Genomic DNA, 57,671 nt, shown 5'->3' on the forward strand with positions numbered 1-57,671 from the left:
TTGTCTAACTTTTTTGTTGCACTTCAGAAATCATTTCTAAGTATGCTTTTTTAGTAATTTGAGAAATTATGATATATTAATTGTAATGTTATGATTTTTATTTTATAGAGAATAAGGGATTAATATGTACGGAAGAAGAAAAATGCGAACGAGGCAGGGCTTGTCTCGAATTCAAATTATTACTTTGAGTTTTCTACTAGCAATAATGATTGGTAGCTTGATTTTAATGTTACCTATTATGAGTGCGAATGGAGAAAGTACAGCTTTTGTTGATGCATTATTTACTGCAACAACAAGTGTCTGTATTACTGGATTAGTAACAGTTACGACAGCAACTCATTGGTCGAGTCTTGGGCATATCGTAATTTTATTGCTAATTCAACTTGGAGGTTTAGGAACAATAACGCTGATGTCGTTAGCTTTTTTTGCGACTGGCAAGCGAATATCACTACAAAATAGATTATTAATGGCTGATGCTTTTAATCTAGATAATAATAAAGGAATTGTAAACTTTGTAATTCGAGTCATTAAAGAATCGTTGATGATAGAAGGGTTAGGAGCAATAGCTTATTCTATATATTTCATACCACACTTTGGTTTTCTCACAGGAAGTTGGTATTCAATTTTTCATTCAGTGTCTGCTTTTTGTAATGCCGGAATTGACTTATTGGCAGATAATAGTTTAATTGCTTATGCAGGTAATTGGTGGCTGAATATCGTAACAATGCTACTTATTGTTTGTGGGGGTCTAGGTTTTACAGTATGGAATGAATTAATAAAAGGTTTTGTTAATCAGTACCGTTACTACAAAAATGGTAGGGGAAAAAGATTAAAAAATACACTGTCACAACATACTAAGATGGTTTTGACAACAACATTTGCCTTGATATTTGGTGGAGCAATTCTATATTATCTTTTTGAAAGAAGTAATCCTAACACATTAGGTAGTGTTAAAAGTAGTCAGGCAATGTTAGAGGCACTATTCCAATCTGTAACTACTAGAACAGCTGGTTTTATAACTATTCCTCAAGCAAACTTAACCATTCCATCAGTAATGTTGACAGTATTCTTAATGTTTATTGGTGGGTCTCCAACTGGTACAGCTGGTGGGATTAAGACAACTACATTAGCAGTAATATTAGCTGAAGTTAGAGCAACAATAAAGGGTGAGCCAGAAGCAATTTGTTTCAAACGCCAAGTGCCACGTCAAACAACTAGAAAGGCAATTGCAATTACACTGATTAGTGTTGCAGCAAGTGTTTTAGCGGTGTTACTAATGTATTTTATCCAACCTGGAGATATGACAGATAATGTCTTTGAAGTTTATAGTGCTTTAGGAACGGTGGGTATAAGTCGTGATTTAACCCCACATTTAACAACAGCTGCGAAATATTTAATCATAGTTTGCATGTACTTAGGTAGAGTAGGACCAATCTCTATTTTATTAGCATTAATGAGAAGAAAACATCATGCAAATCTTAAGTATGCCCCGGGAAATATTCGAGTAGGTTAAAAAGAAGGTAGGTAAAAGAATGGACAGATCATATGCAGTTTTCGGTTTAGGAGAATTTGGCCGAAGCGTTTCTTATGAATTAATGGAAATAGGAGCCGATGTGTTAGCAGTAGACAAGAATGAAAATAAGATCACAGCAATTGCTGATGATGTGACGATGGCTATTTCAATCGATGCATTAAATGAAATGGCATATGAGAAACTGGGATTGAATAACATGGATGGTGTAGTTGTTTCAATGTCAGGTAATCTCAGTGCTTCAATCATGGCGATTATAGCGGCTAAAGATGCAGGAGTACCTTTAGTAATAGCTAAAGCATCAGATGATACTCAGAGGACGATTTTTAAAAAAGTTGGAGCTGATCGAGTAGTAATTCCTGAACGCGATGGTGCGGTGCGAACAGCTCATAATTTAGTTGCGAAAAATTTCCTAGATTACATAGAGCTTTCAGATAAAATTTCAATAATAGAAATAAATGTTAAAGATGAATGGTTACATAAACCATTGGCAGAATTAGATTTACGTTCAAAATATGGGCTCAATGTAATTGCGATTAGACGAAATAATGATTTGCAGACAGATATTGGCCCTAATTTGACTTTTGATAAGGGAGATACAATTCTGGTTGTAACAGATAAACACGATTTAGGATTATAAGAAAGTCTTAAGATGCACAATTTATAACTAAGTGTATGTTAAAATAGCAGGTAAATTGAGCTAAGGATGGGATAGTGTGAAGACCATTTTTCGACTAATAGTAAGGCTAGGAATTATAGCGGTAATTCTAGTAGGAATACAAAAAGTCTTAACAACACCACGATATTTACAGGCGATAATGCCATATGTAAATCAAGTAGAAGAATTATTAGGAAAAAAGACCAATTATACACTTGAAAGTGGAGAACAGAAGAATAAAGTACAAACAGATAATGTTAAATATGACAATAACCGTTGGCCTAACAATACAGCCACAGTCTATATAGACATTGATGATGGTACTTTATACAATGCCTTTGTGTCGGCGATAAAGCAGTGGAATAATACTGGTGCGTTCACCTTTAAGATTGTGAATGATAAGAAAGATGCGGACATAGTAGGTAAGTTAATGGAAAATGATGATGGAACTGCAGGAACGACAGATACTACAACTGATGAACAAACTAAGCGAATTATTAAAGCTACAGTTTACTTAAATCGTTATTATCTAGAAAGTGCCACATATGGTTACAGTGAACAACGAATTGTTAATACTGCTGAACATGAATTGGGACATGCGATAGGACTAGATCATACAGATGAAGTATCAGTTATGCAGCCAGCAGGATCTTATTATACGATCCAGCCACGCGATGTAGATGTCGTTAAGAAACTATATCAGGAAAATTAGAATTAAATTCAGGGGAGAAGATTGGGGTGGAAGATTATCTAATTACGATTGTAATACCAATGTATAATGTCGAAAATAGTATTGAAAGACTTATTATTAGTATTTCGAAAGCATTCAAAGATCAAGAAAGTGTAGTAGAAGTGTTAGCCATAGATGATGGATCTACTGATAAAACTGTGAAAATTTTTGAAAACCTCCAAAAAAAGAATCAGGCATTAGCATTAAAATTAATAAGAAACTCACATGGTGGAGTAAGTAAAGCTAGAAATACAGGGATTAAATATAGTACAGGACAGTATGTAACCTTTGTTGATAGTGATGATGAGCTTGCCTTAGTAGATGTAGTTGATTTAAAAGAAAAGCTAGCCCAAAATGCTGAAATAATAATTTTTGATACGGATAGAAATGATGTTATAGATCTAAATAAGGATAATAACAGAGCTGAAGTTTTGGCAGAAATTGCGATGTTAGGTAAACATGCAATTAGTACAGGAATACAGGACAAAATATATTTACGCTCATTTTTAATTGAAAATAAGATAGCTTTTAATGATAAGCTACGAGTAGGAGAAGATACATTATTTGTTTTTGATGCAGTATCATTGGCAAATAAAGTAGTAGAAACAAATAGTAAATTTTATGTAGTCCATGATTCTAGCTCAGTACATTTATTCAATGAATATAATGTAACTAATGAATTGCTTTTCCGTAAGTATTTGTTAGAAATATTATCCAGACTTGAGTCTAATTCAATAATCGAGAAAATTAAAATACGTTTTGGTATAACTGGGATAATCTTCTTGATTGAATGCTATTTTGCACCTTTAGTGAGAACTGGACGTTTGACTTATACAGAAGCTAAAGTAAAATTAGAAGATATTGTACGTGAAGGACAGTATGAAGGTTTTGATAGTAATATTTTTGATAAAGCACTATCTAAGCGTGGGAAAATTTTCAGAAGATTAATTAATAAGGGAATGTTTAAAACGGTAATTTTCTTGTTAAATACTGAAGATAGGATAAAAGGAATTAATCGAATATAAAAGTAAAAATTGCTAGAGATCATTATTAAAACGATCTTTAGCAATCTTTTTATTATTGAGAAATTATTTAATTTTCTTTACAAAAATCGATATTCTTCTAGAGAATCAAACCAGTCATAACGTAGTAATTGTTTTAACTTCTTATTTACTGGAATCCAAATACCACTACGTAAAATATCAATCATAGTTTTTAAGAAGAGTTTATCTTTGATAGTACTTTTCGGCCTATCAACAGTGATAATCTCATTATCTTCGGTTTTTAAAGTAATTGTTTTATTATTAACTTTTATAACTTGTGCAGGGACTATATCATTTTCATTAATTTTAACTTCTACATTTTTTTCATTCATATTTTAATCAACTCATTTCTAAAAGAAACACTTATCTCTATCAACGATTCTTATATTAACAGAGTGTTATAAAGTAAATGTAAACGATAACTAAAGATTTGTTAAAATAATTGACGATATTTTGAAATTTTAGTAGATAAATCTTATTTGGTATAATTAAGGTGTGAAATAGAAAGAGGTGGGATGATGAAAAGGAACATAGTACTTATTCTTTGTTGCATATTCCTCTCGCTAATAGGAATAAAGAATATTCAAGCTGATGTAAATTATGATGTAAAGGACTATACAGTTAATGTTGATGTTCAAAAAAATGGATCGTTAATAATTAAAAGACATATTCGCTATGATTTTCCAGATGAAGCACACGGCGTATATTATCGCCAAAATTTGGAAAGTAATCAGCAAATAAGTCAAACCCAAGTATGGATTAATGGACAAGAAACTCAACAAAACGATAGCGCAAGAAATAATACATACAAATTAACACGCGATGATAAAGGGTATTTATTTAAGGTCTATCATAATGTAGATAATCAAGAAGTAAATTTCACGTATCAATATGTATTAAATAATGCTGTTATTAATTGGAAAGATACAGCTGAATTGAATTTTAAAGTAATTGGCGATGGCTGGGAAACAGAGTTAAATAATGTAAAAGTGACAATTAAATTGCCAGGACAAGATGTTTCTGATTTGCAAGCTTGGAGTCATGGACCGTTAACAGGAACGACAAAAGTAGATAAGAAATCAGGGCAGGTAACACTTAGTTTGGCAGAATTACCAGCTAAAAATTTTGTAGAAAGTCATATTTTATTTCCAGTAGCTCTTACTCCGGAGAATACTAACGTACGAAATGAAAAGCATAAGGCTGAGGTTCAGAAACAGGAAAAACAACTAGCCTTAGAAGCTAATCGAAAACGTAAAGCGCAGGAAAGAAAAGATAGACTTTGGGCTGGAGCGATGTTTGTGGTAATCTGTGTGGGATCTTTTGGAAGTATCTTGTATAATTTGATGCCACTAAAGGAGAAGACTTACCGTCCATTATCAGTTAAGAACGCCCCTCATGTGTTCGAGCTACCAAATTATGAAGCTGCAGTAGCGCAAAGTTTATTTAGAGATACAGATCCTGATAACAAGGCGTTAAGTGCTTATTTACTAGAATTATCAGTAAAAAGAGTAATAAAAATTGAACCAATTCCAAATAAAAAGAAAGACTATCTTTTAACCTTACTGGATGAAACAGCGTTATCCAATAATGAAATATTAGAATTATTGTTTAACAAAATAGGTGATACCAAGCAGGTAAGTATGAAACAAATAAAGAAATACGGTAAGAAAAAGCATGAACATATGAATGTTGTAAATGCGTATAAGGCTTGGCAGAAATCAGTTAGAGATGAAGCTAACAAACTAGGATGGGTTTCGAATAATGCAAAATCAGCTATGATTAGAAGAGCAATCATTTCTGGTATTTTGATGTTAATATTAATCGTGGGACTCATTATCACTGATAATTCAGCTGCTCTATGGGTTATGGGGGTAAGCTTAGTGCTACTAGTGGCCTCAATTCTATACTTTATAATGAAAGATTCAATTTATACCAAAACAGGTGCAGCTGGAATGACGGAGCTGCGAGGCTTTTATCGTATGATGAATGATATTGGTAGATTTAATCTTAAAGAAGTTGGTGACATTGTTTTATGGGAAGGATTGTTACCATATGCAGTTGCTTTAGGATTATCTAAAAAAGTATCTAAAGCCTTAATTGATAACTTTACAAGTGAAGAACTGCAAAATAGTAATTTCATTTACTACTATCCATTTATCTATCATAATGGAATTGCTAATTTTAGTAATGATTTTAATAGTAGCTTTACCAGAGGAATGGGAAATTATTCCTCATCATCAGGCGGATCCGGTGGTTTTTCTGGCGGTAGTTCTGGTGGATTTGGTGGCGGCTCTGGTGGTGGAGCATTTTAGAATGAATCTCAGTAGGAAACTACTGGGATTTTTATTTTTGTGTTTATTGTTAACTTAATTATAAAAATGGGTTAACAATTATTGGAGTATAGGGTATAATATCTATATGTTTTGAATTAGAAAGTGAGGAAGAGCATTGAAAACAAAAAATGTAGCATTAATTGCGATGATGACAGCAATTATTATTGTATTAGGATTTGTACCACCAATTCCTTTGGGCTTTATTCCTGTTCCATTAGTTTTACAAAACATGGGAATAATGTTAGCTGGGGCTATTTTAGGCTCTAAGCGTGGATTTTTATCAGTTATTATTTTCTTACTACTCGTAGCAGTTGGATTACCATTAATGACAGGTGGTAGAGGTGGAGTTGCAGTCTTTGTTGGAGCAACCGCTGGCTATATCTATGCTTATCCATTCGCAGCAGCATTAATAGGTTATGGATTAAAGAAATTTTCGCATTCAAATTTCTGGTTAGAACTTTTAATTGTTTGGGTAGTAGGTGTCATTTTTATAGATGTTTTAGGAACAATAGGGTTAACAGCTATAGCTCACATGCCATTTATGAAAGCATTGATATCTAACTTAGTATTTATTCCTGGTGATACAATTAAAGCTTTAGTTGTAGTACTAATTTATAGAAGATTGAAAAAGATGAATATTGTTGAAGCCTAGAAAAAAACCATCTGAATGATTTTCAGATGGCTTTTTCTTAATGTAATTCGATATCTTGACTCTTGTTTTTACCTTTAATTGTTAAAGCTAAGAGTAAACCAACAATTGTTAGAAAAGCAGTGAAGTAGAATCCAAAATGAACCCCAGAAGTAAAGGAAATAGCTTTATTAGAGCTATGTGAAACTGCTTCACCGATACCTAAAAGACTAGTAGCAATTGCAGTAGCGATCGCACCAACAATTTGTTGAAGTGTATTCATGATAGTTGAACCATCAGCTGATTCAGGACCTTGTAAAGCATTAAGTCCATGAGTTTGTGATGGTGACATAGCAAGTGGACAACCAATCATTAAGATAATGTGGGCTGTGATAACGTAAGCAACTGAAGATTTTTCAGATGCAAAAATGAACATGATTGATCCGAGTAATGCTATGAAAAATCCGATAGTAGCAGGAATTTTAGCACCAATACTATCATATAAACGACCAGAAATTGCGGAAACCAAAGCGTTAATAATACCACCTGGAAGCATGATGATACCTGTCATAGCAACTGGAAGTAACATCGCATTTTGGATGAACTGTGGTAATAAGTACATAGATGATAAGATAATTCCAAAGTCAATCATGACTAAGAACGCACCAGTTCTAAAGTTAACTTTACTGAAAACGCGTAGATTTAATACAGGATTTTCAAGTTTTAATTGACGACGAGCATATAAAACTAAAACGATGATCGCAACTAAAATAAGACCTAAAACTTTAAATGAAGCCCAACCAGATTCACTAGCAAAACTTACACCGGCAACAAGAGATGAAAATCCGATAATTGAACCTAAAACAGAAAGAACATCAACATGTGGTCGAGTAATCTTATTAACATTTTTAAGTGTGAAAATCGCAAATAATAGACCAATAACTAATAAAACTGTAAAGATAAAGAAGATATCTCTCCAAGATAAAGCTCCTAAAATGATACCAGTAATAGTAGGTCCAATTGCTGGAGCAAACATAATAACTAAGGCGTTAACCCCCATTACCGCACCTAGTTTTTGTGGTGGGAAGATTAACATAGCGACAGTAAACATTAAAGGTAGAATTAAACCAGTTCCGATACCTTGAATTAAACGTCCAATTAATAAAACAGTAAAACTATTTGCAAAACCTGAAATTAGGGCACCAATTGCGAAATCAGCTAAAGCAAAAATAACAATTTGACGAGTAGTAAACCACTTAGAAATAAGGCTTAAAAATGGTAAAACAATCCCAATAACTAACATATATCCTGTTACTAACCATTGTAGTGAACTAGGTTCAACATTAAAAACCTTACCTAAAGTTGGAAGGGCGATGTTTAATGATGTTTCACTTAACATACCAACAAAAGCCCCAATTAACATACTAGTCATCGCAAGCCAGGGATGTTTAACATCTACTTGCGCAGATAATTGTTGTGAAATTTTCTCTTTCTCCAAAAAATTTTCCTCCTTAATATTTTCTTAAACAGTAAGACTGTTGATTATATTAACAGAAAAAATTTTTCTTCGTAAGTTAGATTTTGATTAAAAATGAAAATATAAGTATATATTATGAAACAGTATGAAAATTCAATCTGAAATAGACTTATTGTATAATAGTACTATTATTTCAATGTAAATATGGAAAGGAAAAAATAGTGCTTAAGAAATTAAAAAAATTAGGAATAAGTTTCCTAACTTCTTTGATGGTAGTAACAGGGATAGGGCAAGGATTTATTAATGCTGATCAAACTTTACCACAGTTAGATTTAGAGGCTAAATCAGCAATTGCGGTAGATGCTAAAACAGGGCAAATCATTTACGCTAAAGATGATAAACAAACATATCCAGTTGCATCTATGTCTAAACTGCTGACAGCTTATATATTGTTACAAGCGATTCATAAGGGTGAAATTACCTGGGAAACCAGAGTAACCCCTACTGCAACTGAAGTAGATATTAGTAATAATACTGAATTGACAAACGTGCCTCTACAAGAGGGGCATAGTTATACTATAAGGCAGTTGTATCAAGCAATGTTGGTAGGTTCAGCGAATGCAGCAACAATGTTGATTGGTAATGCCATTTCAGGAACACAGACAAAATTTATAGATAAAATGAGAGAAACTGCCAAAAGTTTGGGAATTACAGATGCTAAGATCTACAGTGCGAATGGACTAACAGCTAAGTATTTGGGCGATGAAATTTATCCTAATACAGATGAAAATGCAGAAAACGAATTTTCAGTACGAGACATGGCGATTATTTCGCAAAAGTTGATTAAAGAGTATCCAGAGATTTTAGAAACGACAAAATTAACCATGATCGACTTTAACGATAATGGAGAAATTACAACTGTTAATAATACGAATGAATTGCTACAAGATGATTCAAATTTAGAAGTTGATGGTCTTAAAACGGGAACATCAGATGCAGCAGGTTATTGTTTTGCATCAACAACTAACAAAGATGGTCACCGCATTATAACAGTAATTGCTGGAGCAAAAGACAATGATGCTAGATTTGATCAAACCAAGAATTTGTTAAATTATATTTACAATAATTATGATTACTTGGCTATAAGTACAAATCAAGCGTTAAGACAGGATATTAAAGTCAAGTATGGAAAACAAAGCAGTATATCAACAATAATCGGAAATGATTTAAGTTTATGGGTGCCTAAGAACACTAGAGCAAAGGCGCTACAAATTAAATTAACACCAAAATCTTCTAAAATAGAAGCACCAATCAAGCAAGGTGAAACAGTGGGAGATTATCAAATAACGATTGCTGGTAACTTAGGGTTCATAGATGGATCAACTGATTTGAAAACTAAAGCATTAGCTGCTAATAGTGTAGAAGGAATTAATATTCTTATAAAATGGTGGCAAATGCTGAGCGATGCAATATAGAAAAAAAGACGAAGTTCAAATGAATTTCGTCTTTTTTCAGCATTTGTCATGAAATGCTGAACTAATAATCTGATTATATTAGTATTTATAAAAAAATGATCAGTATTTAAAACTTAAAATGCCGATATATACTGAATTTAAATTGTAATATGCTGATTAAATGCGTCTGAAATCAGTAAAATATGCTAGAATTAACTTGTGAGGTGATGAAAATGCTTTCTCAAGAGCAAAGATTAGAAGAAATTAAAGAGATGTTAGCAAAAAAACATAAATTAACAACACATGAATTAGCTGATCATTTTGGGATTGCATTTGATACGGCTAGAAGAGATGTATTGAGATTGACATCTACGGGACAAGCAGCTCGAATTCATGGTGGGTTGATGGAAATTAAATTTAATAATGTACCAGGATTTGTAACACGTTCCCACATTCAGTCCCCAATTAAAGCTAAAATGGCTCGATTAGCTAGAGAAGAATTTAATCCAAGTGGCTTATATTTTGTAGGTGCCTCCACGACATTGATGCAGATGTGTGAGCAATTAGGGCAAGTGAATACTACAATTATGACTAATTCAATTGATAATGCTGTGAGATTAATGCTAAATAAGCTGCCAGAGGTAGAATTATTAGGTGGAAAAATTGATAAGGGGAATCGTTATACATATTCAATGGAAACATTGTCCCAATTAGATAATATTACTTTTGATGCTGCATTTATCGGAACTTCCAAGATTCAACCAGATGGAGTTATGGTAGTGGATTCTTATGATGCAGCGATTGCTAAAAAAGTTGTTGAACGATCAAGAAAAGTTATTTTAATTGCTCAGAAGTATAAGTTTGTAACTAATAATTCCTCACCATATAAGTCCGCTAACTTAAAGGATATTGACGTATTAATTACAGATGTGCCATTAGAAGAAAAATATCGTAAGTATTTTAAACCAGATATAAAGATAAAGTACGTGAAAGAGGATGAGACAAAATGATAAAGCATATATTTACAGATATGGATAAAACATTGTTGAATGATAAGGGACAAATTAATCCTAAAACAGCAGAATATCTACAAAAGATAGATTTGCCATTAACTTTAGTGACTGCACGCGCTCCTAAAGAAATGCAGTTTGCGATTGATGATTTAAATTTAAAAGGTGAACAAATTGCTTTTAATGGTGGATTGATATTCTTCCCACATAAAGATGGAAATGAAGTAATTTCTTCCAATCCATTACAAGCAGAAGCTGCCAAGCGAGTAATTGAAGAAATTCAAGATAAATATGAAGGTGTATCAGTAAGTTGGTATACCAAGGACGAGTGGTATGCTCAACAAGAAGATGATGGTACAAGATATGAAACAAGTATTACCAATATTAAGCCAACTTTGAAGAAGTATAGTGAAATCGACTATACCGAACCTATTTATAAAATTATGATTGTTGGAACAAATATGGAAAATTTCGATAAAGTTGTAGATATAATTAGAGGAATGAAATTAGATGGCGTTAGCGCAAATCATTCTAATTATAATTACTTTGAAATTACTAATGAAGTTGCGGTTAAGAGTTTTGGAATTGAGTACATTAGACAAAGAGATAACTTAAAGAAAGAAGAGTTATTAGCATTTGGCGATGGAGAAAATGACATTAAGATGTTCGAAACAGTTGGTACTTCAGTAGCGATGGGGAATGCTAACGATAAAGTTAAATCAATTGCGACATATACCACTTTATCAAATGAAGAAGATGGAATTGTTCATGGTTTAGAAAATGTCGTTAAGCATTTACTATAAAATAAAACCCACGATAAATCTAAGTAGAAATTAGATCTGTCGTGGGTTATTTATATGCTTAAACGATAAACATTGCAGGAATAAAAATTACCAAGTCATAGATAATATGACCGATAATTCCACCCCATAAACTGTTTGTTTTTCTCCAAGCGTAGTTAAATGGTAAACGAGTTAAACCAATTACTACGATACATTGGTATAAGTTTCCATGATAAATTTTCAAGTGCATTAAACCAAATAAAATGGCACTAATTAATCCAGCTATGATCCAGGCTTGCTTAGAAGACATCTTTTCAGCAAGTAAATGATATAGCGGAAATGCAACTGAAGCTGTGATTAATTCTTCGCCTATCAAAGAGATGGAAAGAAGAACTAAGTGTTGTATACGAGCAAGAATAGGTCCTGTATGAACAGCATTAGAGTTTTCAACAAAACCAGTATGGAAAAGTAAATTTCCCAGTGCCATAGTGGCAAATGAAGTAATAAAAGTCAAAATAATCGACCAAAAAATAATCTTCCAACTACCTTTTTCCATTTTGCCCATGGATACTTTTAAAGTCTCAAAGTTGAATTGAGTAACAATTGCTAGAGCCCCTCCAACAATGAACCAGATCCCAAGTTAGAGGAAGAACTCCAGATAATGAACCATAAACTCCTAGAGCGATGAAAAGTACTGAAAGATACCAATAAGGTCTTAACGGCGTTTTTTCTAAATTATTTAGCATAGCATATAATTCCTTTCTATTTCCTTTTTAAATAAAAACGTCCATGTAAATCTATCATGAGATAAACATGGACGTCAATTTATATGCTTGATTATTTTTCTTTTACAGATTGAATTAATTTTTGCATCGCAGCTTGAGTAGCTTCATTTTGAGCTTGTTGGATTAATTCTTTTTGTTGTTCAGCTGACATTTGTGGGTTGGCTTGCATTGCAGCAGCAACTTTAGCCTTAACCGCAGTTTCTACTTGAGACTTCAATGTAGCTTGATTCTTTTTAACCAACTTATCTAATTCCTTGGCTTGCTTAGCTGTTAATACATTCCAATCACGATTGATATTGAAAGTGTAGTAGCGATGCTTCAATTCATTATTATTGTGAAGAATGCCAAAGAAGAATTTAGATACACCATCTTTGTAAACATAGCGTTTTTCAGTAATTGTTACATTTGGCTTATCACTTGTAATAACGTACTTAGCACTAGAGTCTTTAGTTTTCATAGGCTTGATCTTTTGCTTGGAAGAAGTCTTGTAAAGATAAACTTTTTCAGAGCCATTTCCAAGTGGTTGATATAGAAGTACATTCATCTTATCTGAAGCTGAAACTAATTGGTAACGAGTAGTAGTAGTTTTCACTTTCATACCATAGTGGTAAGTATCATTAGCAACAATTGAGACACCACTCAAAGTAGCAATTACTAAGAAAAAGAAGGCAATGATTCCGTGATATTTATTAAATGGAATTACGGAACAAATAAAGAAGAATATTAAAGCAATAATTAGTAAAATAATACTCATTATTTTTTACCCCCTAACATAGCAGCTTCACGAGCACGATTTCCTTTCTTAAGGAAGAATGCTAGAGCTAAAGCAACGATTGCGAAGATTGCAGCTACTAAGAATGCGGCTGTATAACCACTTAAAACAGCGTCAATAGCCTTATCACGATAAGCTAAAGGTGTTGCGTGAAGTAAGGACTTAGCAGGCATGTTGTCTTTAGTAGTTGTACTTAATACAGATACTAAAATAGCAGTACCGATTGAGCTAACAACTTGACGGAAAGTATTGTTTACAGCAGTACCGTCAGAAATTTGTTTGAATGGTAGGACATTCATACCAGAAGTTGTAACAGGCATCATAACCATTGCAATTCCGAACATACGCACAGCATAGAAAACAGTGATGTATAAAATAGAAGTGTGACTAGTTAGGAAAAGGAATGGTAATGTTCCTAGAGACAACATTGTCAAACCAGTGATTGCCATGTATCTAGCACCGTAGCGGTCAAATAAACGACCAGTAATCGGAGACATAATAGCCATTGCCATCGCACCTGGAAGTAAAATTAAACCAGAGTGGAAAGCTGATTCTCCACGAATGTTTTGAATGTATAATGGCAAAATCATTTCAATTCCCATCATAGCAAGGTTGGATACACTTGATAAGATGGCAGCAAGACTAAATTCCCCATATTTGAAAACAGAAATATCAAGGAATGGTACTTCCATCTTAAGCTGACGCCAACCAAATAAAATAACGAAGATAATACCAACAAAAATAAATGCTAGTACAAGTGGATCAGTCCAACCGTCGTTACCAGCTTTGGAGAATCCATAAAGCATGGAACCAAAACCGATAATGGATGTAATAGCAGAAATAACATCGATATCTTGATCACGGTTAGGGATAACATTTTTCATCAAGAAGATTGAAAGAATGATAACACCTAAAACAATTGGAAGCATCATACCGAATAAATCACGCCATGAGAAGTTATCAACGATCCATCCAGAAAGAGTAGGTCCAATCGCAGGAGCTACACCGATCGCAATCCCTACAGTACCCATTGCGGCACCACGTTTTTCAGGTGGGAAGATGGATAGCATGATTGTTTGAAGAAGAGGCATAGATACCCCAACACCCAAACCTTGGATTAAACGTCCAGCCAACAATGTAGCAAAGTTAGGGGCGATAAATGATAATAAAGTACCAACAAAGAATGTTGACATAGCACCAATATACATTGTACGGGTATTAAATTTATTAATCATCCATGCAGAGATAGGAATCATAACCCCGTTAACTAACATAAAACCAGTTGTTAGCCATTCAACCGTTGCGGTGCTGATGTCAAATGACTTCATAATTGCTGGAAATGCAGTTGCGAGTAAAGTAGCATTTAAAATAGTACAAAAAGAACCAATCATTAAAACGAGAACTAATAAAGATCGGTTATATGGTTTTCCGTAAATATCAGTAGCTTGTGTTTCAGCCAATTTTTATTTCCTCCTTAAATAATATATTTTCATAACTTACAATTTAACTTTGAAAATATTACACCCTAATTTTATGTTTGTCAAGAAAGTTGACAAATAAGTTAAAAAAGTTACAATTAGTGTATGATATATGGACAAAGAAAGGAGTAATGACGTGTTTTTTCAAAATACAGATGGTAAAAGAGCGATGGATGATATCCAAATTGGAATCGGAGATATGAGTAAGTCCACCGGGGTTTCTTCGCGTCAATTAAGATATTGGGAAGAAAAAGGATATATTAAATCGATCAATGAAGGCGATGGAAACAAAAGAAAATTTACAATTAATGAATATTATCATATTAGATTAATCAAACATTTCTTAGATGAAGGCTATACCTTGAACGCTTCAATTGAAAAAGCTGAGGAGCGTAGACAACAATTATTAGTTTTACGAAGATTTGGTGTTGAAATTATCAAAGACGTTGAGGTAACGGATAAAGATAAACATTATGGTAAAATTGACTTAGGAAAAGTATGTAATGATAAAAATAAACATGCTTATGGAATAGTAACTGAGGATGGTTGTTCAATAGAAATTGAAAAAGAAGGCGAAGAATAATGGATTTTAGTAAGGTTCATCACATTGCGATTATTGGAACAGATTTTGAAGAGATGAAAGAATTTTATGTAGATAAATTGGGTTTCACGTTGTTAGATAAACATGTTAGACCAGAAAAAAATGACATCTTATTTAATGTTGGATTTGGAGAAATGGTATTGGAAATCTTCATTAAAGAAGATGCTCCAGTTCGTCCAACCTATCCAGAAGCTAAAGGATTACGTCATCTAGCTTTTAGGGTTGATAGTGTAGAAGAAACTGTCAAAGAATTAACGGCCAAAGGGGTAGAATGTGAACCAATTCGTAATGATACCTTTAATGGTAAGGCGATGACATTTTTCTATGATCCAGCAGGAACACCATTGGAAATACACGAATAAAAAAAGTTAAATCTGATCATTTGATTTCAAGGGTCAGATTTAACTTTTTTAAATTATGCCGATGTAATGAAGAATAAAGAAGAGAATACCAGAGACAAGTAGCGATGGTAATAAATTCATAGTTTCAAACTTCTTAATTCCAAGAATACTAAGACCAGAGGCTAGAATTAGAACACCGCCAACAATTGACAATTCATGTAAAAAGTCAGGATTGACGTTACTTTGTAACAAGAATGCTATTAGATAAAAGCTACCTTGCCAGAAGAATAAGACAAGTGCAGCCAACATAATGATTAATCCAAAAGTTGAAGCTAGAATGATAGAAGTAATGCCATCAAGAATACCATTTGTAAAAAGATAAGTATAATTGTGGTGTAAAGCAGCTTCAACAGAGCCTAAAATGGATAAAGTACCCATACAATATAGTAAGATAGCAGTTGACAATCCTTCAGATGATTTAGAATTACTGAATTTTTTAACGGAATTAGAAAAACGAGTAGCTAGGTCAAATTTAACACCTAATACGCCACCAATTGCCAAACTTAAAATAAACAAGATAGGAAGTTTACTTTTAGGGAGATTTTGCAAGACAGCCTGCATTCCTAAGCAAGTAGCGGCTAATCCCATCGCTTGCATCAGAATTTCTTGATATTTATCAGCAAAGCTTTTCTTGAAGTAATTTCCAAGTAAACTTCCAATTAGAATTGTACTGACGTTGAAGAATGTTCCAATCATAAAAAATGCCTCCTTAATTTTAGTGTATAAGACTAAAATATCATAAAAAGTAAAAAAGAACGATATAGATATAGGACCAATTTTCTAATTTATGCAATGTAAACGGTTATTTGTATAAATTAGAAAATTGGTCCTATCTTAAAAATAGCATTTTTAGTTATTTCGCTAATTCTTCTTGGATCTGATTTTGAATATTTGATAGTTGTACTTCAACGTTACCATTTTCAAGGGCATTATTAATTAAATAATCAGCTGTCTGCATGACATTATTATAATTTTTGAATTCAGGATATTTTTGTGACTTTGCCATAATACTTGCGAATTTTTCTTCGGTTAAAGCATTGTCAGCATTATTTTCCTTCTGTAAATTCTCGGTAATATCTTTACTTTTCATAACACTTTTAAGAACCGAAGCTCCTTGAGAGTAGGTAAAGAGTTTCTGTTGAACATCGCTATTATTAGACAAAAATTTAACAAGTTTCCATGATAAAAGTGGATGTGTACTTTGAGAAGACATTGCCACCATGGAAGTATTCACATAGGTTGAGTTAATATCTGGAGTAGCTCCAGGCATTCTAATGCACGTCCAAGAAAATGATGAGTAGCGCGAAACGCGATAAGGGTATGATTCATAAGTGCGATATTGAGCTAGCGTCATAGGAAGAAAAGCAACTTTTCCCTTATCAAAGTCATCTGCGGTTACCTTATAATCTTTTTGTAAATTATATAATTTTTCCATCATGGTTAAAGCTTGGCGTACTTTATCTGAATTAAAATAGCTAGCTGTACCTTGACTATTGAATAATTTGGCATTATAGGCTTGGGCTGCATCTTTCCAAGAATAATCTGCATAACCAAATTGATCCACTACACCATCATGATTAGTATCTTTTGTAACTTGACGACAAATTCGATAGAAGTCATTTAGTGTCCATCCTGATTTTGGAATAGTAATGTGTTCTTTTTTGAGTAAATCAGTATTAACGCACATCATCATCGGATTACTTTCAAGTGGGAGTGCGTATTGTTTACCTGCGGACATTCCAGCTTTTAAATTAGTAGGGTAATAGTCGTCGGTGTTTAATCCAGATAAATCCATGAAATAATTTAAATTTCGCATAGTTCCTAGAGAAGATAAAAAGCCAAATTGCTCAGAAGGAACGATAAAAACATCTGGTGCTTTATTATCAACAATCTTTTGCGACAACCATTCTAAGTAATCATTCTTATTAATTCCACTTTCATACCTAACTTTAACATTTGGGTTTTCTTTCTCGAATTTTTTCACGACATAATCAATGAATTTGTATTCATTATCATTAGGAACATCCCAACTACTATCACTGTAAATGCCGATAGTAATGACTTTTTGTTTCTTCTGATAAATAAAAATCCCACTTATTGTTACTAGAACGATTAATACTACCGATAGAATAATATATCTTCTTTTCATGACATTTACCTACTTACGTGGAGCATTTTGAACAGCCCAAATTGCCAATTGAGTACGATCGCGTAAATTTAACTTGGAGAGAATGTGTGATAAGTGATTACGGACAGTACCTTCAGATAAAAAGAGTTCTTGGGAGATTTCTTTATTAGATAAACCACGTCCAACTTGATAAATTACACGCCATTCAGCATCGGTAATTAAAGCAGCTCCTTCTTTATCTACATCAATTTCAAAATCACTTTGAGCCATTTTAGAGAACAGCTTTACAACTTTAGCAGCAATATTAGGATTAATCATGGAGCCACCATTGTAAACTGTGGTGATAGCATCATGTAATTCAGTAGGAGAGACACCTTTTAGGATGTAGCCAGATGCTCCATATTTGAGTGCGCTAAAAATGAAATCATCATCATCAAAAGTTGTTAGAATAATAATTTTTATGTGAGGATAGGATTGTTTAACCAATTTTGTACTTACAGTCCCATCCATATTAGGCATACGAATATCCATTAAGATAACATCTGGTTCTTGTTCTTCAATACTTTCTAAGACTTGTTTACCATCGCCAACTGTATCAATTACTTGAATATCTTGATAGGTATCTAAAACAATTTTCAGTGATTCCCTGATTAACTTTTGATCATCAGCTATTAGTACTTTTATCATAAACATATTTCCCCCTAGTTTTTAATAATGAATTTTATTTTTGTAGTAAATCCGTGATCCCCTTGGTAGGTTACAGTGCCACCAATAATAGCAAGTCTTTCTTGCATCTGAGTTAGACCAAATCCAGGCTTGATAGTTGGACTACCTTTACCGTTATCGTGAATTTCAATATAGTAGTATTTATCATCTTTAGTCATTCTTATCCAAATCTTTTCAGCATGACCATGTCTAATAGAATTAGTAATGGATTCTTCGATAATTCTAAAGACGACATTCTCAGTAGTCTTTTCCAAATCAACGCCTTGCCATTGAAAATCCAGATCAATTGTTAAAGTTGGAATATTATCATAACGACTAATCATATCAACGATCGAATCGTATAAGGATAATTTTTCTAAAGCTCCGGGACGCATTTTATTTAATGACTTACGTACATCTACAATACCTTGACGTACTACCTCAGATAAATTCCTTAATTGCTCCTTGGCACTATCTTTATCCATATCAATTAGCACTAAGACAGCATCAATACCAGCTGAAATTCCGGTTAAAGCATGGCCTAGAGTGTCGTGTATTTCCCGGGAAATACGTTTACGTTCACGCAATTCGGCATTCTCTTCGGCAACACTAATATAGTGCTGAAGTTCGACATTAGCGTGATCGGCCATTCTAAGCTCTTCTTCGATATTGCGTTTCTCATTTGTTATATAAACGACATGTGTAAATAAGGCTAAAGTAAAAATAACGATACTAATAATAAAAAGAAATAGACGCATTAGAGATAACAGAGTTGCCACATGACTCGGTAAAAAGCTAATGTAAATTTCTAATGATGGTAAGGAAATTAAAGTTGCCAAAAAATTACTATTTGATACTAGTAAGCATACCGAAGCAACGATAATGAAAATCAGCCAATAAAATTTATTACTAATGGTGTGGAAATCATCAGTTGAAAAAAAGATATCAGCAAAGGCTAAGAAGACTAAACCACCATAAGTTGCCTTAGTTAGCCAAAAAATTAATACTATTAGTAATAATTCTAGCCAGAGTAATTTATTCGTCTTTTTATTGGTTGAGGTTCGGCGTAAATAGATGACAGTAACTAAGCATCCAAAAAGTACAAATACTACCCAAAAAAGTAATCTAAAATTACCAGGTATGACCTGTAATTGTTGTAAGAGATACAAGCTAAGATTCTTTTTTGAAATGTAACTAGTAATTAGTAAATATAAGGACACATTAAACATTACCGAAACAAAATTAATCATTACTAACAACCAATACACATAGGTCGCTTTGGTTAATCTATTCATCATTGCCACCCCGATACATCATAATCATTGATATTTTTCTTTGTCAGCAAGAAGACTGGTACAACAACATCTTTGGGAACTTTTTTTCCTTTGACGAGCTTATAGCAGACTTGGATCGATTTTTGGCCTAATTTAATAGGAGATTGGGCTACTGTTGCCTGTGCATTAGGATTACTTAGTAGTAGATGCTTCATATTAGTTGAGCCATCGATTCCATATACCATAATTTTATTGTGAAGATTTAGGGCGTCCATAGCAGCTAATGCCCCAACGGCACTTTGATCATCCATTGCCATAATAATATCAAATTTATCAGGATTGACTTTTAGCAGTTCTTGTACATTTTTTAAAGCCACGTCAGTCTGACCTAGAGTTTCAAGATTTTCTGTAATCTGATAGTTAGGATTATCTTTAATTTCGCTAACAAAGCCTCGATATCGTTCTTTCACAGACAAAGCATTCCAATGACGAAGAACTAAGATTTTAGCTTGAGGAGAACTTTTCATCATATATTTCGCATCTAATACGCCAGCTTTAAAATTATCAGAAACAACATTGGCATTAACAAAAGAAGAATTACTCAACTGACTGTCTACAACGACAATTTTTATACCTTTATCATGGGCAATTTTTAAAGCATGTTGGATTTGTTTGCTTTCACCATTCACAGGGTTGATTAAGATGACGTCTACTTTTTTGTCAATAAAGTCATAAATTTGTTGGCATTGTTTAGAAACGCTTAATCCTGGATCACGAGTATATAAGATGTCACCATTTTGACTAACTTGTTTTTTGACTTCCTCATTAATAGTTTTATAAAAGCTATTGTTGAGGGTCATGTAGGTTGAGCCAATCTTTACTGGCTGTTTCACAAAAGGCATGTAAAACGAGCTAATCCAAACAACAAGTATGATACCTAATAAAAAAATAGCGATTGAGATTAAGCGAACGAAAGCTTTCTTTTTTATGAACTTTGTTAATTTATACTTCACAATAATTCTCCTAAAAGCGTTTTATATCTTGATTATATCATTTTTAACATAGCTATGAATGTGATAAATGTCATAGGAGAGTACGTTAAATCATAAATTTTTGTGTCTTTTATCATATTTAAGAGAAATGATATTGTGATTGAGGTCACTTGTTGAGATTTTAGAAATCGTTTACACTTACGAAGTAATAATTATTTATCAGTATTACGCATAGAAATTATTATTTACATATTATTAGAACTGATAACATATCTGTAAGGAGGAGTACTTATGGTAGGAGTTATTCTTGCTAGTCATGGTGGTTTTGCAGATGGTATTCATCAATCTGCTGAAATGATCTTTGGACCTCAAGAAAATTTTAAGAGTTGTATCTTAAAACCTGATGAAGGCCCAGAAGACGTTAAAAAGAAGATGCAAGAAGCTGTTGCAAGTCTTGATAATCAAGATGAAGTTTTGTTTTTAGTAGATTTATGGGGTGGAACACCTTTTAACCAAGCTTCAAGTTTAGTTAAAGAACATGAAGATAAGTGGACAATTGTTGCGGGAATGAATCTTCCAATGGTAATTGAAGCATTAACACAACGTTTCTCAGTAGAATCTGCTAGAGAAATCGCTAGAGCAATTGTTCCAACTGGTAATGACGGTATTAAGACATTCCCAGAAGATGCAATGCCAGTTAAAAAAGAAGCTGATACTAAAGCAGTTAAGACAAGTGGTAAAAAGAAGACAATCCCTGAAGGTACTGTTTTAGGCGATGGACATATCAAGTATGTTCTTGCTCGTGTAGATACACGTTTACTTCACGGACAAGTTGCTACAGGTTGGACACATACTACTCAACCAAATCGAATTATTGTTGTTTCAGATACAGTTTGTCATGACAAGTTGAGAACTAGCATGATTAAACAAGCTGCACCTAATGGGGTTCGCGTAAGTGTAGCACCTATCAAGAATATGGCAAAGGCTAATAATGATCCTAGATTCGGTGATACTCGTGCGATGCTCTTGTTTGAATCAGTTGAAGATGCTTTAGCAGCTGTTAAGGCAGGGGTAGAAGTAAAAGAGATTAACCTTGGTTCTTCTGCTTATAAAGAAGGTAAAGTTAACGTAACAAAGGCTTTATCATTTGATCAAACAGACGTTGATTCAATTAAAGAATTACAAAGTATGGGTGTAAAATTTGATGTTCGTGGGGTTCCAGCTGATAGTCCTGCAAATATCGATGATTTAATTAAATTAGCTGAAAAGAAATTAGCTGAGAAAAATTAATTTTGGAGGTTTAATGAAATGAGTACGATTCAAATTATTTTAGTCGTTATCGTAGCCTTTATCGTAGGATGTAGTTCTGTTAACGACCAAATCGAAACTTATCAACCAGTTGTAGCTTGTTCTTTAATCGGACTTGTTACAGGTCAACTAGAACTTGGCGTTATGCTAGGTGGTAGTTTGCAATTAATCACAATGGGTTGGGCTAACGTTGGTGCTGCTATGGCTCCTGACGCAGCTTTGGCCGGTGTAGCTTCTGCAATTATTCTTATTGAAGGTAACCAAGGTGCACAAGGTATTGGACCTGCTATCGCTTTGGCTGTTCCTTTGGCTGTAGCTGGTTTAGGTTTGACTATGATTGTTAGAACAGCAACAGTATTTATCGCACACATTATGGATAAACGTGCTGAAAAAGCTGATATCAATGGTATTCAAGCATGGCATTTTATCGGTATGACTTTACAAGGTCTACGTGTTGCTATTCCTGCTTTACTTTTGATGTTAATCCCTGTAAGTCTTGTACGCCAAGGATTGGAAGCAATGCCAGAATGGTTAACAGCTGGTATGACAATCGGTGGTGGTATGGTTGTTGCCGTAGGTTATGCCATGGTTATCAATATGATGTCCAGTCGTGAAGTATGGCCATTCTTCTTCCTAGGTTTTGCTCTTGCTGCTATTAAGCAACTAACTTTGATCAGTTTAGGTATCATCGGTGTATGTTTAGCCATATTATTCCTTGCTCTTGAAGGTAGTGGTGGTAGCTCAAATGGCTCATCAAATGGCTCTGGCGATTCAGATGATCCACTTGGAGATATTTTGGAAGACATCTAACTTAGGAGGGGAAAAACAATGGAAGAAAAGAAAATTAAATTAACAAAAGCTGATCGTTTTAAAATGTTCTTGCGTTCTTACTTTCTATTAAGTTCCTTTAACTATGAACGTATGCAAAATGGTGGGGTTGCTTATACTTTAATCCCTGCAATTAAGAAACTTTATTCAAGTAAAGCTGATCGTGCAGCTGCTTTGAAGCGTCACTTAGAATTCTTTAACACACATCCTTTTATGGCAAATCCTATTTTTGGTGTAACACTTGCCTTAGAAGAAGAACGTGCTAACGGCGCAAACGTTGATGATGCTGCTATCTCTGGTGTTAAAATTGGTATGATGGGACCTTTAGCTGGTGCTGGTGACCCACTATTTTGGTTCACATTACGTCCAATTATGTTATCATTAGGTGCAAGTCTTGCTGTATCTGGTAACGTTGCTGGTCCATTTGTATTCTTCATTCTATGGAATATCATGGCAGCTGCTGTTAAGTGGTATACACAAGAATTTGGTTATCGTGCTGGTACTGCTATCACTGATGACTTATCTGGTGGTTTATTACAAAAGGTAACTCGTGGAGCTTCCATGATGGGTATGTTCGTTATCGGTTCCTTGATTCAACGTTGGGTATCTATCACATTTACTCCAGTTGTTTCTACTGTTAAACAACAAAAAGGTGCTTACATTGACTGGGAAAAACTTCCAGCAGGCGCAAAAGGTTTGAAAGAAGCATTTACACAATATGCAGCTGGTCGTTCATTGAGTGAAACAAAAGTTACAACTTTACAAGATAACTTAGATCAATTAGTTCCAGGTTTGGCTGCTCTAGGTCTAACATTCTTATGTATGTATCTTTTGAAGCATAAAGTTTCACCAATCGTTATTATTCTTGGAATCTTCGTATTAGCTATTGTATTCCACGTAATTGGTTTACTATAAAAAAGAAAGGTTGAGATTTAAATGGTTAAGTCACTAAACACAAAAATGGATATGTCTTGCAAAGGTACATGGTATCGTAATGGTCCTTTTTACGGGAATATCATGGTTGGTGACAATGCCTTTGAATTCTACAACGAAACAAAGTTACAAGATTATATCCAAATTCCATGGGATGAAATAACCTATGTAGTCGCAGATGTATATTTCGGTGGAAAGTACATTCCACGTTTTGAAATTCGAACAAAAAGAAACGGTAAGTTTAGATTCTCAGCTAGAAATAGCCGTCAAACTTTGAGAGCTATTAAGGCTAGAATTCCACGTGAAAGTTTACGTAAGGCACCAAGTATGGGATTCATTCTCAAGAATAGATTTAAGAATTTGGGTAAAATGATTTTAAAGAAAAAAGCTTAATAATGTGAGGTTGGGAAAAACTAATGATTTTCAGCTTCTAAAAATAATTCGACTCCAAAATTTTGAATTATTCAAAATTTGGAGTCGAATTTTTATTATGTCTTTAGACCTGGTTGAGTACGCTAAAACGTACGAAACAAAAAACCGCTCGCTATGCGAGTGGAAAATGAAGTATTATATATAAATTACTCTTTTGGTTTTAAGATTAAGTTGTTCAGGCCAAAAAATAAAAAAGAAAAGAGATAATTTGAAATGGCTAATAAACTAAATAGTTTAGCCCATACAAAATGGTTATGTAAATACCATATCGTATTCACTCCAAAGTATAGACGTAAAATAATATATTATCAATACCGAAAAGATTTAATAGAGATTATAAAGTTATTATGTCAATATAAAGGAGTAAAAATTATAGAAAGACATATGATGCCAGATCATGTACATCTTTTAGTAAGTATTCCCCCAAAGCAGAGTGTATCAAGTTTTATGGGATACTTAAAGGGGAAAAGTGCATTGATGATGTTTGATAGACATGCGAATTTAAAGTACAAATTTGGAAATAGACATTTTTGGTCTGAAGGGTATTATGTTAGTACAGTAGGATTGAATGAACAAACAATTCGAAAATATATAAGAGATCAAAAAAAACATGATTTATCGATAGATAAATTGACAACTAAAGAATATTCAGACACTTTTAAGGGTAATAAGTTAAAGTGATACTAATACCACTTAAAGTGGTGGCAAAGAAATCATAGCAATTTGGCTTGAAAGAAGAGAAAGCCAGCGCCTTGAGACGCTGGCTGTTCTTAACGGCTTATAGCCGTGGAGCAAACCACCCGTTTTACGGGTGGTTATGATTTAGGACAGAGTTTTTTCCCATCCTCTTTTAATTTTTTATTAAGAAAATATTAAATATACTTAAAACTCTAATTAATTATCTAACATACTGCTCCCCCCCGCTAAAAAATTAAGATATAATTCTGTGGTATATTTCAAAAATGGAGGAGAGTATATGAGAAAGGCTAATTTAGGTGACTCTACCATTATAATGTTCAAAGATATCTATAGATATGGGAAAAGAATGAGTAGACCTAACTATTGGTGGGGAATGTTGGGACTAGCTATAATATTAGTTCTTGACTTTTTGGCATTGGCTATTCTCCCAGACATTTGGTTTATAAATGTTATTATTTTGGGTGTGCTTTTAATTTTATTGCTTGCATATTTGTCAGCAACAGCGAGAAGACTTAGGGATGTTGGATATAGTGGATGGTTTACTTTCCTATCTTTTATTCCTTATTGCGTAGGGCTAGTAATACTTTTGTTTTTTACATTAAAACCTACTAAGAAAGAAAACAATAAGTATGCAAACGATGTGCAATCTAACTTTGGCAAGTTTCTTACACAATCGAACAAGCTGTTTGTTGGGTCTTTATTAGCATTTGCTTTGTTATTTGGTATTATTGGTGCAACAGGTACTAATGATAACAAACAACAGAGTACCAACTCTTCTGCTGTAAGTAAACATAGTGCTAGTTCAAAGCATGAAACCAATAAGAACAACGATGAGAAAAAGATAGGTGTCAAAGGGTTCTACACAGTAAAAATAAAAGATATAAAAGCTAATGATGATAATAACTTCGTTATACAAGGGACTACTAAAGCGCCTAATAATTCTAAAATTATAGCAGTTGCTACAGGTGGAAGTTTAAATGATGCTAGTATACCTAACGCTGAGACATACAAGTATTCCAGAGTAAAAAATGGAGAATTTAGCGCTGAAATTGAGAAAAGTCCTATAGGTGATAAAATTCATGCAAATAAACAATATAAGTACTATATTGTTGCTACAAATAAAAATACTGATAGTACACCTGGCGAATTCGTAGATGATAATGTACTTAAAAGTATGAAGCATACTAAAATACATAAAATAAAAGTTACACAAGATATTTTAAATAAACCAGTATCAGCTAAGCCTAATATTAGTCCTGATCAAGCCTTATATGGGCTAAAAGGCTCTAAAATAAAAATTATAAACAATTATGATGCATTTTCACAAAACATAACTAAATATTTCTACAAAAGAATTTCATTAACTAATGACGTAGTTGTTAACGTTGAAGATAGTGGCAATAATACCAGCATAATTACAGTTGCTGTTGATGGTGATACAAATAAACTTTTATTAGTTGGGGTACCAGCTTCAGCAATGTCATTAACAACATTAGATAAATTATCTAACGGCTCCAAGTTATCTGTATCAAGTACGGGACTTATTTTAGGTAAGCATGTAACGGATCCTTACAGTGGGCAAAGTATTCCTGCAATTCAAGCAGAAGCAATAGATTTGCAAAATTAGAAAATTCAGACGAATTAAAGAAATAGAGCAATAAGGTGCTAGCTCAAAGTGGGTTAGCACCTTATTTTAGTATGTTAAAGTGCTGACAGATGTATTTTAAGAGGCTGGAAAAAAGTCTCAAAATTCAAAAACTGTTAGAAATCACGTTAATAAAAACGTTGATTCCTAGCGGTTTTTAATATAACTATTTTCTAAAATTTATCTGAAAATATAGTTTTTTCCATCCTCTTTTTTTATGAGGTTGTTGGAAAAGTAGATTAAATCTGATAAAGTTAAACTGATAATCAGAGGAATGGAAGTGATTAAAGTGAGAAAAATTATTTTTTTGGATATAGATGGAACCTTAGTAGATTATGAAGGAAAAGTTCCAGAAAGTGCAGTTGAAGCAATTAAAAAAGCCAGGGGAACATGTCTAATTTAGTAACGACTCATGAAGTGAAAGATAAAGTTGGTGGCAATTTTGCAGCAGGGGCTAAGAATCCATATCTAGAATACTCAGAATGGGGCTGGGCAGCTGATCCAACAGGCTTACAATACTATCTTGAATTAATGTATGATCGTTATGAATTGCCAATTATGGTAGTTGAAAATGGATTGGGTGCTGTTGATAAGTTAGAAGATGGCAAAGTTCACGATAGCTATCGAATTGACTACTTACGTCAACATATTCAAGCAATGGCAAAAGCTGTTGAAAATGGAGTTGATTTACGAGGATATACAACATGGGGATGCATTGACTGTATTTCGGCTGGAACAGGTCAAATGTCAAAGCGATATGGTTTTATCTATGTAGATCGTGATGACAAAGGAAATGGAAGTTTGGAACGTTTAAAGAAAGACTCATTTTATTGGTACAAAAAAGTTATTGAATCAAATGGTACAGATTTAGATTAGAATTAAAAATGGACTGATATGTATAGTGCATATCGGTCCACTTTGCTATATAAAAAGACTTAAGAGTTTAAATCCTAAGTCTTTTGGTAAGTATTATATTTTATTGAAGCACACGAACTGCGAAAGATGGTTGGAAGTATTGAGTGCTACCAACTTTTACACTTTCACCAGGTTCTGGAGCATGGATAAAGCTACCACCACCAGTTGCGATTGCAACGTGGTAGGAAGAACCTTTAGCACCCCAGAAGTATAGATCTCCTGGTTGAGCAGCAGATACAGGGATAACTGTACCAGCATTTTCTTGAGCTGTTGTTACACGAGGTAAGTTAACACCATAGTGTGCGTATACGTATTGTACTAAGCCAGAGCAGTCAAAACCAGATGGTGTAGATCCACCCCAAACGTAAGGAACACCAATGAATGATTGTGCGTAACTAATGATTGCACTAGCTGAAGCAGAACCAGTATTAGTTGTTGTAGTTACGTTAGAAGTATTAACTGTTGTAGCGTTGTTGTTTGTAGCTGCAGTATTAGTTGTAGTTGCTTGTTGAGTATTGTTTGTTTGAGCAACAGAACTGGAGCTAGCAGCAGAACTACTTGATGCTGCTGGAGTAGTTACAGTTTGTTGTTGACTGCTACTTGTTTGGGCAACAGATTGTTGTGAACTACTTTGAGCAGCTGAACTAGTAGTTGCAGTATTATTTGTAGCAACACTATTAGAAGAAGAACTTTCTTCTTGGCTAGGTGTCTTTGTAGGGTTAACAATTGTTAATGTTTGTCCTGGTAATAATGTGGCACCAAGATTATTATTTGAACGAAGAGAATCAATTGAAACTCCAAAACTTTGAGCAATAGAGTACAATGAGTCACCAGCTTTAGCTGTGTATTGTACTTTTTGTGCATTGTCATCTTTTACTTCAGAACTACTTTGAGTAGTTACCTGTGAAGAACTTTGTTGAACTGCAGAACTAGAGCTAGCAGCAGGTTGTTGAGCAACAGAACTGCTTGAACTTGTAGTAGCAGCTTGTGAAGCAGCTGGAGTAGTTACAGAAGAACTAGTAGCTGTTGTTGCAGCAGAGCTACTTTGAGCTGTTGAAACGGCTTGTGAACTGCTGGAAGCAGAAGTAGCTTGTGCTTGACTGCTTTGATTATCAGTTGCTGGAGTAGTAACAGCTGCTTTATCTTGTACTTGTTGTTGAGTACTTGATGTGCTTGTAGCAGCAGCTGAAGTTAACTTAATAACTTGTCCAGGATAGATAATGTCACTAGCATTCAAGTTGTTCAAAGATAACAACTCATCAAGAGAAATGTGATTATTTTGGGCAATTCTCCATAATGTATCACCACTCTTGATGGTATAAGTAGATTTATTATCATTTTTATTTACAGTTTGAGAGCCATCCTTTGAAGGAATTTGTAAAGTTTGACCTGTAATAATTAAATGATTGCTGTTAATACGGTTTAACTTTTCAATAGATTGAATAGAAACACCATACTTCTTGGATAAGGCCCAAACTGTTTCATTTTGCTTAACTTTATGTGTAGTAGTTGAATCGGCATTAGCGGCAGTACTTGATGCCAGAAGTACTCCTGCAGCACCGACTGTACCTACTAATAACTTCTGTGCTGTTTTTTTCAAGTAAGTCACTCCTTAATATAATCTCTGAAGATTATAGTAAATTATTTTAACATCTACATTGTACCCCTTTTTTATTGCAAGTAACTATATAAATATATTACATTTATGTAAAATCTTGTAATAATTGTGTGCTAAATAAAATAATAAGAATATAGCTAGATAGGACAATGAACCCTAATTCTAAATAACTCATTTTTGAAGTTTTAAATTACATAAATGTTACATAAAAGTTAAATTATGATAGTGAGGAGTTAAGTATTACAGGAAGTAGCGAATATTATTAAGAAAATAATTGACAATTATTTGAAATTACGATAATTTTTAAAGTAGTAATATTAGATTATTATTAGAAATATTTTTATATTATATAATAATGAATATCATATTGTTACTGAATTTTTATTTTGGAAGGTGAAGGAAATGACGAAAGTATACAACTTTTCAGCTGGTCCAGCTGTGTTACCAAAAGAAGTTATAAAAAAGGCACAAGATGAACTAACTTCTTTTAAAGGTAGTCAAATGAGTGTAATGGAGATAAGTCATCGATCTTCGCTTTACACAGAAATGTTTCAAAAAGCAGAAGAAGATTTGAGATATTTAATGGAAATTCCAGATGATTATGATATTTTATTTCAACAAGGTGGAGCAACTTTACAATTTACGGCAGTTCCACTAAATTTAGCTAATAATTATCGAAGAATCGGATATATAGATACAGGACATTGGTCTCAAAGAGCGTATCAAGAAGCAGAATTATTACATAAATTTGATGTAGATGTTGTTGCAAGTTCTAAAGATAGTAACTACACTGAGTTAGTGCATCAAGTTGAATTGGAGAACAAAAATTATGATTATGTTCATTTAACTACTAATAATACAATTGAAGGAACAATGTATCGAAAATTACCTTCTGGACTTGCCGGACAAACTGTTGTAGCAGACATGTCGTCTAATATTTTAGGACAAAAATATAATATAGATGATTTTGGATTAATTTACGCTGGTGCTCAAAAGAATATTGGTATTGCAGGACTAACAGTGGTGATTGTAAAACGTGATTTAATTGGGAAAGTAAACAATTTACCTTCAATGTTAGATTACAAGAAGCAAGCTGATAAGCAATCAGCTTTGAATACACCACCAGTTTTTGCGATTTATATGGCAGGATTAGTATTTGAATGGTTAAAAGAACAGGGTGGAGTAGCAGCGATGCAAGCTCTAAATGAAGAAAAATCACAATTACTATATGAATATTTAGATAATTCTACATTATTTAGTTCTCCAGTAAAAAGAGAAGATCGTTCATTAACAAATATTCCTTTTGTGACTGGCAATAAGCAGTTAGATGAAAAATTTATAGCAGAAGCCACATCAGCAGGACTATTGAATTTAAAAGGACACCGTTTAGTAGGTGGAATGAGAGCTAGTTTATACAATGCTTTTGAACTAGAAGGTGTAAAAGTATTGGTAGATTTTATGAAGGAATTTGAGTTAAAAAATAAAGGGGAATAATATAATTATGAAAGATATAAAAACTTATAACGTAATTGCACAAGAAGGACTAGATGAATTACCAGCAGATATGTACACGGTGAATAAAAGTACTAAACCTGATGCTTTGTTGATTAGAAGCCAAGATATGCATAAAACACCTTTTGGAACTAGTGTTTTAGCGATTGCTCGAGCTGGAGCAGGAGTAAATAATATTCCTTTAGAGAAAGCAACTTCACAGGGAACTGTAGTTTTTAATACTCCAGGTTCAAACGCAAATGCGGTTAAGGAACTTATTATAACAATGCTATTACTATCTGTTAGACCAGTTTTTGCATCTGTAAAATGGGCCCAAAAATTAGCTGGGGCAGATGTTTCTTTACAAACAGAAAAAGGTAAAAATCATTTTGCTGGAACTGAGTTATATGGAAAGAAAATAGGGATAATCGGTTTAGGTAATATTGGTTCACGTGTGGCTAAGGCATGTATGGATTTGGGGATGAAAGTAATTGGATATGACCCATATATTTCTGTTGAAAAAGCATGGCAACTTTCCAATGATATTCCTAGAGCTGAAAGTTTGGAAGAATTGCTAGAACAAAGTGATTTTATTACTATTCACATTCCTTACACTGATAAAAATAGAAATATCATTGGTGAAGATGAGATTAATGTGATGAAAGATACGGCAGTATTACTCAATTATTCACGCTGGGGAATTGTGGATGAAGATGCAGTAATCAAGGCACTTAATGCTAAAAAATTACGTTTATTTATCACAGACTTCAGTTCTGAGAAAATTTTAAATAACAAACAAATAATTGTAACTCCTCATTTAGGTGGAACAACAGAAGAAGCAGAAGTTAATGGAGCTAAGATGGCTGCTAATACTTTGAGAAAGTATCTTGAAACTGGAGATATTGTTAATTCCGTTAACTTGCCAAATGTAGAAATGGCATTCGATGCTCCATTGCGTCTAACTCTTATTCACCAAAATGTTCCTAATATGGTGGGTAGAATTACTACTATTTTGGCTAAAGAAGAAATAAATATTGATAACATGATTAACCGTTCACGTGGTAAAATTGCTTATACAATGATTGATGCTGCGGATATTTCAGAAGAAAAGCTCAAAGAACTAAAGAAAGAGTTACTAGAAATTCCTGAAGTTATTCGAGTTCGAGCATTGCATAATCCTAAAATTGTGAAATGAGATGATTAAAACGGCTGATGAATTTCAAAAGGTTTTTGAAGAGATAAAGCTAGATCCTCAAAATCAAGAATACACTGAAAAGGGGATTGAACCTCTATATTACGCTAATCCTAAGGCTAAAATATTAATAGTGGGTCAAGCACCTGGACAAAAAGCTCAAGATACGCATATGGTCTGGAATGATTTGAGTGGAGATAGGTTGAGGACATGGTTAGATGTGTCTCGCGATGAATTTTATAATTCAGATTTATTTGCGATTATGCCAATGGATTTTTATTTTCCAGGCAAAGGTAAGGGGGGAGATCTGCCACCACGAAAGAATTTTGCAGCAAAGTGGCATCCAAAGTTAAGAAAGTTAATGCCAAATATTGAATTAACTATTTTGGTAGGTAGCTACGCTGTTAAGAAATATTTGAATCTAAAAAGTAGTGCTAAATTAACTGATATTGTAAAAGATTATCAAACGTATCTGCCAGAGTACTTTCCTTTGGTACATCCTTCACCTAGGAATTTAATTTGGTTAAAGAAAAATCCATGGTTTGAGGAACAAGTAGTAAAAGACTTACAGAAATTAGTATCTGAGATTAAGAATAAATAATAGTCTGGCAAAAATGTCAGGCTATTTTTTTGATCAAATTTGGTGTTATACTTAGATTGAAAGAGTTTGATAGAAGGTTGGAAGGAAGTAATACTATGCTAAAAAATCTAAATTTAACTTTTGGACCTGAAAAACAACTACAAGAAATTATTGAAAACAATAAAGATCGTCAAATGGTACTATTAGAATCTGTAACTGATTCAGAAAAGTTTGCACTATTAGATGTTTCAAACGAAGAAAGTATTTTTCATAGTCAATTAGATTATCGAATCTATCACACGATAAATCTTAAAGAATGGGATGGATATTTTGAATTTAGATATATAACTTTGGATACAGAGCAACAAAAAATTTTTAATGCTCATTTAGATAAATGGGATGATTCATTCAATCGTCCAGTTGGTTTAAAATCTACACTTGTTGGCCATGATGAGAGAAAAGACTATGAATTCTTGATGATTAATATCTGGGAAGATCAAGAAGATTATGTCGAATGGGAAAATGAAAGTGACAATGAGTTCAGAGAATTCGGCCATGGCGGAAATGCTAAAGCATTAGTTGCACAATATAAATTGGTAAAAAATAAAGAATAGTTTAAAGGGTATGTTGATATTGAAGTGCCCTTATATCTATTGAATTTACTAGGTTTCATAAGAATGTTAAATTAATAGGGTTAAGACCTAAAATACAAAAAATATTTTATAGTACTTATAAATCTATCAGAAATTTTCTGGTAGATTTTTTTTAGTGTAAAAATTTTTGAGTTTAAGATATATTATGGTTGATAATGTAATATTATATGATATATAATATAGTTGAAGATAAGATATAAAAGAAAGTGAGGGATGATGATGAAAATTCAAGTTAGTTCTGATTTACTAGATGGTTTAGTATTAGCGCTTTTAGATAAGCAAGATTATTATGGATACTCATTGACACAGGATATGCAAAGAGCAATTTCAATTTCAGAATCAACACTCTATCCAGTATTACGCAGGTTAAAGAATAATGGTTTATTAGAAACATATGATCAATCATATCAAGGGAGAAATCGTAGATATTATCGCATAACAAATAGTGGTGAAGAACATTTAGGAAGAGTTAAAAAAATGTGGAGCGACTACAAAGTTAGTTTGGATTCAATTTTCGAAAAAAATAGAGAGGGGGAATAATAATGAACTCAGAAATAACAAAGTATCTACAAGAATTAAAAAAATATTTAAGACGTTTAGATGATAGTGAGATCAAAGATATTGAGGATTTCTACACAGAATATTTAGAAGATGCAGGGGTACAAACACGTGCAGAAATTGAAGAAAAAGTTGGGACACCTAGACAATTAAGTCTACGAATACTAGCAGATTATTCATTGAAGGATGATGGTAAGGAAAGTGGTGGCATTTTACCTAAGACAAATATCAAGACTGCTTGGCTAATCATTTTGGCATTACTTGCAACACCAGCAACTTTAATTATAGGGGTAGCCTTACTAGGAGTTTTAGTAGCAGCAATTGGTGTAGCTTTTGCAGTAGCAGTAACAATTATTGCCTTAGCTGGAGCAGCTATCTTTATAACTCTAACTAGCTTATATGTGGGAATATTCCTATTATTTATAAAATTAGGAGTGGGACTATTTTATCTTGGAATAGGAATTATTGGTATCGGAGCATTAATGGTTATTCTACCAATAATTTACTTGATAATAGTAACAGTTGTAAAAATGGTAGCGAACTTCATTCGATATATTTACAGACGTTTCAACAAAAAGGGGGTTAGATAGCTATGAAAAAGACAATAATAAGTGGTTTTATAATTTCCATTATTGGCGCTATTTTATTAGCAATTGGCTTTGGGCTTAAAGGAAATAAAAGTATTGTTTTTGAAGATTTAAAACCTGTTATTGCAGATAGTACTAAAGTTACTCAAGCTCATACCTATAAAGACATTAATAAACTTGATATAGATGTTAAGGATGTTAATGTGGAATTTAGAGAAGGAAAGAACTATTCTGTAAGGTACGAAGGTGCAAAATCTAGCTCCCCAACGGTAAAGAAGTCTGGCAATCAACTCCAAATCAAAGGACGTTTAAGTAGTCATAGTATAAGATTTAATGGAATGAGCATGTATAATGATTATTATCGAAATTCTGATCGAAATAAGATGATAATTACTTTACCAAAGGATAGTAAATTAGATGAACTAAATCTTAAATTATCTGATTCTTTATTATCACAGGTTAATATGACAGGAATTGAAGCAGATCAAGTTAAGGCATCTATTCATGATACTAAACTAGATTTAAGAGATGCTAATTTTGGAAATGTAGAATTATCTGCAGGTGATTCAGATATTAGTATGACCAATACGGTGTTAAGCAATGGTAAGTTAGACTTAAATGACACAGATGTACGCTTAAATGGTGGATCATTGATGCAAGTTGCAATGAATATTACTGACGGAGATGTGGATTACAATAATTTGTCTATTCAAGGTGGTAACTTACGTAATAATGATGGTGACATTAAGATGAGTAATACACAAATTCAAGGTGGATACAAGATAGATGATACTGACGGAGACGTACTAGTTTCTCGTGTAACAGTTGATGGCTATCGAGTTCAAAGTAATGATGGCGACGTAAGATTATTTGAACAAACAACAAGTAATGGTAATGTTTTAGAGAAGAATTCTAACTCAGATAATGTATTAGATATTATAAGTAATGATGGCGATATTACTGTAAATTAATTAAGGAGGAGACAAATATGAAAAAATTGACTAAATCAAATGATAAAGTTTTGACTGGTGTATTAGGTGGTTTTGCAGAATATTTTGGAGCAGATAAGGCTCTAGTTAGAATTATTGGTGCTGCATTGATGATGGTAACTGGATTCTTCCCAGGCAGGAGTATTCCTTTATATTATTGCAGCAGTAATAATGCCAGAAAAAACAGACAAAGATAATGACGACGTAATTGAAGGCGAATTTCACGAGAAATAATGAGTATCAAAAAATATGTTTAGGAAACTGAGCATACTTTTTTATTAGCAGGTATTTCGGATTTTAAATAAAGTAATTACTGAGTGATAGCAAAAGAGCAACACCTTAGTCAGTATTATAATCATGATATACTTTCAAATACTGATATGTTTAGAAAGCATGAGGCTAAAAGGGTTAAATATTACTTTGACGTATGATACAGTAGACTTGTAGGAAGAAAGATAATGATTTCTCGAGAAAAAAGATAGAAAAGTGTACAAAACTATCAGTAATTATCATTGTCCTACTTGAAAATAGTAGTGAAGTTAGAGCTAGATTTAAGTATGGAGTGATAAAATATGGAAAAAGTACAAGAATTACAAAGATTAGTTGTAGAGTTATATGACAGTTTTGAAAATGATAATCGTAAAGGTGTAGAAGAAATTCGTCAAGTTCTAGCAAATGTAAATGAAAAGTATAAAACGAGTAGTCATCCATTGGCTTGGACAGGAAGATTGGTACTTTATCTACAAGTGAATGCTGTGAAAAAAGACTTATATTTGACACCAGAACAAAAGGATATTATCAAGGAATTGGCTAGAATTGGTAAAAGAACAAATTTGAATTATGTTTATCTTAGTCCAGTGGATGATGCTAAACAATTTGTTTAGTTAAATAATTAATAATAGTTTGAAGTCAGCGAATCAAATTTTTGATTAAATTTGGTTCGCTGATTTTTTTATGGATTAAATATACGAAATTATATTTTGTAACATAAATGTAACATTCTTAACTTAATTTTCTCAACGTGTGCAACAGCATCTTGGAAGTATTGGTAGAATTGGTTTTTCACGACATGCACATATTGAGTAAAAATGATTAGATTATGAAAAAATATCTTATTCACAATTAAACGCATTGTTAAATAAGCGTTTTCATAAACAGCATAAAGATCTTTGTGAATTTTGGAATAATTATTTTATATGTTGAAAAACAATATTTTGCATGATATTATTATCTCGTAAATTAAAGAAAACGTTTTCTTGAAAGAGGTACATAAGGAGGTCCAATGATGTCAGATAAATATATTATGGCTATCGACGAAGGTACTACAAGTACACGTGCGATTATCTTCGACAAAAAAGGAAATAAAGTTGCTGAAGGACAAAAAGAATTTCGTCAATATTTCCCTCAACCAGGTTGGGTAGAACATGACGCTAATGAAATTTGGAACGCAGTATTATCAACAATAGCTAATTCTTTTATTAGCTCAGGGATACAACCAAAACAAATTGCAGGTATTGGTATTACTAACCAACGTGAAACAACTATTATTTGGGACAAAGAAACAGGATTACCAATTTATAACGCTATTGTTTGGCAATCAAGACAAACAAGTGACATTGCACAAAAATTAATTGATGAAGGTTATTCTGATACTATTCATGAAAAGACAGGTTTAATCATTGATGCCTACTTCTCAGCAACAAAGATTCGTTGGATCTTAGATCATGTAGAAGGTGCTCAAGAACGTGCTGAAAAAGGCGAATTATTATTCGGTACGATTGATACATGGCTTACATGGAAATTAACAGGTGGTAAAGTTCACGTAACAGATTATTCTAATGCTAGTCGTACAATGTTGTTCAACATTCATGATTTGAAATGGGATAAAGAAATTTTAGAATTATTGAATATTCCTGAAGCTCTATTACCAGAAGTTAAAGGAAATTCTGAAATCTATGGTCAAACTGCAGCATACCACTTCTTTGGTAGTCAAGTTCCTATTTCTGGTATGGCTGGTGACCAACAATCTGCTTTATTCGGTCAATTAGCTTTAGAAGATGGAACAGTTAAGAATACTTATGGTACAGGTTCATTTATCGTAATGAATACAGGTAATAAACCAGTTCTTTCTAAGAATAACTTGTTAACAACTATTGGATATTCTATCGATGGCAAGATTAATTTTGCTTTAGAAGGTTCAGTATTTGTATCTGGTTCAGCACTTCAATGGTTAAGAGATAGTATGGAAATTATTGAATCAGCTCCTGAATCAGAAAGAGCAGCTAATGAATCAACTAACCATAATGAAGTTTACGTTGTTCCAGCCTTTACAGGTTTAGGTGCTCCTTACTGGGATAGTGATGCTCGTGGGGCAGTGTTCGGATTAACACGTGGTACAACTAAGAATGACTTTATTAAAGCTACTTTACAATCACTTGCTTACCAAACAAGAGATGTATTAGATACGATGGAAAAAGATACAGGTATTAAGATTCCAGTCCTTCGTGTTGACGGTGGAGCTGCTATGAATAACTACTTGTTACAATTCCAATCTGATTTGCTTAATAAGTCAGTTGAAAGAGCTGGAAACTTAGAAACAACAGCTCTAGGTGTAGCTTTCTTAGCTGGATTGGCAGTTGGTTTCTGGAAAGACACAGATGAATTGAAAGAATTATTTACAGTTGGTCGTAGATTTGAACCAGAAATGTCCGATGATGCTAGAGAATATCTATATGCTGGATGGAAGAACGCAGTAGAAGCAACACGTATATTCAAACATAAAATAAACGAAAATCTTTAGGAGGAAGATACAATGACATTTTCAATTAAAACACGTAAAAACACAGTTGATAAATTAAAGAATGAAGAATTAGATTTGTTAGTAATTGGTGGGGGAATTACAGGTGCAGGTGTTGCCCTCCAAGCTACAGCTTCCGGTTTGAAGACTGGTTTAGTTGAAATGCAAGACTTTGCTGAAGGAACAAGTTCTCGTTCTACAAAATTAGTTCATGGTGGTATCAGATATCTAAAGACATTTGATGTAGGTGTTGTTGCAGATACTGTACAAGAACGTGCAGTTGTTCAAGGAATTGCTCCACATATTCCAAGACCTTTCCCAATGTTATTACCTATTTATGATGATCCAAGTTCAACATTCGACATGTTCAGTGTTAAGATTGCGATGGACTTATATGACCGCTTAGCTGGAGTAACAGGCACACAATATGCTAACTACACAATTTCTCGTGAAGAAGTATTACAACGTGAACCAAACTTGAAGAGCGATAAGTTATTAGGTGCAGGTGTTTACCTTGATTATGTAAATAATGATGCTCGTCTAGTTATTGAAAACATTAAAGAAGCTGATGAATTAGGTGGCTTAATGGCTAGTCACGTTAAGGTTGTAGGTGTTCTTCATGATGATAATGGTCGCATCAATGGCGTAAAAGCTAAAGATTTATTAACAGACGAAGAATTTGAAATCAAAGCTAAGATGGTAATTAATACTACAGGTCCATGGGTAACTAAGACATTAGGCTTAGATGACAAGAATGGCGAAGGTGAAGTAATTCGTCCAACTAAAGGTGTGCATTTAGTTGTAGATAGCTCACGTCTAAGAGTTCCTCAACCAACATACTTTGATTCCGGAATTGGTGACGGTCGTATGATTTTCGTTGTTCCACGTGAAAACAAGACATACTTTGGTACAACAGATACAGACTACACTGGTGACTACAAGCATCCAAGAGTTGAACAAGCTGATGTAGATTACTTATTGAAAGCTATCAACAACAGATACCCAGAAGCTGAAATTACAATTAACGATATCGAAGCAAGCTGGGCAGGTTTAAGACCACTTCTATCTGGTAATGGAAGTTCAGACTACAATGGTGGTGGATCTAACACTGGTAAAGTATCAGATGAAAGTTTCGAAAACTTAATTAAGATAGCTGTAGCATACAGTAAAGATGAAGCAAGTCGTGGTGAAGTTGAAAAATCAATCAGTAGCTTGAAGACAGCTTCAGCAGAAAAGACTCTAAGCCCATCACAAGTATCTCGTGGTTCTTCACTTAAAGTAGGTGATGATGGTTTAATCACACTTTCTGGTGGTAAGATTACTGACTATCGTAAGATGGCAGCTGGAGCAATGGAATTAATCCGTAAGTTATTCAAAGAACTATTTAATAAAGATGTACGCGAAGTTGATTCCAAGAAATTACAAGTTTCAGGTGGACACTTCGATCCTACAAACGTTGATGAAACAATGAAATTCTACCAAAAGATTGCGATGGACAAAGGTATGCCAGCTGCAGATGCTGCTGACTTAGCAAATCGCTTCGGTTCAAACACAAGTCGTGTAATTTCTTACGCAGATGATGTAGAAGCAGCTCCAGGTTTAACTTTAGCTGACACATTGAGCTTACACTACTCTGTAAATGAAGAAATGACCTTGAATTTAGTAGACTTCTTATTACGTCGTACAAACTATGTTCTCTTCCATAAAGATGAATTAATGATGAAGAAGGATGCCTTTGTTGATGAAATGGCACGCATCATGGAATGGAATGAAGAAGAAAAAGCAGCTGCAGCTAAGCAATTAGATGAAACTATTGCAGAATCAAGCTTAGCATACTTGAAGTAAACAGCTGATAAAACTAAATTATAGAGGTGATTTGTGTGAACGGGTTTTTAGGAGAATTTTTAGGGACAATGGTCCTAATCGTACTAGGTGTGGGCACGGGTGCTGGTGTTAACCTTAAAACATCATATGCACGTAATTCAGGTTGGCTATTCATCACAATTGCTTGGGGTATGGCTGTAACATTTGGTGTTTATGTAGCTGGTAGCTTTGGTTCTCAAGGACATTTAAATCCTGCAGTTACAATCCCATTCGCAATCTTTGGATTCTTCCCATGGGATCAAGTATTGCCATACTTATTAGGTCAATTCTTAGGAGCTTTTGTTGGTGCTGTTTTAGTCATCATCCAATATGGAGCACAATTTAAGAACGCAAAAGACGCAAATGACGGTAATGTGGTAGGAATTTTTGCAACAGGTCCTGCGATCAACAATGGTTTATATAATTTCTTAAGTGAAACAATTGCAACTTTTGTATTCATCCTAACATTATTAAACTTAGGGGACTTTACAAAAGGATTGAAGCCATTGATTGTTGGTTTACTAATCATGGTAGTTGGTCAAGCTTTAGGTGGAACAACAGGATTTGCCTTGAATCCAGCTCGTGACTGGGCTCCAAGATTTGCTTACTCAGTATTACCAGTACCTAATAAAGGTGACTCAAACTGGGGTTATGCTTGGGTTCCAATGTTTGGACCATTAGCTGGTGGTTTAATCGCAGCTTGTGTTCAATATTTCTTAATGTAATAAGTAAATATATATTTCAGAGGAGAAGTGTAAAGGGTTTGCACTTCTCTTTTTTTATATATAAAAGTGTGCTACAATTTATCTTTTGAAGACAATAAAAGATAACGAGGTGAAAAAGTTGAAGCAGCCATTAATTTCATTTAAACATGTTGTTAAAAGTTATGATGACGATGTTCAGGTACTGAAAGATGTAAGTTTTGATATAGAAGAGGGTAAATTCTATACGTTGCTGGGTCCTTCAGGTTGTGGGAAAACTACAATTTTGAATATTATTGCAGGTTTGTCTGATGCTACATCAGGGGATGTTTATTTTGATGGTAAACGAATAAATGATGTACCAGCTAACAAGCGACAAGTTAATACAGTATTCCAAGACTATGCATTATTCCAACATTTGAACGTATATGATAACATCGCATTTGGATTGAAAATAAAGAAAGTTCCAGCTGATAAAATTAAGGAAAAGGTTACTGAGGCCTTGCGCATGGTACGTTTAGATGGTTATGAAGATCGAGCTATATCTGAAATGTCAGGTGGGCAAAGACAACGTGTTGCAATTGCAAGGGCAATCGTGTTGGATCCTAAGGTTCTCTTGTTAGATGAGCCGCTTTCAGCTTTGGATCAAAAGTTAAGAGCAGAAATGCAATATGAATTACGTTCATTACAAAAGAAACTAGGAATAACATTTATTTTTATTACTCATGATCAAGAAGAAGCTTTGGCGATGAGTGATGAAATCTTTGTTTTAAATAATGGTAATATTGTTCAAAGTGGAACACCAGTAGACATTTACGATGAACCAATTAATCATTATGTGGCAGATTTTATTGGAGAATCTAACATTGTAAATGGAATAATGATTAAAGATGAGTTGGTAGAGTTTGCTGGTCAACAATTTCCTTGTGTTGATGGGGGAATGAAGCCTAACGAACCAGTTGAAGTTGTGATCAGACCTGAAGACTTAGTTCTAACAAGTCCAGAAAAGGGACAATTAAAGGTTAAAGTAGATACGCAATTATTCAGAGGGGTTCATTATGAAATTCGTTGTACAGATGCCTTAGGTAATAAATGGTTAGTACATTCTACTAAGCGAGCTATACCAGGTGAAAATATTGGACTTTCATTTGGACCTGAAGATATCCATGTTATGAGATTCAATGAATCAGAAGAAGATTTTGACGCTCGTTTGGATAGCTATAATGATTAATAGGGGGAATAGTAAATGAAAAAGATAAATCCTTTATTAACAATCCCTTATTATCTATGGATAGGTTTATTTGTAATTGCTCCAGTGCTATTAATTGTTTATTATTCTTTTATAGACATCCATGGAAACTTCACTTTAAGTAACTATGGAAATTATTTCGGTTCAGGCAAGTATTTAATGATGACTTTTAACTCATTCCTATATGCTTTTATTATTACCTTCTTTACGGTTTTAGTAAGTTATCCTATGGCATATTTTTTGACGAAGTTAAAGCATAAAGAACTTTGGCTATTGTTAGTCATCTTACCAACCTGGGTTAATTTGTTGTTAAAAGCTTATGCCTTTATTGGTATTTTTGGAATTGACGGAAGTGTAAATCATTTCCTTAGTTTTTTTGGAATAGGACCTAAACAGATATTATTTACTGATTTTAGTTTTATTGTTGTTGCGACTTATATTCAAATACCTTTCATGATAATGCCAATATTTAATGCCCTTGAAGAAATTAATCCATCAGTCTTACGTGCTAGTCGAGATTTAGGTGCTAATGAATGGCAGACATTCTTTAAAGTTGTAATGCCATTATCTATGAATGGGGTAAAGAGTGGAATTCAAGCAGTATTTATTCCATCGCTCTCACTATTTATGTTGACACGTTTGATAGGAGGAAATAGGGTAATCACTCTAGGTACTGCTATCGAAGAACATTTCTTAGTAACACAAAACTGGGGAATGGGTTCAACAATTGGTGTTGTTTTGATTGTTATAATGTTCATTGTTATGGTAATTACCGGTGAGAAAAGGGGGCATAAATAGATGAAGAAGATTAATTGGAAAAATGTGTATCTATGGGTAATGTTTATCTTCTTATATGCACCAATCTTTTACTTGATATTTTATGCCTTTAATAGTGGTGAAACGATGAATAGATTTGAAGGTTTTAGTTGGGTTCATTTTCAAGAATTATTTGCTGATACGCGATTATTGATAATTTTGTTAGAAACTTTCATTTTAGCTTTCTTATCGGCATTGATTGCGACTATGATAGGAACTTTTGGTGCAATTTCAATTTATCGTTACCAAAAACGCAGAACAAGGCTGGCTTTATTATCGTTAAATAATATTTTGATTGTATCGCCAGATGTTATTATAGGTGCTAGTTTCTTAATTCTATTTACATTATTAGGTTCCTGGATACATAGTTTATCATTAGGATTTGCTAGTGTACTGTTATCTCACATAGCTTTCAGTATTCCAATTGTAGTTTTGATGGTATTACCCAAATTACAAGAAATGCAAGATTCTTTGACGATGGCAGCTTATGATCTAGGTGCAAATCACTGGCAAGTTTTAACAAATGTTGTACTTCCTTACCTAACACCAGGAATAATTGCAGGATACTTTATGGCATTCACATATTCATTGGATGATTTTGCAGTTACATTCTTTGTTACAGGGAATGGCTTTACAACTTTGTCAGTTGAAATTTACTCACGTGCTAGACGAGGAGTTAGTTTGGAGATTAATGCTTTGAGTGCATTAGTATTCTTGTTCTCTTTAGTTTTAGTAATAGGTTATTACTTTATTAGTCGTGATAATAGCGCCAATCATCGCCGCCAAGGCAAGCAAGTTAGAAAAGGGGTGCTACGCTGATGAAAAAGTTACTAGCACTAATATCAGGAATTATTGTAATTATTGTATGTTTATCCTTAGGTGTTATGAGACTTAATCGTACAGAAAACACACAAACGAATAGCAGTAGTAAGAAAGTGTTAAATATCTACAATTGGGGAGATTACATTGATCCACAATTGATAAAGAAGTTTGAAAAACAAACAGGATATAAAGTTAATTACGAAACTTTCGATTCTAATGAAGCAATGTTTACTAAGATTAAGCAAGGTGGAACACCATATGATATTGCTGTTCCAAGTGATTATATGATCCAAAAAATGGCAAAAGAAAAGTTGCTATTGCCATTAGATAAACACAAGATAAAAGGGATGGATAACAATGATCCACAATTCTTAGATTTAAGTTTTGATAAGCATAATAAATATTCTGTACCTTATTTCTGGGGAACACTGGGAATTGTATATAACGATAAGTATATAAAACCAGGTGAAATAACTAATTGGAATGACTTGTGGAATTCTAAGTACCGTAAGCAAATTTTGTTTATTGATGGTGCTAGAGAGTTTATAGGAATTGGGCTAAATAGTTTAGGATATTCTTTAAACTCTAAGAATGATTCTCAGATTAATCAGGCATACGATAAGTTAAAGAATCTAACACCTAATGCTAAAGCTTTTGTAGCAGATGAAATTAAAACGTATATGCAAAACGATGAAGCACCTTTGGCAGTAACATATTCAGGGGAAGCATCAGAAATGTTAGATAACAATTCTCATCTTCACTATGTAATCCCAGATGATGGAACTAACTTGTGGTTTGATAATATTGTTATTCCTAAGACAGCTAAGAATGTTAAAGGTGCGTATGAATTCATTAACTTCATGTTAGAACCAAAGAATGCTGCACAAAATGCAGAATATATTGGTTATGCTACACCAAATGATAAAGCAGCTAAATTACTTCCTAAGTCTATAACTTCTGATAAACAATTCTATCCTACTAAGAAGCAGATGAGTAAAATGGAAGTATATGCTGATCTAGGTCAAACATATCTAGAAAAATATAACGATGACTTTTTAGAATTAAAAATGTATCGACAATAAAAATAAGCAGTATTGGTATTTTTGCCAGTACTGCTTTTTAAATCCAATTATAAACGCAATAAAACAACCCTTAGCTTCTTCATTTAACTTTAATATCACTTGGAATCTGATGTTCCCTGTCTTCAATGAAGCTAAGAGTTGTTAATCTTATAATAAGGAGTTCTACTCAATTGTTCCCACACCTTTAAAAATATTTTCTATCTGTTGGTTCATAACCTAACAAGATCTCCTAATTAATCCAATTAGTAACGCAATTCAAAATCAAGATTTTCTGACATATTAAAATGTCTAAACTCAAGTTGTTGGTTCTATCACCCTCTAAGGACTTATTGCAACAACGACTATTCAGTTGTATGATTCGTACTAATTGTGGGAATCCTTTGACTCCTTACACTTATTTTATAACATATATTTCTCTTTATTGCAAGCGTTTTCCTTGGTTAAATAAAATTAACTTATTTTTAAGAAATATATTGACAATAATATAAAGCCTTTTGTATAATCGATTACAACAAATGACGGAAAGGAAGAAGTATTATGAATAACTCTAAGATTAATGAATTGAATATTCGTTGGCAAAGCCAGTATTAGGGTTGTTTCTGTGAGTGCAGATACGACCTTGTCAGATTGTCGTATCTGTGCTGGCTATATATTATATTTCTTCAATTGCCCGCACGGATTAAGTACTTCGTGCGGGTTTTGTTTTTTTAGGCATCTCCTGCAAAATGTGGGAGGTGCCTTTTTTGTTGGTACGACAATTTGAACAAATAATTGAAGATAAATTTCAAAGAAAGGATTTTAAGAAAAATGAAAAGATTAATAGCAACAATTATTGCATTAGCAGTATTTTTAGGAGTAGCTTTTAACGTAGAAAAAAAGCAAGAAGAAAGCAAAAATAAAATGCCTACAGTCGCTATTTTACAAACATTAAGTCATCCAGCTTTAGATCAAATCCATCAAGGAATAGTGGATGGATTGAAAGAAGAAGGTTTTGTAAATGGTAAGACTATGAAGATTGATTACCAAAATGCTCAAGGTGATCAAAGTAACTTAAAGACAATGAGTGATAGATTTGTACAGGAAAAAGCATCAGTACTTATTGGAATTGCTACACCTGCAGTTCAATCACTGGCAAATGAAAACAGTAAGATTCCTATTACAATGGGAGCTGTAAGTGATCCAGTTGGAACTGGTTTGGTAAAAACTTTAGAAAAGCCAGGTGGTACAGTTTCTGGGGTAATGCACAAAGAACCTGTCGCTGCTCAAGTGAAGTTGATTAGAGAATTCATGCCAGACTTGAAAAACATTGGAGTAATTTACACATCCAGCGATGATTCATCAACTGCCGAATATAAGGAATTTAAGAAGTTAGCTGAAAAAGCAGGAATTACAGTTAAAACTTATACAATAACTTCTACTAATGATATTGATCAAGTATCTGCAACTATGGCAAGTGAAGTACAAGCTGTTTATGTACCTTCTGATAACACCGTTGCTTCTGGCTTCTCTACTTTAGTAAAGAATACTAATGCGAAGAATATTCCAATTTTCCCAGGTGTTGACTCAATGATTAAAGGTGGCGGTGTAGCAACTGTTAGTGTTAGTCAATATGAATTAGGAAAATTAACAGGTAAGATGGCAGCTCAGGAACTTAGAGGTAAGAATCCAGCAACAATGCCAGTCGAAACAGTGAAAAAAGGTTCTACAGTTATTAATCAAAAACAAGCAGATAAGCTTGGTTTGAAAGTACCAGCAAGTGCTATAAAGCAAGCAAATGAGAAAGGGGAAATTATAAAATGAGTTTAGTAACATCAGCAATAGGTCAAGGCTTATTATGGGGAATATTAGCGTTAGGTTTATTCTTAACATTTAGAATTTTAAATTTCCCTGATATGACAGTTGAAGGGACATTCCCATTTGGTGCAGCTGTATGTGTATCAGCTTTGGTTCATGGAGTTAATCCAATTGTCGCAACTGCATTATCTTTTGGCGCAGGATTATTAACAGGATTAATGACAGGTTTACTTTATACAAAAGGTAGAATTCCTATTTTACTAGCAGGTATTTTAGTAATGACAGGTATTTACTCTATTAACTTACGCATACTTGGAAGAGCCAATGTTGGTTTGATGCATCAAAAGACATTATTCTCACCAGAATTTTTAAAGAATTTACCAGACGGTTTTGACAGTGTCTGTGTGGGAATTATTTTTACAATAGTTATCGTAATTTTATTGGCAGTTTTTCTAAATACTGATATTGGACAAGCATTTATCGCTACTGGTGATAATGAAAAAATGGCACGTTCATTAGGAATCCATACTGACAATACAAAAATATTGGGGCTCATGATTTCTAACGGTTTAATTGGTTTAGCAGGTGGATTGATTTCACAAAATAACGGTTATGCTGACGTAAACATGGGTGTGGGAACAATCGTTATTGGTTTAGCTGCTATTATTATTGGTGAAGTAGCATATGGAGAATTGAGTTTGACTGCACGTTTGGTGGCCGTAGTAGTCGGAAGTATTTTATATCGTTTCGTGCTATTAATTGTCTTGAAACTAGGCTTCAGCACTAATGACTACAAATTACTTTCAGCAATAATTTTGGCATTCTGCTTAATGCTACCACTATTACAAAAGAAATTTCACGTTAATAAAGTTTTGAAGAAAGGGGTTGAACGTCCATGAGCCAAGTAGCGCTAGAATTAAAGAACATTAATACTACTGTGAATATTGGAACACCTGAAGAAAAAAGAATTTTAAAGGATTTGAACTTAACTTTAGAGAAAGGTGATTTCGTAACATTACTAGGAACAAATGGTGCTGGTAAGTCAACTTTATTGAATGTAATCAATGGATCATTGAATACTACTTCTGGTCAAGTAGTTCTAAATAATCATGATTTGACCAAGTTATCAGAAGTTAAACGCGCTAAATATATCGCTCAGGTATTTCAAGATCCTAAGATGGGAACAGCTCCAAGAATGACGGTTGCTGAAAATTTATTATTAGCTACTAAACGTGGCCAAAAAAGAGGTCTAAGGCTCAGAGGGTTGAAGAAACATTTAGCAGAGTTCAAGGAAGAAACGGCACAACTACCCAATGGTTTGTCAGATAGACTGAATACTTTTGCTGGTAGCCTTTCTGGTGGTCAAAGACAGACGTTAAGCTTCTTAATGGCAACAATTCAAAAGCCAGAATTGTTATTATTGGATGAACATACTGCAGCTTTAGATCCTAATACGAGTCACCAATTGTTAGAATTAACAAATGAAGTTGTAGAAAAAGAAAATTTAACATGTATCATGATTACTCACCAAATGAAAGATGCACTAAAGTATGGTAATAGAACTGTGATTTTAAATGATGGTAAGGTTGTGCTAGATGCTAAGGGTGCAGAAAGAGAAAAGTTAACTGAAGAAGATGTATTAAAATATTTCGCAAACTAAGCAAAAAGCTACTGGTTTTTGGACCGGTAGCTTTTTATTATTCAACAACAACTTTTGTTCCTGTTTTAATATTTTCATAAAACCATTTAGCATCTGCGACAGATAAACGTACACAACCATGAGAATTACTTGATTTTCCCAATTGTTCAGCTTCGGAAACGACATAATTACCGTTAGCATCAACTGGAACTGTATGGAAAAGATAAATTCCGTGATCTTTAAAAGATACCCAGTAGTTTGCACCTTCACCAGACTGAGCATTGTAGAAATGATCGCCACGCTCAGCTTGAATTTCGAAAGTTCCCTTAGGTGTTTCTTGACCCTTGGAGCCAGTAGAACATAACATAGTATATAAAACTTTATTACCATTCATAAGGTAGACGCGATGCTTGCTAGTTGAAACTTTAATCCACATATCAGGATAGGCATTAACATCTGGATATGGCTTTTTTTCAGATGGACTTTGCCAATCTACTTTAGAAGCTTGGTGAGTAACAACAGTTTCAACACTGGAACTGCTCGAATTAACATTTTGACTAGCTGTATTTTTAGCATAATTAAAAAGTAACTTGTAACCACCAACGGCAATTACGACAAGTATCAGTAGAAATTTGAAAAAATTCTGTTGATGTTTTCTTTTGCTAAATTTTTCAGATCTAGAAGGCAAAACTAGCACCCCTTTCTCTCTATACTAATTTAACGTATAGCAGATTAATAGTCAAAAATAAGCAGATAAAGTTGACAAAACTTAATAATTTGGTGAAAGTATTGTACTTTTAGAAAATACATGTTATACTATAGTTTCTATATTATACGGTTTAGCTAGGAGAAGGTCCTAGCTTTTTTCATATAGAAATTGAAATGATTTTAACAGTGTAAGAACCAGCTGGAGCAACAATAGTAGCTGTGTGACCAACCTTTTTATGCATAATGGCTTTGCCAATAGGGGAAACGAAAGAAATCTTGTTATCATCTACGTTGACTTCTTGCTTTCCAACGATTTGATATGTTTCTAGGTCGTTTTCATCATCATCAAATTGGATAGTTACAGTAGTTCCAATATCTACGCTATCAGCATTTTTAGGAGTTATAATTTCTGCATATTGAAGTTGCTTATTTAAATAGCGTAATCTACTTTCTAAATGACGTAGATCACGTTTAGCAGCACTATATTCAGCATTTTCTGATAAATCGCCTAGAGCTCTGGCTTCTTGAAGTTGTTTTATTTTGGCAGGGCGATCAAGTTTTAACTGTTCAATTTCATCTTCAATTTGTTTATAACCATTTGGTGTCATCTTTTGGAAATATATTTTGGGCATGTTATCACCTCTCTGTAATTTATAGGGATAATTATAATAAGAAAAATTTTAAATTCCAATAGGAAATAATTGACACTAGGAAGTAGTCACTGTATAGTATTTACTTATAAAATGTTAGTAAGAGAGAAGTGAGTGAAATAATTACTGCAGATATTTTAGGGCTAACAGCTTTAATTGGTATTTTATTGTTAGTTCAAAGTAGTTTAACAAAGCGTGAAAAGCGTAGATATAAATAAATTTTCTACTATGTTTATCGTAAAATAGTCAATATTGACATTTTTTATACAAGAATATATATTATAAGTAATCATTCTTATCTGAACTTAGATGAAGTAGTCAAAGTGCTTTGTCCGCGTTCCTTATTTTAGTTTATAGGGGCGTGGTGTAGGCACTTTTTTATTTGTTTAAATTTATATACGGAAAGAAGTAAGGAGGTAAAACGATGGCTACGATGGTACCAACAGAATTCGATACAATTGCTGCAATTTCAACTCCACCTGGAGAAGGAGCGATCTCGATTGTTCGTTTAAGTGGGGAAGATGCTGTTAAGATTGCAAATAAGGTGTTTAAAGGAAAAAATTTAGAAAAAGTTCCAACACATACCATTAATTACGGACATATTGTTAATCCTAAAACTAATGAAGAACTTGATGAAGTAATGGTGTCAGTAATGTTAGCACCTAGAACATTTACTCGTGAAGATGTTATTGAAATAAATTGTCACGGAGGAATTGTTCCAACTAACCAAATTCTACAGTTATTATTATCAAATGGAGCAAGATTAGCAGAACCTGGTGAATTCACCAAGCGTGCTTTCTTACATGGAAGAATTGACTTAACTCAAGCAGAATCTGTAATGGATTTAATTAGAGCTAAGACAGATCGTTCAATGAAAGTGGCTTTAAATCAATTAGATGGTAATTTGTCACATTTAATTAGAAACTTACGTCAAGATATTTTAGATGTTTTGGCTCAAGTTGAAGTTAATATTGACTATCCAGAATATGACGATGTTGAAACACTAACTACTAAGATGTTACGTGAAAAAGCAATTGAAGTTAAGAAGAGTATTCAACAATTGTTAACAACTGCTAAGCAAGGAAAAGTTCTACGTGAAGGTTTGGCAACTGCAATTGTAGGGCGACCAAATGTTGGGAAATCTAGTCTATTGAATCACTTACTTCATGAAGACAAAGCAATCGTAACAGATATTGCTGGAACAACACGTGATGTAATTGAGGAATATGTTAATGTAAGAGGCGTTCCTTTAAAATTGATCGATACAGCCGGAATCCGAGAAACTGAAGATAAGGTTGAAAGGATAGGGGTTGAACGTTCTAGAAAAGCAATCGAACAAGCTGACTTGGTTATGTTAGTTTTAAATGCTAGTGAAGAATTAACTGATGAAGATAAGGAATTAATTCAAGCTACAAGTGGTAAGAAGAGAATTGTTATCCTAAATAAAACTGATTTACCACAAAAACTTAATATGGATGAAGTACGTGAATTAGTACCAGAAGATGAACTTATTACAACATCTGTCTTAAAGAAAACAGGAGTAGATAAGTTGGAAGAAAAGATTGCAGAATTATTCTTCGGTGGAATAGAGAATTCACAATCTACAATTATGGTAACCAATGCTCGTCATATTGCTTTATTAAATCAAGCAGAAGATTCTTTAGATGCAGTTTTACAAGGATTAGATTCAGGAATGCCAGTTGACTTATGCCAAATTGACATGACAAATGCCTGGGATGAACTAGGCGAAATTACAGGCGATTCTTACCAAGATGAATTATTAACACAGTTGTTTAGTCAATTCTGTCTAGGAAAATAAGAAAAAGAACAAAGAGGGAAATCATGGAATTCGGAAAAAGATATAAAGCTAAAGACTATGATGTAATTGTTGTTGGGGCAGGACATGCTGGATGTGAGGCAGCCTTAGCTTCAGCTAGAATGGGTAATGAAACTTTATTAATTACGATTAACCTTGAAATGGTTGCATTTATGCCATGTAATCCATCTATTGGTGGACCAGCTAAAGGTATTGTAGTTAGAGAAATTGATGCCATGGGTGGCGAAATGGGACGTAATATTGATAAGACTTACGTTCAAATGAGAATGTTGAATACAGGTAAGGGACCTGCTGTACGTGCTTTAAGAGCCCAAGCTGACAAGCGTCAATATTCTATTGAAATGAAACATACAATTGAACAAACACCACATTTAACTTTACGTCAAGGAATTGTTGATGACTTGATTATTGAAGATGGTGAAGTTAAAGGTGTAGTAACCAATACTGGTGCTTGCTATGGTGCGAAATCAGTAGTTTTAACAACTGGTACAGCTGCTCGTGGAAAGATTATTATTGGTGAATTAATGTATTCTTCTGGTCCAAACAATACTCAACCAGCTTTAGAACTATCTAAGAACTTAGCTAAATTAGGTTTTGAATTGAAGAGATTTAAGACAGGTACTCCACCTCGTGTCGATGGAAATACTATTGATTACGACAAGACTGAAGAACAACCAGGTGACGTGGAACCTAACCACTTTAGTTATGAATCTAAGGATGAAGATTACTTAAAAGTTAAGGACCAATTATCATGTTGGTTAACATATACTAACGAATACACACATAAAATCATTCAAGATAATTTAGACAGGGCACCAATGTTTACTGGTGTTATTGAAGGGGTTGGACCTCGTTACTGCCCATCAATCGAAGACAAGATTGTACGTTTTTCTGATAAGCCACGCCACCAATTGTTCTTGGAACCTGAAGGACGTAATACCGATGAATATTATGTTCAAGGTTTGTCAACATCTCTACCAGAAGAAGTTCAACAAGAAATGGTACGCTCTATTGATGGCTTAGAACATGCTGAAATGATGCGTCCAGGTTATGCAATTGAATATGATGTTGTTTCACCATATCAACTAAGACCAACATTGGAAACTAAGTTGATCAAGGGACTATACACAGCTGGACAAACTAACGGTACTTCTGGTTATGAAGAAGCTGCAGGTCAAGGCTTTATTGCTGGTGTAAATGCTGGTCGTCGTGCTAAAGGACTAGAAGAAATCACTTTGAAACGTAGCGATGCTTACATCGGTGTTATGATTGATGATTTGGTAACAAAGGGAACAAATGAACCTTATCGTCTTCTAACTTCACGCGCAGAATATCGTTTAATTTTGCGTCATGATAATGCAGATTTACGTTTAACAGAATTAGGTCATGAAATTGGTTTGATTTCGGATGAACGCTATGCTGCTTTTGAAGAAAAGAAAGCACAAATTGAAGCTGAAAAGCAAAGACTATCAAAGATTAGAATTAAGCCAAATGCTGAAGTTAACGCCTTTGTGGAAGCTCATGGTGATCGTGAATTAAAAGATGGTGTGCTAGCAACTGAATTCTTAAGAAGACCTTATGTAACTTACCAAGATCTATTGAAATTCATCCCAGCACCTGCTGAACCATTAGATAGACGTGTAATTGAACAAATTGAAATACAATTCAAGTACGAAGGATATATCAAGAAAGAATATGCTAAAGTTGAAAAACTAAAGCGTATGGAAGCTAAGAAGATTCCAGCAAGAATTGATTACTCTCGTATTGAAGGAATTGCTACTGAAGCTCAACAAAAATTAGCTAAGATTCAACCTGAAACATTAGCACAAGCTGGACGTATCTCAGGTGTAAATCCAGCTGACTTGTCCATTTTAGCTGTTTATATTGAACAAGGAAAGATTGCTAGAGTTGACGATTAGCATAAATTTACCTTTTCTTATACATTTTGGAAAAATATGTCGGGAAAATTCATATTTTCTTCACAATTAAAAGGTATTATATAAACATAAGCTAATGATAAATTAACCCCATTTATTATTAGACTTTTTCATTTTTTCTCATACCTTATAGTTTTCTCCCCTAATTAAATAAAACTATAAGGTGATATAACATATAACTCCTTTTTCTCCATGGTTTTTTTATTGTTGACCATGGAGTTTTTTATATATAAGAATTTATTTTTTATTGAAAATGAGCTAGATAAATTTACCTAAAAATAACAAAAAAGTTTTATACCAATACGTCGGTATAAAACTTTTTTTATTTAATATTAGTAAGTTTCGTTATCTAAATGATGGTTGTAATACTCAACCTTAATATCATCTTTTGAAACAATTAATTTAGTAACTGAACCATTTCTAGGTCCAAGTTCAGCTGCTCCCAATTCTGGGGCAAAACGATCCACAATACTTCTGATTGTAATACTGTGACTAACAAGAAGAATGTTTTCACCATCTTGGCGATGACGACGAAGATGATCAAAACCAGCATTGATTCTAGCCCAGTATTGTTCATCTGTTTCTGCATCTTTAAATGGATCAATTTCATTTAAAAAGTCGCGAGTTTTACCTAAGCTATAGTTTGCAATAAGTTCGTTATATGAACGATAGCCACCATGTTGAGCACCTAACATTGTCCAAACTTGTGAAGAGTCATTGCCTTCAAAATAACCGAAGCTTTGTTCACGGAAATTGCGAATTTCTTTAGGTGTAATATCATTAGATGCAATGTTTTCTTCAAGAATATAGCGACATGTTCTCATAGCACGAGTTGTATCTGAATGATATGCGTGATCAAAGTTAATATGAGCTAAATGACGTCCAGCACTATGAGCATCTTCCATTCCTTTAGGAGTTAGTGGGGAATCGCACCAACCTTGGAGACGGTTATACTTATTTAAAAATGTTTGTCCATGACGAACCATGTAAATTGTAAATGCCATTGAATACAAAACCTTTCTCTAAATTTAATCTATTATAAATTTTAACATACAAAAACTAGTTTAGGTCTAATTTATTGACTGAATATTTTTGACCTAGGTAAACAGTTAAAACTGATAATAAGATTAATACGATGATGCAAGTAAGACTAGCTTCAATACCAAAAGCACTACCATTTAACCAAGGATGGTGAGGCACAGAAGTGGACTTAAATAATAGTTCTGTCCCACTAATTCCAGAAACTGGAGTACCAAAGAATGGACCTTCAGCAAAATTCCAAGCACCATGGAGAGCACCACATAGCCAAAGATCACCTGTATAAAAACGAAGCAAGGCTGTTAGAATACCGAATGCAAGTAGACCGACGAAACCTTCGAGAGAAACACCAGCATTTCCTAAGTGACCACTCGCAAAGAAGAGAGCACTGAGAGCAATTGCCCAAAATACACCTAATTTTTCAGTAATTCTTCCTTGAACATAACCACGACAAACAATTTCCTCAGTAGTTCCTTGGATGAGAAATCCAATAAGCATTAGTACAAATAAAACAACATTTTTACTCGACCATACAATCTTAGTAGTAAAACCTCCACCAAAAACAGCAACGGCAAAAATTATAGCAAAAGTTAGAAAACCTATGAGGTATCCTATACCAAATTTTTGAGCAATTTTATCTTTTTTAAATGGCATAACAATATCAAGTGCATCTAAATTATTTTTAGCACGATAATAAATAAGGAGATATATAGGAACGATAATCTCGCCTATTAAAGTGATAGTTAGAAATACAGGAGTATCAGTGGAGGCACCAGGATTTGATGCGGAACTGAATCCCATGGCAAAGCCTCCTGGAATACTTGCTAAACTCAAAAGTAAGAAAGCAAGTATTAATGTCTTAATGACAAATAATGTTTTTTTCATAAAAGCAACCCTTTCCTTTAAAGTTATTACAAGTATACATTAATTATTAACGATAAACAAAATTCGATTAATAAAAAAGAATTGACTTGGAGTTAACTCAAAGGTGTATGTTAATGATGAAGGGAAGGATGGCATATGACTAAAAGTTTAGTGATATATTTTTCAATGACAAATAATACTAAAAAAGTAGCAGAGATGATAGCCCAAGAACTAGGTGCTGATACATATCGCATTCAAGCTAAGCAACCATATACTTCTGAAGATTTGAATTGGCATAACAATAATAGTCGTGCTAATCGCGAGCAAGAAGATAATAATAGTCGTCCAGAGTTTGCAGGACAACTTCCAGATCTTACAAAATACGATAGAATCCTTATTGGACATCCTACATGGTGGGGAATTCCTCCACGTATAATTAATACTGTAATTGAAAAGCTTGATTTGGGTGAAAAAGAAGTCGCAACCTTTTCTACATCAGGTGGGTCGACTTATGACCAAGCACAAAAAGTAATGAATGAGTTAATCGGATCCGATGTTAAGCCTGGCTGTGTTTTGAGTTCTAAAAAAGATGTTGAAAATTGGTTACGAGATATTGATTTTAAGTAAGATGGGGTAAAAAAATGGCAAATTTTGAAAAAGAAGTAAAGAATAATATATTTGGCTTTGGTGGTAAGAATGTTGATTATGCGAAGTATTTTATAGGTGAAAGCTATTTAAAATCCCTAGTTGGAGAAGATGACATTGATGTGCATGTTGGGAATGTCAGCTTTGAACCAGGATGTCGTAATAACTGGCATATTCATCATAATGGTTATCAAATTTTGTTGGTAACTGATGGAAAAGGTTGGTATCAAGAGGAGGGAAAAACAGCTCAATTGTTGAAAGCTGGCGATGTAGTTGTAATTCGTGGAGGTGTGAAGCATTGGCACGGTGCAACTAAAGATAGTTGGGTTAATCACGTTGCAATTACTAAAGGTAACAGTGAATGGCTTGAACCTGTTAGCGATGAAGAATATGACAAATTAGGATAGGAGGAAATAAAATGGTTGAAAAACAAACTGCTGGACGTGATAATTTAGGAGATTTTGCACCTAAATTTGCGGAATTAAATGATGATGTATTGTTTGGACAAGTGTGGTCACGTGAAGATAAGTTGAGTCCAAGGGATAGAAGTTTCTTAACAGTAACAGCTCTAATTTCTCAAGGTGCTTTTGAACAATTAAAATATCATATGACTAAAGCAAAAGAAAATGGCATCACAAAGGAAGAAATTTCTGAAATGATTACTCAGTTAGCATTTTATGTAGGTTGGCCTAAAGTTTGGTCAGCATTTGGAATTGCTAAGGAAATTTGGAAATAAAAGACTAAATGATTTTGGAAAATATCACTATATCAAAAATATATAGTGGTATTTTTTTATTAATTTCAAATTTAGTGTTGACATTATATTCCATATCACATATTATTATGACATAATAATTAGAAATAGCTAAGAAAAGATGAGTAATTAATGTGAGTATCACTAAAGAGAGTCGTGAATGGTGAGATGCGATGTGTTGAAAGCTTAATGAAGATGGTCTTGGAGCTAGATTATCTGTGAGCCATGGCAAGCAGATAACAGGGGTCGCCTGTTATAGCGAACGAGTATAGCTTGTACAGTGTACTTAGTGAGGATATTACTGTGAGGTAGTATCGAATAATGGGTGGTAACACGTGAATTAGATGATAACACGTCCCTAGAATGACAAAAGTTGTTCTAGGGGCGTTTTTTTATGCCAAAAAAGAAGATAGGAGAGATTTTTATGACAAAAGATGTATTACATTACGATACTGTAGGAAGTTTTTTAAGACCAGAAAAATTAAAGCAAGCTCGACAAGAATTTTTAGAAAATAAAATTTCAAGAGAAAAATTAAAACTTGTTGAGAACGAGGCAATTGCTGATTTAGTTGAGAAGGAAAAGCAACTTGGATTAAAAGTAGTAACTGATGGTGAGTTTAGAAGAAGTTATTGGCATCTAGATACTTTTTGGGGATTTGGTGGAATTGAACATACTATTCCAGAACATGGATACTTTTTCCATGGTGAAGAAACAAGAGCAGATTCAGCAACAGTTTCAGGAAAAATTCATTATGTAGAAAATCATCCTGATGTACAAGCATTTTCATATCTAAAAGAATTAATTAAGGATGATGATGACGTAACTGCACGTCAAAGTATCCCAGCTCCAGCGCAATTATACGTAGAACTTTTCAGAGATGAGCATAATAAGAAAATTACAAATGAGTTTTACCCAGATCACAAAGAATTAGTGGCAGACATCTCTAAAGCTTATCGTGAGTTAATTCTTGATTTGTATAACCATGGTTGTCGTGATATTAAACTCGATGATTGTACTTGGGGAGTTATCGTTGATGACGATTTTTGGAATGTTTTCTCAGAAGACGGAAAGTATACAAGAGATGGTTTACAAGATTTATATCTTGAATTAAATAATGGTGCTTTAGTAGATCTGCCAGAAGATTTAAGAATAACGACACACATTTGTCGTGGAAACTATCATTCGACTTGGGCATCTAAGGGAGGTTATGAACCAGTTGCAGCACATGTTTTTGCTAAAGAAAATGTTGACGCATTTTATTTAG

General features: G+C 33.6%; 56 protein-coding genes and 3 pseudogenes (1 of these 59 running past the window's edge). 44 read left to right on the forward strand and 15 right to left on the reverse strand.

Features of this window, described 5'->3' with window-relative positions:
* Positions 1–124: 124 nt before the first annotated feature.
* The 4 genes from FC55_RS04695 to FC55_RS04710 all read left to right on the forward strand — a co-directional run bounded on the left by FC55_RS04695 (position 125) and on the right by FC55_RS04710 (position 3,944).
* Complete coding sequence (locus FC55_RS04695; RefSeq protein WP_003700713.1) at positions 125–1,513, forward strand: TrkH family potassium uptake protein; 1,389 nt, start codon at positions 125–127, stop codon at positions 1,511–1,513.
* 19 nt (positions 1,514–1,532) lie between these two features.
* A complete protein-coding gene (locus FC55_RS04700) occupies positions 1,533–2,171 on the forward strand; it encodes a potassium channel family protein (RefSeq protein ID WP_003700714.1) in 639 nt (212 codons plus the stop codon).
* A 76-nt stretch (positions 2,172–2,247) separates the two neighbouring features.
* Positions 2,248–2,901: a matrixin family metalloprotease gene (locus FC55_RS04705; protein WP_003700716.1), complete on the forward strand. Its 654-nt coding sequence runs from the start codon at positions 2,248–2,250 to the stop codon at positions 2,899–2,901.
* A 26-nt stretch (positions 2,902–2,927) separates the two neighbouring features.
* Positions 2,928–3,944 carry a glycosyltransferase family 2 protein gene (locus FC55_RS04710; RefSeq protein WP_003700717.1) on the forward strand — a complete coding sequence of 339 codons (1,017 nt, stop codon included), beginning with the start codon at positions 2,928–2,930 and terminating at the stop codon, positions 3,942–3,944.
* A gap of 77 nt (positions 3,945–4,021) precedes the next feature.
* Here FC55_RS04710 and FC55_RS04715 read toward each other — a convergent pair whose 3' ends face one another.
* Complete coding sequence (locus FC55_RS04715; protein WP_003700719.1) at positions 4,022–4,294, reverse strand: hypothetical protein; 273 nt, start codon at positions 4,292–4,294, stop codon at positions 4,022–4,024.
* Between the two features lie 186 nt (positions 4,295–4,480).
* On the opposite strand from FC55_RS04715, the gene FC55_RS04720 reads away from it, so the two are divergent.
* Both FC55_RS04720 and FC55_RS04725 read left to right on the forward strand, forming a co-directional pair.
* Positions 4,481–6,274 carry a DUF2207 domain-containing protein gene (locus FC55_RS04720; protein WP_003700720.1) on the forward strand — a complete coding sequence of 598 codons (1,794 nt, stop codon included), beginning with the start codon at positions 4,481–4,483 and terminating at the stop codon, positions 6,272–6,274.
* 136 nt (positions 6,275–6,410) lie between these two features.
* The gene (locus FC55_RS04725; protein ID WP_035150015.1) at positions 6,411–6,947 is read left to right on the forward strand and encodes a biotin transporter BioY; all 537 of its coding nucleotides are present in this window, start codon (positions 6,411–6,413) and stop codon (positions 6,945–6,947) included.
* Positions 6,948–6,984: 37 nt separating this feature from the next.
* On the opposite strand, the gene FC55_RS04730 is transcribed toward FC55_RS04725, so the two are convergent.
* Positions 6,985–8,421, reverse strand: a complete 1,437-nt coding sequence (locus tag FC55_RS04730) for a DHA2 family efflux MFS transporter permease subunit (RefSeq protein WP_003700724.1) — start codon at positions 8,419–8,421, stop codon at positions 6,985–6,987.
* Positions 8,422–8,621: 200 nt separating this feature from the next.
* Here FC55_RS04730 and FC55_RS04735 point away from each other — a divergent pair, with 200 nt between their 5' ends.
* From FC55_RS04735 to FC55_RS04745, 3 genes are all read left to right on the forward strand, one after another.
* Positions 8,622–9,875 (forward strand): serine hydrolase, encoded by a 1,254-nt coding sequence (locus FC55_RS04735; protein WP_003700727.1) that lies wholly within the window; start codon positions 8,622–8,624, stop codon positions 9,873–9,875.
* Between the two features lie 212 nt (positions 9,876–10,087).
* Positions 10,088–10,864 (forward strand): DeoR/GlpR family DNA-binding transcription regulator, encoded by a 777-nt coding sequence (locus FC55_RS04740; RefSeq protein ID WP_011475503.1) that lies wholly within the window; start codon positions 10,088–10,090, stop codon positions 10,862–10,864.
* Entirely contained in the window at positions 10,861–11,667 is an 807-nt protein-coding gene (locus tag FC55_RS04745) for a Cof-type HAD-IIB family hydrolase (RefSeq protein ID WP_003700730.1), read from the forward strand. The genes FC55_RS04740 and FC55_RS04745 overlap by 4 nt, the downstream gene beginning before the upstream one ends.
* Before the next feature lie 58 nt (positions 11,668–11,725).
* On the opposite strand, the gene FC55_RS04750 is transcribed toward FC55_RS04745, so the two are convergent.
* The 3 genes from FC55_RS04750 to FC55_RS04760 form a co-directional block, all read right to left on the reverse strand.
* Entirely contained in the window at positions 11,726–12,211 is a 486-nt protein-coding gene (locus FC55_RS04750) for a CPBP family intramembrane glutamic endopeptidase (RefSeq protein WP_003700732.1), read from the reverse strand.
* 272 nt (positions 12,212–12,483) lie between these two features.
* Positions 12,484–13,185, reverse strand: a complete 702-nt coding sequence (locus FC55_RS04755) for a DUF4811 domain-containing protein (RefSeq protein WP_003700734.1) — start codon at positions 13,183–13,185, stop codon at positions 12,484–12,486.
* Positions 13,185–14,663 carry an MDR family MFS transporter gene (locus FC55_RS04760; protein ID WP_003700735.1) on the reverse strand — a complete coding sequence of 493 codons (1,479 nt, stop codon included), beginning with the start codon at positions 14,661–14,663 and terminating at the stop codon, positions 13,185–13,187. The genes FC55_RS04755 and FC55_RS04760 overlap by 1 nt, the downstream gene beginning before the upstream one ends.
* 154 nt (positions 14,664–14,817) lie before the next feature.
* Between FC55_RS04760 and FC55_RS04765 the strand changes: the two genes are divergently transcribed.
* Together FC55_RS04765 and gloA2 are read left to right on the forward strand one after the other, a co-directional pair.
* The gene (locus FC55_RS04765; protein WP_035150021.1) at positions 14,818–15,264 is read left to right on the forward strand and encodes a MerR family transcriptional regulator; all 447 of its coding nucleotides are present in this window, start codon (positions 14,818–14,820) and stop codon (positions 15,262–15,264) included.
* Entirely contained in the window at positions 15,264–15,644 is a 381-nt protein-coding gene (gene gloA2 / locus FC55_RS04770; protein WP_003700738.1) for an SMU1112c/YaeR family gloxylase I-like metalloprotein, read from the forward strand. Before FC55_RS04765 ends, gloA2 begins: the two co-directional genes overlap by 1 nt.
* A 48-nt stretch (positions 15,645–15,692) precedes the next feature.
* On the opposite strand, the gene FC55_RS04775 is transcribed toward gloA2, so the two are convergent.
* The 5 genes from FC55_RS04775 to FC55_RS04795 form a co-directional block, all read right to left on the reverse strand.
* Positions 15,693–16,379: a DUF554 domain-containing protein gene (locus FC55_RS04775; protein WP_003700739.1), complete on the reverse strand. Its 687-nt coding sequence runs from the start codon at positions 16,377–16,379 to the stop codon at positions 15,693–15,695.
* Positions 16,380–16,536: 157 nt separating this feature from the next.
* The gene (locus tag FC55_RS04780) at positions 16,537–17,832 is read right to left on the reverse strand and encodes an ABC transporter substrate-binding protein (protein ID WP_003700740.1); all 1,296 of its coding nucleotides are present in this window, start codon (positions 17,830–17,832) and stop codon (positions 16,537–16,539) included.
* Positions 17,833–17,841: 9 nt separating this feature from the next.
* Positions 17,842–18,498, reverse strand: a complete 657-nt coding sequence (locus FC55_RS04785) for a response regulator transcription factor (RefSeq protein ID WP_003705044.1) — start codon at positions 18,496–18,498, stop codon at positions 17,842–17,844.
* A 14-nt stretch (positions 18,499–18,512) separates the two neighbouring features.
* Complete coding sequence (locus FC55_RS04790) at positions 18,513–19,811, reverse strand: sensor histidine kinase (RefSeq protein WP_035150024.1); 1,299 nt, start codon at positions 19,809–19,811, stop codon at positions 18,513–18,515.
* Positions 19,811–20,803 (reverse strand): substrate-binding domain-containing protein, encoded by a 993-nt coding sequence (locus tag FC55_RS04795; protein WP_003700743.1) that lies wholly within the window; start codon positions 20,801–20,803, stop codon positions 19,811–19,813. The genes FC55_RS04790 and FC55_RS04795 overlap by 1 nt, the downstream gene beginning before the upstream one ends.
* A gap of 270 nt (positions 20,804–21,073) precedes the next feature.
* On the opposite strand from FC55_RS04795, the gene FC55_RS04800 reads away from it, so the two are divergent.
* The 8 genes and pseudogenes from FC55_RS04800 to FC55_RS04835 all read left to right on the forward strand — a co-directional run.
* The gene (locus FC55_RS04800; RefSeq protein ID WP_003700744.1) at positions 21,074–22,072 is read left to right on the forward strand and encodes a PTS sugar transporter subunit IIB; all 999 of its coding nucleotides are present in this window, start codon (positions 21,074–21,076) and stop codon (positions 22,070–22,072) included.
* A gap of 18 nt (positions 22,073–22,090) precedes the next feature.
* On the forward strand, positions 22,091–22,900 hold the full coding sequence (locus FC55_RS04805; RefSeq protein ID WP_003700745.1) for a PTS mannose/fructose/sorbose transporter subunit IIC: 810 nt from the start codon (positions 22,091–22,093) through the stop codon (positions 22,898–22,900).
* Positions 22,901–22,918: 18 nt separating this feature from the next.
* Positions 22,919–23,833, forward strand: a complete 915-nt coding sequence (locus FC55_RS04810) for a PTS system mannose/fructose/sorbose family transporter subunit IID (protein WP_003700746.1) — start codon at positions 22,919–22,921, stop codon at positions 23,831–23,833.
* Positions 23,834–23,854: 21 nt separating this feature from the next.
* Positions 23,855–24,244 carry a DUF956 family protein gene (locus tag FC55_RS04815; RefSeq protein WP_003700748.1) on the forward strand — a complete coding sequence of 130 codons (390 nt, stop codon included), beginning with the start codon at positions 23,855–23,857 and terminating at the stop codon, positions 24,242–24,244.
* Between the two features lie 252 nt (positions 24,245–24,496).
* Positions 24,497–24,964: an IS200/IS605 family transposase gene (tnpA, locus tag FC55_RS04820; protein WP_003700749.1), complete on the forward strand. Its 468-nt coding sequence runs from the start codon at positions 24,497–24,499 to the stop codon at positions 24,962–24,964.
* A gap of 295 nt (positions 24,965–25,259) precedes the next feature.
* Complete coding sequence (locus FC55_RS09740) at positions 25,260–26,609, forward strand: DUF805 domain-containing protein (RefSeq protein WP_081036606.1); 1,350 nt, start codon at positions 25,260–25,262, stop codon at positions 26,607–26,609.
* Between the two features lie 292 nt (positions 26,610–26,901).
* A pseudogene (locus tag FC55_RS04830) lies at positions 26,902–27,012 on the forward strand (HAD hydrolase family protein); the annotation flags it as partial.
* A gap of 5 nt (positions 27,013–27,017) precedes the next feature.
* Positions 27,018–27,503, forward strand: a pseudogene (locus FC55_RS04835) (family 1 glycosylhydrolase); the annotation flags it as partial.
* Between the two features lie 100 nt (positions 27,504–27,603).
* On the opposite strand, the gene FC55_RS04840 reads toward FC55_RS04835, so the two are convergent.
* Positions 27,604–29,142: a C40 family peptidase gene (locus FC55_RS04840; protein ID WP_035150031.1), complete on the reverse strand. Its 1,539-nt coding sequence runs from the start codon at positions 29,140–29,142 to the stop codon at positions 27,604–27,606.
* Between the two features lie 420 nt (positions 29,143–29,562).
* Between FC55_RS04840 and serC the strand changes: the two genes are divergently transcribed.
* The 19 genes and pseudogenes from serC to FC55_RS04935 all read left to right on the forward strand — a co-directional run bounded on the left by serC (position 29,563) and on the right by FC55_RS04935 (position 47,994).
* On the forward strand, positions 29,563–30,654 hold the full coding sequence (gene serC / locus FC55_RS04845; RefSeq protein WP_035150034.1) for a 3-phosphoserine/phosphohydroxythreonine transaminase: 1,092 nt from the start codon (positions 29,563–29,565) through the stop codon (positions 30,652–30,654).
* Positions 30,655–30,661: 7 nt separating this feature from the next.
* A complete protein-coding gene (locus tag FC55_RS04850; protein ID WP_003700759.1) occupies positions 30,662–31,846 on the forward strand; it encodes a phosphoglycerate dehydrogenase in 1,185 nt (394 codons plus the stop codon).
* A gap of 1 nt (position 31,847) precedes the next feature.
* On the forward strand, positions 31,848–32,444 hold the full coding sequence (locus FC55_RS04855; protein ID WP_003700760.1) for a uracil-DNA glycosylase family protein: 597 nt from the start codon (positions 31,848–31,850) through the stop codon (positions 32,442–32,444).
* A 95-nt stretch (positions 32,445–32,539) separates the two neighbouring features.
* A complete protein-coding gene (locus FC55_RS04860) occupies positions 32,540–33,037 on the forward strand; it encodes a hypothetical protein (protein WP_034982288.1) in 498 nt (165 codons plus the stop codon).
* A gap of 258 nt (positions 33,038–33,295) precedes the next feature.
* The gene (locus FC55_RS04865) at positions 33,296–33,616 is read left to right on the forward strand and encodes a PadR family transcriptional regulator (protein WP_034982287.1); all 321 of its coding nucleotides are present in this window, start codon (positions 33,296–33,298) and stop codon (positions 33,614–33,616) included.
* Between the two features lie 2 nt (positions 33,617–33,618).
* Complete coding sequence (locus FC55_RS04870; RefSeq protein WP_003700765.1) at positions 33,619–34,224, forward strand: DUF1700 domain-containing protein; 606 nt, start codon at positions 33,619–33,621, stop codon at positions 34,222–34,224.
* A 2-nt stretch (positions 34,225–34,226) separates the two neighbouring features.
* On the forward strand, positions 34,227–35,192 hold the full coding sequence (locus FC55_RS04875; RefSeq protein ID WP_003700766.1) for a DUF4097 domain-containing protein: 966 nt from the start codon (positions 34,227–34,229) through the stop codon (positions 35,190–35,192).
* Positions 35,193–35,209: 17 nt separating this feature from the next.
* Positions 35,210–35,399 (forward strand): annotated as a pseudogene (locus tag FC55_RS04880) (PspC domain-containing protein); the annotation flags it as partial.
* Between the two features lie 383 nt (positions 35,400–35,782).
* Positions 35,783–36,094, forward strand: coding sequence for a bacteriocin immunity protein (locus FC55_RS04885; protein ID WP_003700769.1), 312 nt, complete (start codon positions 35,783–35,785; stop codon positions 36,092–36,094).
* A gap of 401 nt (positions 36,095–36,495) precedes the next feature.
* Positions 36,496–38,010: a glycerol kinase GlpK gene (gene glpK, locus FC55_RS04890; RefSeq protein WP_003700771.1), complete on the forward strand. Its 1,515-nt coding sequence runs from the start codon at positions 36,496–36,498 to the stop codon at positions 38,008–38,010.
* 12 nt (positions 38,011–38,022) lie between these two features.
* Positions 38,023–39,852: a type 1 glycerol-3-phosphate oxidase gene (glpO, locus tag FC55_RS04895; RefSeq protein ID WP_003700772.1), complete on the forward strand. Its 1,830-nt coding sequence runs from the start codon at positions 38,023–38,025 to the stop codon at positions 39,850–39,852.
* Between the two features lie 35 nt (positions 39,853–39,887).
* Complete coding sequence (locus FC55_RS04900) at positions 39,888–40,595, forward strand: MIP/aquaporin family protein (protein WP_003700773.1); 708 nt, start codon at positions 39,888–39,890, stop codon at positions 40,593–40,595.
* A gap of 118 nt (positions 40,596–40,713) precedes the next feature.
* Positions 40,714–41,802 carry an ABC transporter ATP-binding protein gene (locus FC55_RS04905; protein WP_035150038.1) on the forward strand — a complete coding sequence of 363 codons (1,089 nt, stop codon included), beginning with the start codon at positions 40,714–40,716 and terminating at the stop codon, positions 41,800–41,802.
* A gap of 15 nt (positions 41,803–41,817) precedes the next feature.
* The gene (locus FC55_RS04910; protein WP_003700777.1) at positions 41,818–42,618 is read left to right on the forward strand and encodes an ABC transporter permease; all 801 of its coding nucleotides are present in this window, start codon (positions 41,818–41,820) and stop codon (positions 42,616–42,618) included.
* Positions 42,619–43,455: an ABC transporter permease gene (locus FC55_RS04915; protein ID WP_003700779.1), complete on the forward strand. Its 837-nt coding sequence runs from the start codon at positions 42,619–42,621 to the stop codon at positions 43,453–43,455.
* Positions 43,455–44,540 (forward strand): ABC transporter substrate-binding protein, encoded by a 1,086-nt coding sequence (locus tag FC55_RS04920; RefSeq protein WP_003700781.1) that lies wholly within the window; start codon positions 43,455–43,457, stop codon positions 44,538–44,540. The genes FC55_RS04915 and FC55_RS04920 overlap by 1 nt, the downstream gene beginning before the upstream one ends.
* An 807-nt stretch (positions 44,541–45,347) precedes the next feature.
* Positions 45,348–46,340 carry a tryptophan ABC transporter substrate-binding protein gene (gene trpX / locus FC55_RS04925; RefSeq protein ID WP_003700783.1) on the forward strand — a complete coding sequence of 331 codons (993 nt, stop codon included), beginning with the start codon at positions 45,348–45,350 and terminating at the stop codon, positions 46,338–46,340.
* A complete protein-coding gene (locus FC55_RS04930; RefSeq protein ID WP_003700784.1) occupies positions 46,337–47,233 on the forward strand; it encodes an ABC transporter permease in 897 nt (298 codons plus the stop codon). Before trpX ends, FC55_RS04930 begins: the two co-directional genes overlap by 4 nt.
* Positions 47,230–47,994, forward strand: a complete 765-nt coding sequence (locus FC55_RS04935) for an ABC transporter ATP-binding protein (protein WP_003700786.1) — start codon at positions 47,230–47,232, stop codon at positions 47,992–47,994. The genes FC55_RS04930 and FC55_RS04935 overlap by 4 nt, the downstream gene beginning before the upstream one ends.
* 37 nt (positions 47,995–48,031) lie before the next feature.
* Here FC55_RS04935 and FC55_RS04940 read toward each other — a convergent pair whose 3' ends face one another.
* A complete protein-coding gene (locus FC55_RS04940; protein ID WP_035150041.1) occupies positions 48,032–48,661 on the reverse strand; it encodes a L,D-transpeptidase in 630 nt (209 codons plus the stop codon).
* Between the two features lie 178 nt (positions 48,662–48,839).
* Positions 48,840–49,313, reverse strand: a complete 474-nt coding sequence (gene greA / locus FC55_RS04945; protein WP_003700789.1) for a transcription elongation factor GreA — start codon at positions 49,311–49,313, stop codon at positions 48,840–48,842.
* Between the two features lie 442 nt (positions 49,314–49,755).
* Here greA and mnmE point away from each other — a divergent pair, with 442 nt between their 5' ends.
* On the forward strand, positions 49,756–51,150 hold the full coding sequence (gene mnmE / locus FC55_RS04955) for a tRNA uridine-5-carboxymethylaminomethyl(34) synthesis GTPase MnmE (RefSeq protein WP_003700790.1): 1,395 nt from the start codon (positions 49,756–49,758) through the stop codon (positions 51,148–51,150).
* 23 nt (positions 51,151–51,173) lie between these two features.
* Positions 51,174–53,087: a tRNA uridine-5-carboxymethylaminomethyl(34) synthesis enzyme MnmG gene (mnmG, locus tag FC55_RS04960; protein ID WP_003700792.1), complete on the forward strand. Its 1,914-nt coding sequence runs from the start codon at positions 51,174–51,176 to the stop codon at positions 53,085–53,087.
* Positions 53,088–53,437: 350 nt separating this feature from the next.
* Here the strand turns inward: mnmG and FC55_RS04965 are convergent, their stop codons facing one another.
* Together FC55_RS04965 and FC55_RS04970 are read right to left on the reverse strand one after the other, a co-directional pair.
* Positions 53,438–54,109: a histidine phosphatase family protein gene (locus FC55_RS04965; protein WP_003700793.1), complete on the reverse strand. Its 672-nt coding sequence runs from the start codon at positions 54,107–54,109 to the stop codon at positions 53,438–53,440.
* Positions 54,110–54,164: 55 nt separating this feature from the next.
* Positions 54,165–55,028: a CPBP family intramembrane glutamic endopeptidase gene (locus FC55_RS04970; protein WP_003700795.1), complete on the reverse strand. Its 864-nt coding sequence runs from the start codon at positions 55,026–55,028 to the stop codon at positions 54,165–54,167.
* 135 nt (positions 55,029–55,163) lie between these two features.
* On the opposite strand from FC55_RS04970, the gene FC55_RS04975 reads away from it, so the two are divergent.
* The 4 genes from FC55_RS04975 to FC55_RS04990 all read left to right on the forward strand — a co-directional run.
* A complete protein-coding gene (locus FC55_RS04975) occupies positions 55,164–55,634 on the forward strand; it encodes a flavodoxin (protein ID WP_035150045.1) in 471 nt (156 codons plus the stop codon).
* 14 nt (positions 55,635–55,648) lie between these two features.
* Positions 55,649–56,059 carry a cupin domain-containing protein gene (locus tag FC55_RS04980; protein ID WP_003700798.1) on the forward strand — a complete coding sequence of 137 codons (411 nt, stop codon included), beginning with the start codon at positions 55,649–55,651 and terminating at the stop codon, positions 56,057–56,059.
* A gap of 11 nt (positions 56,060–56,070) precedes the next feature.
* A complete protein-coding gene (locus tag FC55_RS04985; RefSeq protein ID WP_003700799.1) occupies positions 56,071–56,388 on the forward strand; it encodes a carboxymuconolactone decarboxylase family protein in 318 nt (105 codons plus the stop codon).
* Between the two features lie 442 nt (positions 56,389–56,830).
* Positions 56,831–57,671, forward strand: the 5' portion of a protein-coding gene (locus FC55_RS04990; RefSeq protein ID WP_035150070.1) for a 5-methyltetrahydropteroyltriglutamate--homocysteine S-methyltransferase. The gene runs 284 nt beyond the window's last position; the window shows 841 of its 1,125 coding nt (coding positions 1–841); it begins with the start codon at positions 56,831–56,833; its stop codon lies beyond the right edge, outside the window.

This window comes from Ligilactobacillus salivarius DSM 20555 = ATCC 11741 (genome assembly GCF_001435955.1).
Classification (GTDB): Bacteria; Bacillota; Bacilli; order Lactobacillales; family Lactobacillaceae; genus Ligilactobacillus; species Ligilactobacillus salivarius.

Coding starts and splice junctions, on each gene's coding strand:
- FC55_RS04695 (WP_003700713.1), top strand. CDS start 125: ATGTACGGAAGAAGAAAAATGCGAACGAGGCAGGGCTTGTCTCGAATT.
- FC55_RS04700 (WP_003700714.1), top strand. CDS start 1,533: ATGGACAGATCATATGCAGTTTTCGGTTTAGGAGAATTTGGCCGAAGC.
- FC55_RS04715 (WP_003700719.1), bottom strand. CDS start 4,294: ATGAATGAAAAAAATGTAGAAGTTAAAATTAATGAAAATGATATAGTC.
- FC55_RS04720 (WP_003700720.1), top strand. CDS start 4,481: ATGAAAAGGAACATAGTACTTATTCTTTGTTGCATATTCCTCTCGCTA.
- FC55_RS04740 (WP_011475503.1), top strand. CDS start 10,088: ATGCTTTCTCAAGAGCAAAGATTAGAAGAAATTAAAGAGATGTTAGCA.
- FC55_RS04745 (WP_003700730.1), top strand. CDS start 10,861: ATGATAAAGCATATATTTACAGATATGGATAAAACATTGTTGAATGAT.
- FC55_RS04750 (WP_003700732.1), bottom strand. CDS start 12,211: ATGGGCAAAATGGAAAAAGGTAGTTGGAAGATTATTTTTTGGTCGATT.
- FC55_RS04755 (WP_003700734.1), bottom strand. CDS start 13,185: ATGAGTATTATTTTACTAATTATTGCTTTAATATTCTTCTTTATTTGT.
- gloA2 (WP_003700738.1), top strand. CDS start 15,264: ATGGATTTTAGTAAGGTTCATCACATTGCGATTATTGGAACAGATTTT.
- FC55_RS04775 (WP_003700739.1), bottom strand. CDS start 16,379: ATGATTGGAACATTCTTCAACGTCAGTACAATTCTAATTGGAAGTTTA.
- FC55_RS04780 (WP_003700740.1), bottom strand. CDS start 17,832: ATGAAAAGAAGATATATTATTCTATCGGTAGTATTAATCGTTCTAGTA.
- FC55_RS04785 (WP_003705044.1), bottom strand. CDS start 18,498: ATGATAAAAGTACTAATAGCTGATGATCAAAAGTTAATCAGGGAATCA.
- FC55_RS04790 (WP_035150024.1), bottom strand. CDS start 19,811: ATGAATAGATTAACCAAAGCGACCTATGTGTATTGGTTGTTAGTAATG.
- FC55_RS04800 (WP_003700744.1), top strand. CDS start 21,074: ATGGTAGGAGTTATTCTTGCTAGTCATGGTGGTTTTGCAGATGGTATT.
- FC55_RS04805 (WP_003700745.1), top strand. CDS start 22,091: ATGAGTACGATTCAAATTATTTTAGTCGTTATCGTAGCCTTTATCGTA.
- FC55_RS04810 (WP_003700746.1), top strand. CDS start 22,919: ATGGAAGAAAAGAAAATTAAATTAACAAAAGCTGATCGTTTTAAAATG.
- FC55_RS04815 (WP_003700748.1), top strand. CDS start 23,855: ATGGTTAAGTCACTAAACACAAAAATGGATATGTCTTGCAAAGGTACA.
- tnpA (WP_003700749.1), top strand. CDS start 24,497: ATGGCTAATAAACTAAATAGTTTAGCCCATACAAAATGGTTATGTAAA.
- FC55_RS09740 (WP_081036606.1), top strand. CDS start 25,260: ATGAGAAAGGCTAATTTAGGTGACTCTACCATTATAATGTTCAAAGAT.
- serC (WP_035150034.1), top strand. CDS start 29,563: ATGACGAAAGTATACAACTTTTCAGCTGGTCCAGCTGTGTTACCAAAA.
- FC55_RS04850 (WP_003700759.1), top strand. CDS start 30,662: ATGAAAGATATAAAAACTTATAACGTAATTGCACAAGAAGGACTAGAT.
- FC55_RS04855 (WP_003700760.1), top strand. CDS start 31,848: ATGATTAAAACGGCTGATGAATTTCAAAAGGTTTTTGAAGAGATAAAG.
- FC55_RS04860 (WP_034982288.1), top strand. CDS start 32,540: ATGCTAAAAAATCTAAATTTAACTTTTGGACCTGAAAAACAACTACAA.
- FC55_RS04865 (WP_034982287.1), top strand. CDS start 33,296: ATGAAAATTCAAGTTAGTTCTGATTTACTAGATGGTTTAGTATTAGCG.
- FC55_RS04870 (WP_003700765.1), top strand. CDS start 33,619: ATGAACTCAGAAATAACAAAGTATCTACAAGAATTAAAAAAATATTTA.
- FC55_RS04875 (WP_003700766.1), top strand. CDS start 34,227: ATGAAAAAGACAATAATAAGTGGTTTTATAATTTCCATTATTGGCGCT.
- FC55_RS04885 (WP_003700769.1), top strand. CDS start 35,783: ATGGAAAAAGTACAAGAATTACAAAGATTAGTTGTAGAGTTATATGAC.
- glpK (WP_003700771.1), top strand. CDS start 36,496: ATGTCAGATAAATATATTATGGCTATCGACGAAGGTACTACAAGTACA.
- glpO (WP_003700772.1), top strand. CDS start 38,023: ATGACATTTTCAATTAAAACACGTAAAAACACAGTTGATAAATTAAAG.
- FC55_RS04910 (WP_003700777.1), top strand. CDS start 41,818: ATGAAAAAGATAAATCCTTTATTAACAATCCCTTATTATCTATGGATA.
- FC55_RS04915 (WP_003700779.1), top strand. CDS start 42,619: ATGAAGAAGATTAATTGGAAAAATGTGTATCTATGGGTAATGTTTATC.
- FC55_RS04920 (WP_003700781.1), top strand. CDS start 43,455: ATGAAAAAGTTACTAGCACTAATATCAGGAATTATTGTAATTATTGTA.
- trpX (WP_003700783.1), top strand. CDS start 45,348: ATGAAAAGATTAATAGCAACAATTATTGCATTAGCAGTATTTTTAGGA.
- FC55_RS04930 (WP_003700784.1), top strand. CDS start 46,337: ATGAGTTTAGTAACATCAGCAATAGGTCAAGGCTTATTATGGGGAATA.
- FC55_RS04935 (WP_003700786.1), top strand. CDS start 47,230: ATGAGCCAAGTAGCGCTAGAATTAAAGAACATTAATACTACTGTGAAT.
- greA (WP_003700789.1), bottom strand. CDS start 49,313: ATGCCCAAAATATATTTCCAAAAGATGACACCAAATGGTTATAAACAA.
- mnmE (WP_003700790.1), top strand. CDS start 49,756: ATGGCTACGATGGTACCAACAGAATTCGATACAATTGCTGCAATTTCA.
- mnmG (WP_003700792.1), top strand. CDS start 51,174: ATGGAATTCGGAAAAAGATATAAAGCTAAAGACTATGATGTAATTGTT.
- FC55_RS04965 (WP_003700793.1), bottom strand. CDS start 54,109: ATGGCATTTACAATTTACATGGTTCGTCATGGACAAACATTTTTAAAT.
- FC55_RS04970 (WP_003700795.1), bottom strand. CDS start 55,028: ATGAAAAAAACATTATTTGTCATTAAGACATTAATACTTGCTTTCTTA.
- FC55_RS04975 (WP_035150045.1), top strand. CDS start 55,164: ATGACTAAAAGTTTAGTGATATATTTTTCAATGACAAATAATACTAAA.
- FC55_RS04980 (WP_003700798.1), top strand. CDS start 55,649: ATGGCAAATTTTGAAAAAGAAGTAAAGAATAATATATTTGGCTTTGGT.
- FC55_RS04985 (WP_003700799.1), top strand. CDS start 56,071: ATGGTTGAAAAACAAACTGCTGGACGTGATAATTTAGGAGATTTTGCA.